Raw genomic sequence first — 57,671 nt, forward strand, 5'->3', positions numbered from 1 at the left:
TTCCAAATGGGAGTGGGACGCATGATTTACCAGTAGCCGCCTTCAATTTGGACGAAGTTTTGGCGCCCATTCGCCGTGGTTATGCGGCGAGAAGTCTCGGCACACTAGGCGGAGGAAATCATTTCATTGAAGTGAACAAAGGAAAAGATGGCATTTATCTCGTGATTCATAGTGGGAGTCGTGTTTTAGGAAAAGATATCGCGGAGTATCATCAGGAAGTCGCCTATGAGAGCTTGAGCCTTGTGCGCAAACAATTAAAGATTGCCGCAAAAAAACAGCCAGAGCTTATGGCTGAACGAGAAAAACTAAAATTACCGTACGAACTCTCTTTTTTAGAAAAAGAAAAATTAGCGACTTATTTGGCGGATATGCACATTGCACAACAATTTGCCGCACGCAACCGCTTTTTGATGGCCGAGGTGATCCTAAAAGCAATGAAGTGGAGCAAACATGTCGTCTCCCGCTTTGACTGCCCGCACAATTACATCGATTTAGAACAAAATATGTTGCGCAAAGGCGCAACTTCCGCACAGGCGGGTGAACAAATTATCGTTCCGCTCAACATGCGCGATGGGAGCATTCTTGCTGTCGGAAAAGGCAACCCCAATTGGAATTCATCAGCGCCCCACGGAGCAGGTCGCCTTTTAAGCCGAACGAAAGCAAAAGAAAGCATTACGCTGGAAAGCTACCAACGTGCAATGAAAGGCATCTTCACAACTTCCGTTTCTAAAAAAACATTAGATGAAGCCCCAAAAGCCTACAAATCTGCCAAACAACTCGAAAAAGACGTTGTGGACACGATGGATATTCAAGAAATCATTCGCCCGCTGTATAATTTCAAAGCATAAAAAAGCAAGGCTGTTTTCAGCCTTGCTTTTTTGCGTAACCTGAAAAATAAAAGTCATTTTCATAGGTTTTTTTTCTCACAGCGGAAATGGTTTTCGTTATCTTGAAAAAGTATTGTGAAATAAATGGTAAATTCATATACTTGAGGCAGGAATGGAAGGAGGAGTCGTAAATTGAATAAGAAAAAAACGACCTACAATCAACACCCTACTTTTAAGGTAAAAGGGGATTTCATAACTTGGACGGGATTTGTTGCCATTTTTAACGAGCTTTCGAGTGCTGTGAAGCAGTGTGCCAAACAGAAAACCGTACTCGTTATTGAAGCATATCCAGGTGTGCGCATTGAAAATTTGAAGCTAGCTTTAGAGCACCATTTTAAAGATGCGACCCTTTTCTTTGCGGATGAGTTTGCTCTAAGTGGTGCTGAAATTCGCGAAAAATTCGCGATGCTAATTACAGACGACCGCGTATTCGGCCGAATGTCCACGCTCAAATTGGACGACTACTTTAAACAAGAACGGCTGACAGAACTAAAGCATAAAGTTGCCGCATCAACCGGTTTAACCATTGTTTTTGGAACGGGCGCTAGTTTAGCCGCTCAAGCGGACATTACCGTTTATATGGACGTCGCCCGCTTTGAAATCCAGCAAAGAATGCGCGCAAATGAAATCGGCAATTGGAACGATACGCTTGTAGACGAAGACATTTTACGGAAGTATAAGCGAGGTTTTTTCTTAGACTGGCGTGCAGCAGACCGTCAAAAGGTAGCGCTATTTAATCGAATCGACTACTATTTAGACGATAATATTTTAGACCAACCGAAAATGTTGAAATGGTCTGATTACTGTCTTGGTCTTGAGCAGATGCTCCGTGGTCCTTTTCGTTTCGTCCCGTATTTCGACCCGGGCGTTTGGGGTGGTTACTGGATGAAAGATAAACTCGGCATTCAACATGAAAGCGAAAAACTGGCATGGGCGTTTGACGGCGTTGCGGAGGAGAACAGCTTGTATTTGCAATTTGGCGACATGCGCTTAGAAACGCCAGCGCTAAATGCGGTGCTGAAATACCCGCTACCGCTCCTTGGCGAGCTCGTTTTTAATCGTTTTGGTGCGGAACTGCCAATTCGCTTCGATTTTCTAGACACGATGGGCGGCGGGAACCTGAGCTTGCAAGTTCACCCAGATAAAGAGTATATAAAAAAACAATTTGGCATGGACTACACCCAAGAAGAAAGCTACTATTTGCTAGACGCAGAAGAAGATGCCGTTGTTTATTTAGGTTTAAAGGAAGGTGTGGAAAAAGACGAATTGCTAGCATCGCTCCGCAAAGCCCAAGACGGCGAAACCGAATTCGATGCCACGAAATACGTGAATACTTTCCCTGCTAAAAAGCATGACCATTTCCTAATCCCCTCCGGCACCATTCACTGTTCAGGAGCCGGCTCAATGGTCCTTGAGGTCAGTTTGTCCGCCTATATTTTCACGTTCAAACTTTGGGACTGGGGACGACTCGGCCTAGACGGCAAACCGCGCCCAGTGCACATTGAACACGGAGAAAAAGTAATAAATGAGGAACGTTCTGGAGAGTGGGTGAGCGACCATTTAGTGAACCACTTTGAGCTCATTCAAGAAAAATCTAAAAAAGAGCGGACTGGTTTATATAAAACGCAACAAATTGTGACAGAGCGAGATTGGTTTACGGATTTTGTTGACTACGACAACGCTGAAAAAACAGTAAACATGTTGAACTTAGTGGAAGGGGATAAAGTGGTGATTGAAAGCGTCGAACAAGCTTTTGAACCGTTTGAAGTCAATTATGTCGAAACCTTTGTTATTCCAGCGCAAGTTGAAAAATTTAGAATTAGAAATATTGGTGAGAGCGAAAAAGTCGCTATTTTGCGGGCGCGAATCCAGTAGTGATAAACCAGACTGATAGAGCTTGTATCGGTCTGGTATTTTTTTCTGGTATAGTCCGTTTTTTTCGTCAATCGAAAACCATTTTCGGAATTCCTGTAACCGCTTGCACGCTTATGTGCCTATACTTATAATGAAATAGTAAAATGTAAGGCGGTAAACAATTCGAAAAATTGCTTATCTAGTAAGAACGAAATCGGAAAACTAATAATATTTTCAATTTAACAAAAAGGAGGGTTTAGGATGAAAAAATTTATATCAATTAGTTGTATAGTTGCAGTCCTAATGCTTTTAGCAAGTTGTGGGGAAGGAAGTTCTGCTAGTTCAAAAGTTGAATTTTATACGGATAAAGGCGGCGAAAATGTTGGAATTCTAAATTCAATGTCAGATAAAATTGAGGATGATGGGGGCGTCGGCTATAAAACAGTCGGTTACACCGAAGTAACGGCTTATGAAACAGCCGTCCAACAATCGCTTGATAGCGATAAAGCTCCGGGTTTGTTCACTTGGTGGAGTGGAGATAAACTGAAAAAATTAGTGGATAACGATTTAGTTGTGGATTTATCGAAAGAATGGAAAGATTACTATGAAAAAGAAGGTGTCAATCCGGGCTTGGCGGATGCGTTCACAATCGATGGAAAAGTTTATGCGGCACCATTTAGTGTCTTGTATAACGGAATTTTGTATAACAAAGCGGTTTTTGATAAATATGATTTAAAAGAGCCAGAAACGTGGGAAGAATTTATCCAAGTTTGTGATACGTTAAAAGAGAACAATGTGGACCCAATCGGTTTGAAAAATGACCCGTGGGCAAGCTTCTTATGGTTCCAAACCTTAATTGCGAGCTATAACCCAGACTTATATGTCGGCTTAACAAACGGGGAAATCAAATATACAGACCCTGAAATGAAAAAAGTAATGAAAATCTGGCAAAGTATGATTAAAAAAGGGTATTTCGGTGAACCAGTTGATCCACCTTCACAAGCGAAAATGTTTTCGACTGGCGAGAGCGCAATGATGTACGAGCCAACCGTCACATCTACAACGCTTAAAAAAGAATACCAAATGGAACCAGGAAAAGACTTTGATGTGTTTGTTGCACCTTCCATGAAAGCTGATCAGAAAAAAGTAATATTCTTTGAAGCGTCCCCAATTGTCGTTTCAAAAAATAGTAAACAAAGTGCAGATGCTAAAAAAGTATTACAAAGTTTTTATAAGAAAGATGTTCAGCAAATTTTCGTTGACGAAGCAGGAATCATTAATACGAGCAATACAAAATCAGACGACCCAGTAAACGGCGATTTTGTTAAAGAAGCAGCGGATACGGAGAAATATTCTGTCATGGTACGTTACTATGAAGCGACCCCAATTGAAATCGTGAATGTAGCGACAGATGAATTATGGAAGTTCTTCTATAATCCGACTGATAAAATGATAGACGAGACGCTAAACACCATTCAACAAACAGCAGACAGCGTATTTAAATAAAAGAGTAGCGCAAAAGGTGAGCAGACTGATGACAAATCGTAAAGAAGTTCGTCATTTGTCATCAGTCTGATTGTGATGATGTATCGCTTTTTGCAAATGATTTTACTAGAAGGGTGTGGTTTCTTATGAGTCTAGAAGCAAGGCCAAAACGCCGAGAGCTGAAGACATATTTATACATTGCGCCGGCAGTCATTTTCGTATTTTGCTTTTGTATTTTATCAATTATTTTTACGTTGTTTATTAGTTTCACAAATTGGAGCGGCTTAGGCAGTTTCGAATTTGTAGGCTTTAGCAATTATATTGCCGTTTTTCAAGATAAAAATTTCCTATTATCTTGTATTAATACCTTAGTTTGGGTTGCTGCAGGGCTCATCATTCCTGTAGTATTACCACTTCTTTTTGCCATTGCAATCACGAAAAGTTCTTTTTCAACGATATTTAAAAACTTGTTTTATTTTCCGAATGCCGTTTCAGGCGTTATCGTTGGCCTCATCATGACGAGTTTATTGTCGATGTACGGCCTGCCGCAATTACTTGGGATGCTGGGATTCGAAAATTTGGATAAAAACTGGTTGAATATTCCTTATGTGAATACGGGCGTGATGATAGTAGCTGGAATTTGGCAAGGAATTGGTATGAACATGCTGCTTTTTATTATTGGCTTAGTTAACATGCCAACGGAACCAATTGAGGCGGCCAAAATCGAAGGCGCTTCGGGACTTGGCTTATACACGAAAATAATTTTGCCTTTATTAAAACCAACGATTGTGGTTGTTGTGTTGATGTCGCTTGTGAATAGTTTTAAAACGTTTGATAGTATTTGGATTATGACTGGCGGTGGGCCGTACCGGACTTCGGAAACGTTAGCGGTAACTATGTATAAAGAATCGTTCTCAAATAATCATTTGGGTATGGGTTCGGCTATCGCCATTATGTTATCAGTGATTATTCTAATCATTTCCATTTTCTACTTAAGAAAAACATTCACGAAAGAAGGAGGGAATTAAGAATGGTAAATGCAAAAGGTTCAGGAGTCGGGCGATGGGTCATTAATATCATTCTTATTTTACTGGCGATCATTTGGATTTTTCCATTTCTTTATGTGATTGTGAATGCGGTAAAAAGTTCGACTGAGTATAGTGTGGGGAATTTTTGGGACTTGCCGCAGTCATTTTCTGTGGCTGAAAACTGGGAATATTTAACGCAACAAATTCAGCTTGGATCTGGCTTTATCAATAGTATGATTTACGGTATGCTTGGTGGGGGACTTGGGATTTTGATGGCGGCTCTAGCTGCTTACGCGATTGAAACGCTGAAAATTAAGCACGGTTTGCTGTGGTTTTTTGTCATTTACAGCGGAACAATTTTTCCATTCCAAGTTTATTTAATTCCGATTTTTAAAGCCTATAATAAAGTAGGTTTATATGATACGCGGACGGGCATGATTTTAATTTATGCTGCGCTCATTATTCCGTTTAGCGTGTTTGTTTTGCGGAACTTCTTGATGGGCGTATCTAAAGAAATGCTTGAGAGCGCTCGAATTGACGGTGCATCTGATTTTTACATTTTTAGAAAAATTTATATGCCAATGGCTCGTGCACCGCTTGCGGCTGTATTTTTATTCCAATTCACATGGATTTGGAGCGACTTGCTGTTTGGGATGACCTTGACGAAATCAGAAACGGCGCGACCTGTTATGGCGGCAGTATCGCTGCTTGGCGGTTCGACCATACAAAAGGTGCCACCAATTTTACTCGCAGCCATTATCGTTTCGATTCCAACCATCATTTTATTTGTTTTATCACATCGAAATTTAGAAAAAGGTTTTATTGTGACTACAAAATAAGGAGTGTTAAGGAAAATGACGTTATCAAAAAAATGGAAGTTGTATTTGTTGCACCATTCGCACACGGATATTGGCTACACAGAGCGGCAGGAGAAGCTAAAACGATATCATGTTGATTTTATCCAACAAGCAATTGATATTTTAAAAGAGATTGAAGACGGCAAACGCCCCGAGTGGGAGGGATTCCGTTGGGTATGTGAAAACTACTGGCAAGTGGAAAATTTCCTAGCGAATAGCAGTCCGGAAAATATTGCGAGTTTCGAGCGTTACGTTCAAGCTGGGCTGATTGACATTTCGCTAAACTATTTAAACATGACAGAATTAGTAGATAATGATGTCTTAAATCATACGCTCGCAAAGGGACGAAGCTATGCAGATCGTTTAGCCGTACCGCTAGACTCTGCGATGACGGCCGACATTAATGGCTACGCATGGGGCTATGCGGACGCCTTAGCACATAACGGGATTGAAAATTTATTCGCCTGCATTCACACGCACCACGGCATGTTCCCGCTTGGCAGAAAGCATAACGGTTTTTGGTGGGAAGGCCCGAGCGGCGAACGGGTTCTCGCATGGGTATCCGACCATTACCATATGGGAAATGAACTTTGCCTCGTGCCGAATCACGGCATCACTTACTTACTAGAAGACCGCTTTAATGAAAAAGCAGCAGTAGCTGACTTCAAAATTGCCGAAAAACGCATTTTTAATTACATTGCGAACTTGGATAGCGATGCTGAATATGAATACGATTTCGTTCCTATTATGATTTCTGGTATGAGTACCGATAACGGAGCGCCAAACGGTCAGATTTTAGAGCGAGTAAAAGCTTGGAACGATTTGCACGGCGATGAAATTCAAATTGAAATGATTACGCTCAATCATTTTTTTGAAATTCTGCGTGAACAAATAAATGAACTGCCCGTTTACCGCGGTGACTGGAACGACTGGTGGGCGGACGGCATAGGTTCAACCCCTGCGGTTGTCAAACATTATAAAGATGCGCAGCGTAAATATCATATTGGGAAACAGTTATCGCCTGAATTGACAATCGAAAATAAAGCATACATGGACGAAGTCGAATATGAACTCGCTTTATACGCGGAACACACATGGGGGTATTCTTCTTCTGTGACCGAGCCGTGGGAAACATTAGTAAACGATTTAGATTTCAGAAAATCAGCTTATGCAATTCGCGCCAACCAATTAGCGTCGCTCAAATTAGATGAAATTTTAGCCGAAAAAGGAGAAGTGACAATTCGTCCAGACCGCGAGAAGCTATTTAAAGTCATTAATCCACTTGGTATCGCGCGGACAGATAGCGTATGTTTGTATATTGAGCACTGGGAAGATGTTGAAGGAGTCGGAGTCGACCTGTTACTCCAAAATATGGAAGTTGTCGATGAAAAAACGGGGCAAGTGTTACCTACGCAGATTCGAGAAATTGCGCGCGCAAAAGAAATAGAAGTAGTCCTTGCGTTAGAAGCCTTTGAAGAACGCATTTTACGCATTCGCCCTAAAAAAGAATTGCAAAAAGAAAATTATCGCTATTTAGCTGTCGATAAAATTAAAGATGTGGTCTATGATGGCTTTCAATCGGGCCTAAGAGTAAATGAGCATCAGCTTGAAACAAATTATTATGCCATGACTTTTGATGAAACAAAAGGAATTGTTTCGCTAGTAGACAAGCGCGACGGAAGTTCTTTACTCAGAGAGAATTTAGTTCATGCGCCGTTTGTTGGGATATACGAGCGTACAGAAACAAAACCAGATGCTTGGGAAGTTCGCCATACAATGGGACGGAACCGAAAAAAAGTGGGAACAAAGCGTTACGTGTCAGAGTTAAGCAACATTCAAATTATTGAAGCCGGCGATGTGAGTGCGACAGTCGTATTCACATACAATTTGGTCGGCACGCAAATGTATGAAATTCATCTAAAAGTGTACCGCGATTCACCAAAAATTGATGTTACGCTACGCTTGCACAAAGACAGTGTTTGGGACCCAGAAAACTTATACATCTCGTTCCCTTTTACAACAGGTGAGAGCGAAGAGCTTTATTTGGATAAAACGGGTTGCTTGATGCGGCCTGGTATTGATCAGCTACCGCAAACGAATCAAGAGTTTTATTTAGTGCAAGAAGGAGCGGCATACGTGGGGGAAAGTAAATCGCTTGTTTTGGCGGTCAAAGATACACCACTTCTTGTGCTCGGCAATCTGGAACATCACTTGATTGAATTGTCTGGCCAAAGTGAAACAACAAATAATGGTGAGCCACTTTACGTTTGGGCAATGAACAACTTTTGGGAAACCAATTTTAAAGTAGATTTAGCTGGCTTTTACGAATTCCGCTACACAATTGCTACGCTGGAAACGAATGAGGCAGCGCCTGCAATTGAAACGTGCAAAGCTTACAATCAAGGATTTTTATCGATGTACATTTAGAATAGGAGTGCGAGCGTAATGTATCGAATTGGTATCGACATTGGGGCGACAAATATGCGCGCGGGATTATTTGATGCTAACGTGCTAGTTGCGCGCTTGGAAATGAAAACAGAAGCGGAACTTGGTGCCAAGCAAGCGCTTATAAAATTAGTGGAGCTGGTTCGGCTTGTTGATCCGAAACAATTGGCTGTTGGGATTGGCATTGGTGCGCCGGGGCCGTTAGATGCGCAAGCGGGAATTATTCTTGATGCACCAAATTTACCGGGTTGGAACGGTTTCCATCTTAAAGATGAACTTTCGAACCATGTGGGAAAACCCGTTTTTCTCATGAATGATGCAAAAGTGGCAGCACTTGCGGAAGCGAAAGTGGGCGCAGGTCTTGGGTACGGGAGCGTGCAATTTATAACGGTGAGCACGGGTGTTGGCGGAGGCTTCGTTTATCAGGGCGAAGTCTTTGCTGGCGGGCACGAGCACGCATCGGAAGTTGGCAATATGATTGTGAATGTGAGTGATGAGAAAGCGACATTGGAGTCGATTTGTAGCGGCACGGCATTACTACGAGAAAGTAAACGGTTATTTGGGACTAGTAAAACGGCGGCAGATTTGTTGCACTTTTCCGAGAACAATAATCCAGAGGCGAATCAAGTGGTAGATAGGTGGGTGCATCATTTCGCGGCGGCGATTACATCGATTATTCAAGTGATTGATCCTGAAGTTTTTGTTCTTGGCGGGGCAGTTATTCTTCATAACCCGTGGCTAGTTGAACGAGTGACGGAGGCTGTTAGGGCGCAAGTTTACCAATCGATGCAAGACAAAATAAATATAAAGGTCGCTTCTTTGGGGGAAGATGCGGGACTTTACGGGGCGGCAATGCTTGTTACATGAAGGGAATGAGAAAATGAAAAATGAAGATGTGTTAAATGAAACGAGTCAAGATATTGAATTTATGGGCGATGAAACGTATTTTCGATTACGGAAAATTACAGATGATATTGTCAAACAAGCGGCTAGAGATAATTCGGAGCTCGCGAAAATTATTGATAACATGGTGACACAAGTTCTTGAAAACAATCCGTTATCCGAGAAGTTGCAGCGCATGTTCCGGAAGTGTATGTTAAATACGATTACAACGACGTTAGTGCAAAAACAAGATGACTCTGCGTTCTTGTTTACGGGCGACATTCCGGCGATGTGGTTGCGGGATTCGGGCGGCCAATTGCGTGTTTTCTTGAATTTAGATGACCCAAGTGGAAAATTGTATGACGTGATTGGAGCAGTTATTCGCCAGCAATTTCGTTATATCTTGATTGACCCATACACGAATGCTTTCAATTTTTCTGCGGACGGGAATTGTTGGAGTGCGATTGATAAAAGCGAAAGGAAAAATCCGTGGAGCTGGGAGCGAAAGTATGAATTAGATTCCCTTTGTTTCCCGGTTGAACTGGCGTACTTTTACTGGAAAAAGACGAAACGAAATGATATCTTTGATAATGATTTTTTACAGGCGGTTAAACAGTTAGTTCAAGTGTTTCGTAAAGAACAGCACCACGCGGAAAAATCGGAATACTTTTTTGTGCGTGATAACGGCATTGAACAAGATAGCTTGCCAAATGAAGGGCGCGGCAGGGAAACTTGCTATACAGGCATGATTTGGTCCGCTTTTCGTCCGAGTGATGATGCTTGTGAGTACGGCTATTTAATTCCAGCAAACATGTTTGCGGTCGTGATTCTTGGCTATTTACAGGAAATCTTGAGTGCTTTATACGCAAATGAGGAGGCGCTCCTTGCGGAAATTGCGGCGTTACGCGAGGAAGTTCAGGCGGGGATTTTGAAATACGGAATTGTGAATCATCCGAAGTACGGGGACATATATGCGTATGAGGTGGACGGATTAGGCAATTACAATTGTATGGACGATACGGGCGTGCCAAGTTTGCTATCGCTACCTTATATTAAATATTGCGGGACACATGATACGGTTTATCAAAATACACGTCGTTTTAGTTTATCGACGGATAATCGTTATTATTTTGAAGGAACTGCCGCAAAAGGCTTAGGAAGTCCGCATACGCCTGCTGGTTATGTTTGGCACATGGGTCTTGCGATTCAAGGCTTAACATCAACGGATAAAGAAGAATGTAAGGAACTACTTCGCTTATTTGAAACGACAGATGCGGGTACTGACTTAACGCATGAAGGCTTCCTCGCAAATAATCCAAACGTTTACACGCGAGAATGGTTTTCCTGGTCAAATTCCATTTTTTGTGAGTTTATTTTAAAAGAAAGTGGGAAGTTAAGTATATAGAGGTTTATATATCTCCGTGATTATTTTGAAATAGTCGCGGAGATATTGTTGTATAATGGAGTATATCGAGGAAAAGAGGTTTTTATTGTGAAATCAGGTATCGTACAATTACAAGCGTTAGCGAAGCAATCGATGAGTTCTTATCAAGACATTGCCAAATATATTGTGACAAATGCAGAAGCTGTTAAAACGATGCATATTACACAATTAGCGAATGAATGTTATACGAGTCCGGCTACAATTGTACGTATGTGTAAGAAACTGGGCTACAAAGGGTACACAGATTTCAAGCAGGATCTCGTTTTAAACTTACATAAATGGTTTTTTGAAAAGCAAGAAGTATACAACCGCGGTTATATTTATCCAAATAAAGCGGCGATTGAAATTGGGGAAGTTATTACAAACCTAACCATTAATGGGATGATTAAAAGTGTCCAATTTTTAGACTCGGAACTTGTGATGGACCTTTCGAAAATTTTATTTGAGGCCGAACGCATTGATTTTTATGGTTGTGGGGTTTCCAATTTAGTGGCGCAAGATTTCTCTTACCGATTTTTGCGTTCGGGAAAAAACACGAGTGCTTTTGCGGATTCACATTTGCAAATTTCGCAAGCTCAACAATCGGATATTGGATGTGTGGCGGTGGGCGTTTCTTATAGCGGCGAAACGAAAGAAGTTATCACAGCACTTGAAATTGCCAAGCAGCTTGGGGCACGGACGATTTCTTTTACAGCAGAAGGTGACAACCGTTTGACGCAAGTCGCGGATTGCAACATTTCCGTGGCGCAAATTGAACATCCAGAAGGTTACGTGGCAGCGGCTTCACGCATTGAAATGCTACACGTCATGGATATTATTTATTCGGTATACGCGAGTACCTATGATGAAACAATTGCGCCTAAAATATCGAAAACAAGACCCTATTTTAAAAAAAGAAATGGCAACCTATGATACAATAAAAAAGTAAAAAAATATGCGTTTTTAAGACGAGTGAAAGGTTGTGAAATTTTGGTAAAAGTTATTTTGGATGCTGACGATTTTGGCATGTCAGAAGCAATTAATCATGGCATTATTAAAAGTTTTACTGACGGAATTACGACGTCGACTTTGCTTATGCCAAACCTAGAAGCAGCTCCGCATGCAATTGCTTTAGCAAAAAAGCATCCCGATTTATTTGTTGGACAGCATACCAATTTTTTGCTTGGAAAGCCGTGTTCAAATCCTGAAAAAATCCCTTCGCTCGTGGACGGTAATGGGGAATTTCATCGTTCGGCGTATTACCGGGCAAAGGCGGACTTTTCGTTTTGCTATGATGATGTAAGAACGGAAACGCTTGCGCAAATGGAGCGTTTTAAAGAACTTACGGGCGACTATCCGAAACATATGGATTGCCACTCTATTGGCGATGAAGTGGTCGATCAAGTATTCTATGACTTAAGCTTAGAGTATGATGTGCACGTTACTTTGAAATATAGCGGGGACAAGAAGTGGCCAAAACATCCGCGCTATGCTGAAATTACGAAGCTTTTGGAATCAGGCGCTTTGTCATACATTCAAGAGGGCGTTTCGGTTGAAAATTTTTTAAACGATGATTTTAATTTGCTGGAGCTAGGTCAGGACGACATTGCTGAAATGCATTTTGATGTTGGGTATTTGGATCAATTTGTGATTGAGAATTCATCTTATACGCTACTTCGGTGTAAGGAGCTGGCCACAATTTGCGACCCGCGAGTTAAGGCATGGTTCACGGCTAACAAAATCGAGTTGATTTCCTTTTTAGACTTAAAAAATAGTTTTTAAAAAAGGATTTATGCACGCATAAAAAGGGCATAGAGTGTATACTAATAACATTAAGCTGAAAAAGGGGCAAACAGATGAAAAAAAGAGTTCAATTACTTATTCTTATTGCGTTAGTACTATTTGTTGGTATTGTTTTAAAACAATGGTCGGAAGTGATTTTATACACGGCAGGATTCATCGTTGAACTTGGTGGTGTGGTCATTGTTATTCGACTTTTGTTTTGGGATAAACGAAACACGACATCAAAAGTGGCTTGGATGGCGGCTGTTTTTGTCTTGCCAGTTTTTGGTGTATTCTTGTATTTATTTTTTGGAAGAAATCCGCAAAACCGCATTTTTCACCATAATCAAACGAATGAAATGCATAAAATTGCGGATACAATTCATCAGTTGCCGCCATATGAAGATGGGAAAAAACCACCGCGATTGTCTAAGCGAATTCAACATTTGACGGAAATTAATCCTGTGAATGGGAATAAATTGACACTTTTAACCAATGGTGAAGAAACGTTTCCGGCAATTATTCAGGCGCTTAAGCAAGCGGAAAATCATATTCATATTCAATATTATATTTACAAGTCGGACGAGATTGGCACGGAAATTCGTGACATTTTAATCGAACGAGCGAAAGCGGGCGTTGAAGTGCGCTTTATGTATGATGCTTGGGGGACTGCAAAACTAAGCGAGCAATTTTTAGAACCGATGCGGGAAGTCGGCATTCATATTCATGCCTTTGATCCGATTCGTTCGATTTGGATAGCGAGAACAGCCAATTTAAGAAATCACCGGAAAATCATTGTGATTGATGGTCAAATCGGCTTTACGGGAGGCTTGAATATCGGTGAAGAATATCGCAGCAATACGCCTGATTTTGCCGTTTGGCGCGACACACATATTCAAATTGAAGGCATGGCCGTTATTGAGCTTCAGGAGTCGTTTCTTGTGGACTGGGTATATATGGAAAATAAAGCGGGTTCGGCAGATTTATTTATTAGTGAAGCCGGAATCGACCAATATTTTTCACCCAAACCTGTTGGGAATGAGTGGGCGCAAGTCGTCTACGGAGGTCCGTATGATAAGGAGAAATACGTGCGTGATGCTATGCTTGACCTAATTGATTCCGCACAAGAATCAGTGTGGATTACTTCACCGTATTTTGTGCCAGATGAGGAGTCACTTGCTGTTATTCGCCGCGTCGCGCTTAGCGGAATTGATGTGCGCATCATTTTACCGGGGAAAGGCGACAGGGGGATTTCGTTCCACGGTAGTAACTCCAACATTGAAACGATGCTTGAGGCGGGTGCGAAAGTGTATGCGTACCGCGATGATTCTTTCGTACACGCGAAGCTACTTTTAATTGACGGTGAGCGTGCTGCTGTTGGTACGGCGAACTTTGATATTCGTAGTTTCCGTCTGAATCATGAATTGATGGTATTCCTCTATGAAAGAGACCAAGCAATTGTGAAAATGGAGCGCGATTTTGAAGCGGATTTTGAAGTGAGCAAGCTTTACACAATGGAAGATATTAGGAAGAAATCTTGGTATGTGAAAATGAAGGAAAACCTTTCTAGTCTACTTTCACCTATTTTATAAGCAGGAAACTCGGCGAAATTTAATTTTGCCGAGTTATTTTTATGGCGATTGCAACATAATTATGTTATTATTGACCTAACGGTAATTAGTTTCGGAGGTTATGATGTTTATGATACGCAATGCAAAACCGGGGGACGCTAAGAAGGTGGCGCCGCTTTTATTTACGATATGGCAAGACATGGAACTTCCCCTTTTACAAAAAGAAAAAGAGGCGAAAATCATCGAAACGCTGGAAGAAGCGATTTGTGTGCCTGACTACCGCTACGGTTTCAATCATCTGCACGTTTATGACGATAATGGCGTTATTGCAGGTGTTGTGGCAGGGTATCCGGGCGAAAAGGAGCCTTTTATTGATCATGTGTGGTCGAAACTTGCGAAGAAACACGGTTTAATGGATCAGTCGGCTGTTTTTAAGGAAAAGGAAACGTTTAGCGGGGAATGGTATTTAGACTCCATCGTTACTAGAGAAGACTACCGTGGTAAGGGGATTGGCACCGCGCTTTTAAATGAACTTCCTCATTTTGCTAAGGCGGACGGTGAGCGAAAAATCGGCTTAAACTGCGATAAAGCAAACCCTGCGGCGAAACGGCTTTATGAGCGGCTTGGCTTTCATACAACAGGTGAAATCATGTTGAGTGGGCATGAGTATGAGCATATGCAAAAAGAGCTTTGATTTGAAAGGTGGTCTATCCTAATATAGAATTTTGCGCAAGTATCTGGTGAACTTGTGGCAAAACAGAAAAGCTAATTTAAGCAAAAACGAATGAAAAATTTGTTTTTGCTTTTTTTCTATAATTTAGCGAGTGCATCACGATTTATAATTTTATAGCGGCGTCCTACTTTTTCTAAAATTCCTTTTTGAGTCAAATCGTGTAACACATAAAGTAAATGGCGATAGCTGACATGCAAATACTCGGCAACTTCTGTATGTTTTTCATAATATACGCCGTTTTCTTCGGTGAGTAAAATAAAACGTGCTAAACGTGTTGAAAATGGGAGATTTAAGCTTTCGGTCAATGTTTCTGTGCGATGCAAAGCTTTTTTGCCTAAAAAAATCGCCAAGTTTTTCATGAAGGTGGGATTTTCGAGTAGTGGCGCTTGATTTTCCTTCAGAGGAAGTGCGAGCAGGGCGCAATTTGTGTGGGCGATGACGTCTTTTGGAGTTTCTTCGACGCCTAAAAGCGTGAGTTCGCCAATATAGGACGGAGCGGAAATAAAATCAACAAGGGAGACTTTGCCGTTTTCTAGAGTCATTTTAATTTTTGCTTTGCCTGAAACAAGGAAAAAAAGTTTTTCTGGGGGATTCGATTGATTCACGATAAACTCGTTTTTTTTCACAGTGTAAAGTTCCAATTTGGCAAACATTTCGTCTGGGAAGCTGGCCTCTAGCTCGCTTTTTTTGATAGCTTCTGAAATTTGGTGGGGCTTTGTTATTTTTTTCATGGTCAATTCCTCGTTTTTAATGTGAGATTTCTCCTATTATTATACTGAAAACTATGATAAGATGCTAAAAAAAGAGATGGGGGAGTAAAATGCGTTATGATACGTTGCTTTTTGATGTAGATGATACATTATTAGATTTTAAAAAGGCGGAAGATGATGCGCTTGTGAAACTGTTTGAAAGTGAAGGCGTTTCAGACGCGAAGGAGCTAACTTTGGTCTACAAGGAAATAAACGAGGCGCTTTGGAAGGCTTTTGAACGCGGGGAGATTTCACGCGATGAGGTGATTCAGACGCGTTTTGCTAAACTTTTCGCGACACAAAATAAGTCGGTTGACGGGATTCTGCTTGAGGCAAAATATCGCGGTTTTTTAGAGGAAGGGCATGAACAAATTGCGGGCGCCGCTGAATTAATTGCCCAGTTAGCGCCCGATTACGCGCTTTATGTCGTGACAAACGGTGTATCGAAAACGCAGTACCGGAGGTTGCGCGATTCTGGCCTAGATATTTTCTTCCAAAAAATCTTTGTCTCCGAGGACACGGGCTATCAGAAGCCAATGCTTGAGTTTTTTGATTACTGTTTTGCGCGCATTCCTGCTTTTGATAAAAAGAAAACGCTCCTAATTGGCGATTCGCTAAGCTCTGATATTCGCGGTGCACGTGTTTCGGGCATTGATAGTTGTTGGTTTAACCCGCACCGCGCGGTGTTTGACACGGAAACTACGCCAACTTACGAAATTCATTCACTTCCTGAGTTGCTAAATGTTTTAAGTTAGCTGGAAACCGTGGTAAGCTAGAGGCGGAGGTTAGACATGTTACGATTGCTAATAATACTTATGAGCACGGCGCTCCTTCTTACGGGCTGTGCTGATGTTGTGAATACAGTGAAAGTGAATAAGGACGGAACGGCTGATTTGAATTTTGATGTAACGCTTGGTACAACAGCGGGGCTTCTTGCGGGGCCGGCAATTAAGGAGCTGACACCGAAGCTTGAAGATGCGGGATTTACCATTAAAAAGCCGTCGCAAAATCAGTTTTCTATCCATAAAAAAATTGAAAAATCGGCTAAAAAAGTGGATTTTAAAGCGGAAGCCAAAAAATACGGTGTGAAATTTCAGGAAACAGATGGCTTTTTCATGAAAAAAATTCGTTTAGATGCCACACTGGATATCCCTAAAATTTTGCAGGAGCAACAATTAGGTGAGAAGGTGCCGACAGCGCTTTTATCGCAAGTTGACTACACGCTTGTTTTGGATTTCCCAATTGATACGATTGGCGCAAACAATGCGGACGAGAAAGACGGCGGGAAGCTCACGTGGCACATTCCATTAGAACAAAAGAATCAGCTTTATTTTGAAATTGAGATTCCAAATGTAAAAAACATTGCGATTACGGCGGGAATTGTTTTTATCCTGCTAATTGTTGGGATTGTACTACTTATTAAAAGACGTAAAAAACGGAAAATCAACTGATTTTCCGTTTTTATTGTTGCATATCCTCATAGCACGCGAGTTTGGCTTCGATTTTTTGAAAGGCGAGATCGAGTTCTTGTTGTTTCTTTTCAAGTTCTTTGCGGTGTTCTTTTAAAACGTTGATGCGGTCTTGGACGGTGTAGTTGCCTTTTTTTGTGAGTTCTACGATTTCTTTTTGTTTAGCAAGCGGCATGCCAGTTCGGCGTAAGCAAACAAGCAGGTCTAGCCAGTGCAAGGCTTCCTCATCGAAGACGCGATTATTGTTTTCATCGCGAAGTAAAAACGGGATTAGCCCGACACTCTCGTAGTAGCGAATGGTATGAGCGGATAGTCCGACTTGCTCGGACGCTTCTTTTATGGAAAGGGACATGGGAGGACTCCTTTTTTTACTAAAAGAATAGCACGTGAAAAATTTTTTTGCTAAATATTTGCCTTAAAGTATACTCGAAGGTGTAAGATGAAGTTGAATTTGATTTTAGGAGGCTAAATTTATGAGTTTAAAAGATACTGTAAAACTAGCGAACGGTGTGGAAATGCCGCGTCTTGGCTTTGGCGTTTGGCAAGTGAAAGACGGGGCGGAAGCTGTGAATTCTGTGAAGTGGGCGATTGAAGCTGGCTACATGAGTATTGATACGGCAGCGGCATACCGAAATGAGGAAGGCGTTGGTCAAGCAATTCGTGAGTCTGGCGTGCGGCGTGAGGATTTATTTGTGACGACGAAACTTTGGAATGCGGATCAAGGTTACGAAACGACACTTGCTGCGTTTGAAACGAGCCTTCAAAAACTGGGTCTTGATTATGTGGATTTATATTTGATTCACTGGCCGGTAGAAGGTAAGTTTAATGACACTTGGCGTGCGTTTGAAAAGCTCTATAAAGACGGAAAAGTCCGCGCAATTGGGGTGTGCAATTTCCATGAACATCATTTAGAAACGCTTCTTGAAACGGCCGAAGTTGTGCCAATGGTTAACCAAATTGAACTCCACCCGCTTCTTTCTCAAAAACCACTTCGCGACTTCTGTGCCGAAAAGAATATCGTAGTAGAAGCTTGGTCCCCACTTGGCAGCGGAAAAATCTTAAGCAACCCAGAAATCAAAAAAATCGCTGAAAAATACGGCAAATCCGTGGCACAAGTCATCATTCGTTGGGATTTACAGCACGGCATCGTAACCATTCCAAAATCGGTGCACAAAGAACGTATTGTAGAAAACGCAGATGTGTTTGATTTCGAGTTGACAAAAGAAGACATGCAAGCAGTAGATGCGTTAAACCAAGATGAACGTACGGGTCCAGATCCAGATAATTTTAATTTTTAAATCGTTTTTTATGACACGCCACATTCGGCGTGTTTTTTTCTTGTCAATCCTCAAAATTGCTTTTGTAATTGGGAATGATTATCATAGAATAGAACCTTATTTCAAGTTTACAAGGAGGTAAAACCAATGGACTTCAAACTTTCTACTGAACTTACACAATTAAAAGAAGATGCGCGTCAATTTGCGGATACATATATACGACCGTTTGCTTCTGAATGGGACGAGGGAGCCTATTTCAGTCGCGAACTTTTTCAAAAAATGGGCGAGAAAGGCTATCTTGGCTTGCCATTTGCAAAAGAATACGGCGGGCGGGAGCTAGGGACGCTTGCTTATATGACGGTGGCAGAAGAGATTGCTAGAGCAAGCCTCGGGGTTGCGCTTAGTTATGTGGCGACGGTTTCAATTGGGACGGCGCCGATTGCGATGTACGGCACGGCCGAACAAAAAACAAAATTTTTGCGCCCACTTGCAGAAGGACGCGAGCTTGCGGCCTTCGGTTTAACCGAAAAAAATGCGGGATCTGATGCGGCAGGAGTGGAAACAACGGCGGAGCTCTCGGGCGACTATTTTGTCGTGAATGGCACGAAGCAGTGGATTACGAATGCGAGCTACGCGGCGGTTGTGACGATTGCGGCGATTACGGGGTATAAAGAAGATGGCGGGAAAATTATTTCTTCACTCATTGTACCGATGGATTTGCCGGGGATTACGGTGAGGCGGCCGTATGACAAGATGGGCGTGCGCGCTTCCGATACGGGCGAAATTCGCTTTGAAAACGTGAAAGTGCCTAAAGAAAACCTTTTGGGGGATAAAAACGCTGGAATGAAACAACTTTTAAACGTTTTAAATGGCGGGCGAATTTCAATTGCGGCGATTTCCGTTGGGCTGGCACAAGAAGCTTATGACAAAGCGATTCATCATGCGCAGGTGCGCGAACAATTTGGTGGACCGATTTCGCAGTTTGAGTCCGTCCAATTTAAACTTGCAGACATGGCGGTTGAGACAGAAGCGGCGCGGCTGCTCGTTCAAAAAGCGAGTTTCCTAAAAGATTCTGGTGCAGTTTTTATTAAAGAAGCGGCCTACGCGAAAGTATTTGCTTCGGAAACGGCGACAAGAAATGCAAACCGGGCGCTGCAAATTTTAGGCGGCACAGGTTATATGCGCGATGCTGGCGTTGAACGGCTGTTGCGTGATGCAAAAATTTTAGAAATTGGCGAGGGCACGTCTGAAATTCAGCGCCTCGTCATTGCACGACAACTTTTAAAAGAAGGAGCGAAATAAAATGGAAGAAATTAAAGCAACGATTACAGGCACACTTCATAGTTTTGAAAAACACGCGGGAGACGATGTGACAAAAGGCGAAACAATTGCTCAAATCGAGTCGATGAAAATGCTCATCCCTGTTGAAGCACCGAACACAGGAAAGCTGATTGAATGGTCTGTTACGGCGGGGGATTTTGTAAACGAAAACGACGATATCGGAATGCTTGATTAAGATGGCGCTCATTCAAATCGAACGCCCGTCAAAACATATTTTATTGTTTAAAATCAACCGGCCTGAAGCGGCGAACGCATTTTCAAACGAGCTACTCGAAACGTTTGAAGCGGCATTAAATGATTTAGGTGAGGCACGCGTGTTAATCATAACGGGTTCAGGTGCGAAGGCTTTTTCAGCGGGCGCCGATTTAAAAGAGCGAAAGAAGCTCACAGAAGACGAAGTGTGGCCGGCTGTTGCGCGTATCCGTTCCCTCGTCCAGCGTGTATCCGAACTTGAAATTCCCACAATTGCAGCGATTAACGGCGTGGCATTTGGCGGCGGACTCGAACTCGCACTTGCTTGTGATATTCGGGTGGCGCATGTTTCGGCCCAATTAGGCTTAACTGAAACGAGTTTAGGCGTCATTCCAGGCGCATTTGGCACCGTCCATTTAACGCGCATTGTTGGCGAAGCCGCTGCACTCGAAATGATTTTAAGTGCGAAGCGGATTACGGCAGAAGAAGCAAAACAAATTGGGCTTGTGACAGGCGTCTCGGATGATGCGCTGCGTGAGGCCACGCAAATTGCGGAAGCTATCTCAAACAATGCGCCACTTGCGGTCAAACGGGCTAAGGAAGTTGTGAATGCTGTGTCTGGGAACTTGACAGAGGCCTTTTTAGCAGAAGAAAAAGCGTACAAATCGCTCATTGCCACGGAGGACCGATTAGAGGGGCTTCGGGCGTTTAGTGAGAAGCGGGCGGCGCGATTTTTAGGGAGGTAGACAGGTGAATTTAGATGATAAAATCCGCTCTGGCGGTGCAGAAAAATACCATGCGGCGGCGAAAGCGAAAGGAAAATTGTTTGTCCGCGAACGCATTGCGCTTTTATTAGATGCGGATAGTGAATTTGTCGAGGACGCTTTATTTGCGAATTCCGAGGCGGACAATTTGCCAGCAGATGGTGTAGTCACAGGACTCGGTCAAGTTGATGGCAGGAAAGTAGCGATTATCGCGAATGATTCTACCGTGAAAGCTGGTTCTTGGGGGACAAAAACGGTTGAAAAAATAATTCGAATGCAAGAAACTGCCGAAAAACTTAGCATACCGCTATTTTACTTAATTGATTCAGCAGGCGCGCGAATTACTGACCAAGTCGAAATGTTCCCGGGAAGACGCGGAGCTGGGCGGATTTTTTATAACCAAGTGCAGTTGGCTGGAAAAATTCCGCAAATTTGTTTGCTGTTCGGACCTTCAGCAGCAGGCGGCGCCTATATTCCGGCGTTTTGCGATGTCGTCGTCATGGTCGAAGAAAACGCCTCAATGTACCTAGGCTCGCCGCGCATGGCCGAAAAAGTCATCGGCGAAAAAGTCACGCTCGAAGAAATGGGCGGCGCACGCATGCACTGCACCGTATCTGGTTGCGGGGACGTACTCGTTTCTTCTGAAAAAGAAGCGCTTTTCTTTGGACGCGACTACCTATCGTATTTAACATACGAAAAAGAAGGCCGCGAAAGCGCGAAAGACCTAACGGGCGTCATTCCCGAAAATGAAAACGCGCCGCTTAATATGTACCGAGTCATTGATGGTTTAATTGATGCGGAATCATTTTGTGAAATTAAAGCGCTGTTTGCCAAGGAAATCATTACGGGCTTCGCGCGCCTGGACGGGAAAACAATTGGGGTGGTGGCGAATCAGTCGCTCGTGAAAGGCGGCGTTTTGTTCCCAGATTCAGCCGACAAGGCGACCAAGTTCATTCAAATTTGTAACGCGTATCGCATTCCATTGCTCTTTTTAGCCGACGTACCCGGTTTTATGATTGGCTCACAAGTTGAAAAGGCAGGCATTATTCGAAACGGCGCCAAAATGATCGCCGCGGTAAGCGAAATCACCGTGCCGCTCATTTCAGTCATCGTCAGAAAAGCTTACGGGGCGGGACTTTACGCGATGGCAGGCCCTGGTTTTAACCCGGATGCGACATTGGCACTTCCGACAGCGCAAATTGCCGTGATGGGCCCAGATGCTGCCGTCAATGCGGTATACGCGGGCAAAATAGCGGAGCTTCCGGATGCTGAAAAGGCTCCTTTTATTCAGGAAAAAATAAAGGAATATGAGGCTGATGTTGATGTGTATAAGCTTTCGTCCGAGATGGTCGTGGACGATATTGTGACACCAGAAAGCTTGCGACAAGCGCTTATTTCAAGGTTTGCATTTTACGAATCGAAGCGCGAGACGAGCGCACATTTTAAAATTTATCCGATGTAGAGGTGGCGCAAAATGTTTGCAGGATACTATAAAAAAACGCGGGAGGAGCGGCTTGCCATTCTTCGCGAATACGCTAGTTTGACGGACGAAGAACTCGCCGCTTTACAGGCAGAAGGCGCGCTCCCGTTCGAAACGGCGAATCACATGATTGAAAATATGATTGGCACCTTTCAAGTTCCACTCGGTCTTGGTTTAAACATGGTGATGAACGGCAAAGAATACGCCGTTCCAATGGCAACCGAAGAACCTTCGGTCATCGCCGCCATGAGTTCCGCTTCCAAATTGATAGCCCGCTCCGGTGGCATGGTTGCCACAAGTTCTGGCCGTCTGATGACAGGACAAATTGCCGTGTACGGTGTGCCCAATTTTGAGCGCGCGAAAATGGCTATCGCAGAACAGCAGGCGACGCTAATTGATGCGGCGAATGCGGCGTATCCTTCGCTTATAAAACGCGGCGGTGGCGCACGGGAAATTGTTGTCCGCGAGATTGAAACGGCGCAGGAAAAACTGCTCGTCGTCCATCTATATGTGGAAACACGGGAAGCGATGGGGGCGAACATGATTAACACGATGGTCGAGGCGCTTGCACCAGAAATCGAACGCCTAACAAGCGGAACTGCCGAAATGAAAATATTATCGAACTTAACAGACATGGCGACGGCAACCGCCACTTGCACGATTCCCGCAAACCTCCTTTTAAGCAAAAATATGGGTGGTGAAGAGGTGCGTGACCGTATTGTGCGGGCTTTTGCGTTTAGTGATGCGGATATTTACAGGGCGGCGACCCACAACAAAGGCATTATGAACGGCGTAGACGCGATTTTGCTGGCGTTCGGCAATGACGTCCGCAGTATTTCCGCCGCCGCACACGCTTACGCTGCAAAAGACGGGCGCTACAGGCCGATGAGTAGCTGGGCTGTGAACGGAGCGGGCGACTTAGTCGGCGAACTGACACTCCCGATGCCGGTCGCAACGGTTGGCGGCTCCATCGCGATTTCGCCACTTGCTACTTTGGCACAAAAAATCGCCAAGGTGGAAAATGCCGAAGAGCTCGCGATGTTAGCCGTTTCTGTTGGGCTTGCTCAAAATTTAGCCGCCTTAAAAGCCTTAGTGACAGAAGGAATTCAGCGCGGCCACATGTCACTTCAAGCGAAATCAACGGCCATTTCTGCTGGCGCAACTGGCGCCGAAATTGACATGGTGGCTGAAAAAATGCTTGCGGCTGGGCAAATTAATTTGAGCTTTGCGAAAGAAATTATAAAACAAGCCCGCTAGAGATTCTAGCGGGCTTGTTAGCTAGGTATCATTCGATTTCCGCAACGACAGGGTAGTGGTCGGACGCAAAAAGCCCGTCAAATGTTTTCGTCACAACATAAAATTGCCTAATACGAAATTGCTTTGTGAAAATAAAATCGATTTCTTCGTGAACTTTTTCATCGGTAGAAAAGCCATTAAATGTGGCCTGCGTATTATTTTCACCAGCATTTTGGAAGGATGCATTCAAAATTTGAAAGGCTTCAGATTCGCGGGTGGAGTTAAAATCGCCAAGCAAAACAAGTTGGGCATCTTGCGGTAACCGCTCTTGAAGCAGTTTGGCGGAATATGTACGCGCTTCTGCGGATATGTGATCAAAATGTGTGTTAAAAACATAAAAGCTGTCGCCTGTTTGTGTATCTAGTAATTTCACCCAAATGCAAGTGCGTTTAAAAGCGGCATCTTTATAAGCGGACGGAATTTGTTCGGTTTCAGATAACCAAAAATGGCCCGTATCAAGCAAATCAAACCGCGCTTTCAAGTAGAAAATACTAATGGCCTCGCCCGTCTGCCCGCCGTCACGAAACAGGCTATAATGCGCATACGGAGACTCCACATTTAAATCCCGCAACTGATGCGGCACAAGTTCTTGCGCGCCAAAAACATCAAACGCTTCTTCGCGAATAATCTGCCGAATCAGTGGCAATCTAACGGACCAAGCAATATCCCCCGTTTTTTCAACATCACAACAAAGATTAAAACTGGCTACCTTCATACAACTCGCCTCCATAAATTGGTTTCGCTTTCATTGTATCGTTTTTTGAGAAAATAAAAAGCGTTTTGCTTCTTAAATCATTTAGAAGTTTTTTTAAACAGGAAACAAAGAGAGGCGAGGAATAGAAAAAGGATAAAGATTATTTAAATAATCTTTATCCTTCTTTTATACATGATGCGGCCGAGAGGACTTGAACCTCCACGAGCTAATGCCCACTAGGCCCTCAACCTAGCGCGTCTGCCGATTCCGCCACGACCGCGTAATTTGTACCAACAAAAAGTATTATAGTATTCTTTTAGCGGTTTTGTCAACGATTATAAGTGATTTTGTATAAATATTTTTCTTGCAAAAAAAACGTTAAAAGCATATAGTAAAAGAGGCGATGGAGTTCGCTATTATTGCGTTTTGCGCTGATGACTCCTGTTGAAAGAAACATAGTTGGCTATGTTTTTTTCAACAGGAGTTTTTGATTGGAGGAATGAATATGTATTTTTTATATGTTGGCATCTTTAGCGCGCTAGGCGGCATGACGCGTTATGGGATTAGTTTACTTATAGGTGGAAATGCGTTTCCCGCCGCGACACTCACGGTGAATTTGGTGGGGTGTTTTCTGCTTGCGGTTGTGACGCAGGCGGTTGCGACGAATCCGAAAGTGCGGCCGGAGCTAGTAGCGGGGCTCGGAACTGGGTTTATCGGGGCGTTCACCACATTTTCAAGCTTTAGCGTGGAAAATATCCAGCTACTCCAGTCAGAGCACATAAGTATCGCTGCTCTCTACATCGGAATCAGCTTGCTCGGTGGCCTTGCCTTCGCGAAACTCGGTTACTTCTTTTCTGCAAAGTGGGTGGGACGACATGCTTAACTTTTTGCTTGTGGGCATTGGCGCGGCTTTTGGCGGGATGACACGTTACGGGATCTCGGTTTGGATGAAAAATAAGTGGAAAACCGATTTTCCGTGGGCAACCTTCCTCATCAATCTTTCAGGTTCTTTTCTGCTAGGCCTACTCATCTCGAGCCAGCTTTCTGATATGTGGCAGCTCCTTATCGGAACTGGATTTATGGGTGGCTATACAACATTTTCGACTTTTAAAGTGGAATGCACGGAGCTTCGCTTGCAAAAAAGAACGGGAATTTTATCGGCCTATATGATTTTATCGTACGCGTTAGGAATTTCATGTGCTGGATTAGGCTTTTTTGTAGGCAGTCTATAAGAATTGTTTAAGAAATCCACTTGGACTTGTTAAAAAGGCTGTAGCCATGCTATGCTAAGGACAACAAGTAAGTGAAAGGATAGACAATGAAAAAATTTATTTCAATTTTGATGATGAGCCTTTTTCTTCTTACAGCATGTTCGAACAATGATGCTGTCAATTATTTAGTCCTAGATGGAAGTATAACAGATGCGAGTGAAATAACGAGTAGGAACCAAATTACGGCTTCGGGAATACTAACTTGGCAAGGTGCAGCGGAAAATGATTCGTCTAATGTTGTCTTTACTTTTAATAGTTCAACTTCTATTGTGAATGAGTCAGGCAAGACAATGGAATCTACTGACCTCCAAAAGGGCACTAAATTTCAAGCTGTCTTTCCAGAAGGCGTTAAGTTAGTTGCTCCGTCTCCGGGAACAATATCTGCTCCAGCAACAAAAATAATCGTAAAAGACTAAACGGATTACGCAAAATCTAGTTATTAACAAATGATGAAAATTTTATTTGTTATTGACTAGATTTTTTTGTATTCGATTGTGTTAGTTATAAAATTGTGGTAGATTAAAATAATACATAGTATACATACAGGAGGATTTTTTTTATGAAAAAAGGGTTAGTTTTATCAATTATGTTAGTTTTAATGTTAGTACTTACAGCTTGTGGGCAAACGCCGCAAGAGAAATTTGCTGACACGTATTCAAAAGCGCTTGACGTTCCAGATCAATATACTCAAAAAATGTCATTTAAAATTGATAATTTAGAGTCAGATGATATTTATGGTAGTGAAGCATCCACAATTGAAATGCTTAAGAAAATGCAGCTCGATGCAACAACATCTATCGATAAAAAAGCAGAAAAATCTTATGTGGCATTCAATCTTAGCTCAGATGGTGCGCTTAATTTTGACCTTGAAGTGGACGTTTTGATGAACGACAAAACAGGGGAAGCTTATATTCCATTAGATACAATCGTTAATCCAGACGATAATTTAAAGACGTTGCTTGACCAACAAACTGGCGGGGTTTTTTCTAAAATTAATCAAACTTATCCAGATTTGAAAAATAAATACATTAGTACATCTGAACTTTCTGAAACATTAGGGGAGACAGGTGACAAAACGACTAAATCGTCTGAATCAGTTACAAAAGCGATGGAAGATTTACAAAAGAAATTGAATAAAATTATCACAGACTACTTAAACGGTATGGACGAAAATCGTTTTACAGAAGATGATAATGGTAATATCACAACGACTTTAACTAAAAAAGATTTCGTTAACTTAATGAAGGACTTTGAAAAAGCACTTGGCGAAGATAGCGTGAAAAAAGATGTTAAAGCGATTGCTGAATCGCAAGGAAGTGTAACGGATTTTGACGAAGAATATGAAGATTTTCGTTTAGATTTAGCAGATACAATCAAAGATATGCAAAAAGAAAAAAATATTAAAGTTAGCCTGAAAATGTCGATGAAACCAGGTAAAGATGATAAATTTGAATCGATGACAATGAAAATTAATGCAGAAGATACAGAAAGCAACACGAAACTAGGCGGCACATTTAAAATCGAAAATGTTGCTTTCAAAAAGATTCCTGCATTCCCGAAAGATGATGAAATTGTAAGCACAGATGAGCTTCAAAAAATCATTCAAACCGTGATGATCCAAAGCATGTACGGCGACAAAGATTTATCAGATTCTAATTTTTAAAAGCGATAAAGAACAGCTGGGAAGCTGTTCTTTTTTGCGTTCTATGGTATGATAGGAACAGAAAACGATGGACAGGTGAAAAAAATGAAAGTCAAAAAGCACACGAAAAATGCCGAAGAGACAATCGCTCTGGCAAAAAAAATCGGTCAAAATGTAGATACTTCGTTCGTTATTTTGCTTGAAGGCGATTTAGGCGCTGGAAAGACTACCTTTACAAAAGGACTTGCTGAAGGACTAGGTATTACACAGCTCGTAAAAAGTCCAACCTTTACTATAATTCGTGAATATACGAGCGGGCGCTTGCCGCTTTATCATATGGATGTTTACCGTTTAGAAGAAGCATCGCCTGATGAACTTGGTTTTGACGAATATTTTTTAGGCGATGGTCTAAGCGTCGTTGAATGGGCGCACTATATCGCAGAAACCTTACCTAGCGAGTATTTGAAAATTACGATTTCACGGGTTTCAGATGATGAGCGAAACTTGGAATTTGAGGCAGTTGGTACGCGTTACAAGACTTTCTTGACGGAGGTTTTAGAATGATATTAGGGATTGATACAGCGACAGATACGATGAGTATTGCACTTTTAGCAGAAGGGCAAATCATTGGGGAAATGACGACAAATTTGAAAAAGAATCATAGCGTAAGACTTCTTCCGGCCATTCAGGAGCTAATGCAAGAATGTGGCGTGGCGGTAAGCGATGTAACAAAAATTGCTGTTTCTAAAGGCCCGGGGTCTTATACAGGGCTTCGAATTGGGGTCACGGTAGCCAAGACGCTGGCATGGGATTTGAATATTCCTATCGTAGGCATTTCGTCTCTTCAAATTTTAGCCAAAAGTGGGATGTACTTCCCGGGGAAAATTGTGGCGCTGATGGATGCGCGGCGCGAGAACGTTTATGCGGGTGTCTACCGTCAAGGTGATGCGCTCGAAAATTTGCTCCCCGACCAGCATATTGCGCTAACCGAATTGCTCGCAAACTTTAGCGGGACGACTGAAAAAATTCTATTTATCGGTGCAATCCCGCCGAATTTGCAAGACCGAATTGCGGGCGAACTCGGGCAACATGCAGTGTTTGCTAGCGCCGACACAAATTTTGCGCGGGCAGCTAGTCTTGTCGCGCTCGCTCAACACGAAAGCGGCACGGAGGCAACGAATTTCACGCCTGACTATTTGAAACTTGCCGAAGCCGAAAGCAAGTGGCTCGAAGCGAGGAAGAAAGCATGATTTCTTTTGAAAAAGCAACGCAAGAAGATATCGAAGCGCTGCTCCAAATTGAGCATGCTGTATTCAGTTCCCCGTGGTCGCGTGAAGCCTTTTTAAATGAATTCACAATCAACCAATTTGCCCATTATTTACTAGCCGTTTTAGACGGGCGAATCATTGGCTACGGTGGCGTTTGGCTCGTACTTGACGAGGGGCATATTACGAATGTCGCTATTCATCCCGACTTCCAAGGGCAAAAATACGGCGAGGCGCTACTAAAAGCGCTGTTAGATTTAGCAAAGCAGAACGGTGTCATAAACATGACGCTTGAAGTGCGCGTATCCAATACGCGGGCACAAAATTTATATCGGAAATTTAATTTTCAAAACGGCGCAATTCGCAAACGTTACTATCCAGATAACGACGAAGATGCGCTTGTAATGTGGGTGAATTTATCATGACGAAAAATGAAACGATTATTTTAGGCATTGAATCAAGCTGCGATGAAACAGCTGCTGCCATCGTAAAAGGCGGCACGGAAATTTTATCGAACGTCGTTGCCTCCCAAATTGAGAGCCATAAACGCTTTGGCGGCGTCGTACCTGAAATTGCCTCGAGGCACCACGTCGAACAAATTACCATTGTAATCGAAGAGGCGTTAAATCAGGCGAATGTCACGTTAGATGACGTAGACGGGATTGCCGTAACAGAAGGACCTGGTCTTGTGGGAGCGCTACTCATTGGGGTGAACGCCGCTAAAACGCTAGCTTTTTCGCACCAAAAACCGCTCATTCCCGTGCATCACATCGCCGGCCATATTTACGCGAACCGCTTTGAAACCGAGATGCAGTTTCCGCTGCTTGCGCTTGTCGTAAGCGGAGGACACACAGAGCTTGTTTTGATGAAAGAACATAATGATTTTGAGATTATCGGAGAAACGCGCGATGACGCAGCTGGTGAGGCATACGATAAAGTGGCGAGAACGCTTGGTTTGCCTTATCCTGGCGGAGTCCAGATCGACCATCTAGCGAGAGAAGGGGAAGACACATTCCACTTTCCACGTGCGATGATGGACGATGGCAGCTACGATTTTAGTTTCAGTGGCTTAAAATCTGCGTTTATTAATTTGCTCCATAATATGCGCCAAAAAAACTTAGAACCAAGTCCTGCTGATCTAGCAGCTAGCTTCCAGGCGAGCGTTGTCGACGTCTTAGTCACCAAAACAATTGCTGCCGCAAAAGAATACGGCGTTAAACAATTGCTTCTTGCAGGCGGTGTTGCGGCAAACCAAGGCTTACGCGAACGAATGATTCAAGAAGCAGAACTTGAAATTCCAGCCGTCCAATTGGTCATCCCGCCGCTTTCACTTTGCGGAGACAATGCCGCCATGATTGCAGCAGCAGGAACGGTAGCCTACGAAGAAGGCAAATTCGGCAACTTAGCCTTAAATGCCAAACCCGGTTTGTTATTTGAAGAAGTTTAAAAAAGCTAGGACGAATTTTCGTCCTAGCTTTTTTCTATGCATTCAATTCTTCAATTTCCTCACTCACGATTTCCCAGTCGGCCATTAAGGCTTCGGCAACTTGTTTAATGGCATCCAATTCTTCGGTAATCGCGTAACTTTTTTCGTGGTCGTTAAAAACCGTTGGAAGTGTCAACTCATGTTCGAGTGAAGCGATTTTCGCATCGCATTCTTCCATTTTTCCCTCAATTTCAGCAAGCTTTCGTGTTTTTTGCCGTAATAATTTTTGCGCTTCCTTGCTTTGCTGGTACGCCGCCTTGTTAGAAGGATTTTCCGCTTGTGCTGGCATTTCGCCTTTCCGAAGTTTCTCTTCCATTTCAAGACGCGCAATTTCTCTGTTTTCCGCAATTTTCTCCTGATAGTAGTCATAGTCGCCTAAATAGCGCGTCGCCCCAGTCGGACTAAGCTCAATAATATCTTGTGCGATGCGGTTAATGAAGTAGCGGTCATGCGAAACGAACAAAATCGTGCCTTCAAAATCAATGAGTGCCGCCTCCAAAACTTCCTTACTTTCAATATCCAAATGGTTGGTCGGCTCATCGAGAATAAGCACATTTGCCCCGAGTAGCGTCAGCTTTGAAAGCGCCAAGCGGGCCTTTTCGCCGCCACTAAGCGTATCCACAATTTTTAAAACATCATCTTCTGAAAAAAGGAAATTTCCAAGTGTGGTGCGGACCGCTTTCTCGTCTAGTTCAGGATATTCATCCCAAAGTTCTTGTAAAATCGTCTTTTTGGAAGAAAGCTTAGCTTGTTCTTGGTCGTAATACCCGATTTTAACGCCAGCGCCAAAACGAAAATCGCCCTTTAAAACAGGGATTTCACGAATGAGTGACTTTAAAAGGGTAGACTTGCCAATTCCGTTTGGCCCAACAAGTGCAATACTATCACCGCGCTTCATTTCAAACCGAACATTTTGCGCCACCAATTTGTCTTTCGAATAGCCAATTGCAACATCTTCGACAAATAAAATGTCATTTCCGGGCGTGCGGTCAAATTGAAAACCAAAATGGGCCGCTTTTTCATTTCCCGCCGGCCGATCTAATCGGTCCATTTTTTCCAGTTTCTTCCGCCGGCTTTGCGCCCGTTTCGTTGTCGATGCACGAACAATATTCCGAGCAACAAAGTCTTCCAATTTGGCAATTTCCGTCTGTTGTTTCTCGAATTCCTTCCAGTCTTTTTCAAGCTGCTCCTGTTTTAAAACAAGAAAACGACTGTAATTTCCAACATAGTGAGTGATTTTTGTCCGGGAAATCTCATAAACTTGGTTCACCACGCGGTCCAAAAAATAGCGGTCGTGCGAAACGATGAGCAGCGCGCCCGCATAATTTTGCAAATACCCCTCAAGCCACGAAAGCGTCGCAATATCCAAATGGTTGGTCGGCTCATCTAAAATCAAAAGATCTTGTTTGGATAAAAGTAGTTTCGCAAGTGCAAGCCTAGTTTTCTGCCCACCACTTAAAGCCGCGACTAATTTTTCATAATCCTCTTCAAAAAAATGGAGACCATGTAGCACCGAACGAATTTCCGCTTCATACGTATAGCCGCCGCGTTCCTTGAAAAGGTGTTGCAGTTCATCGTAACTATCCAAAGCCTGCCTTGCCGTCTCAGCATCCGCGTATATACCGCTGTCCGCCATTTTAAGCTCCATCTCGCGCAGCTCGCGTTCCATGTTACGCAAGTCTTCAAAAACAGTCAGCATTTCATTCCAAATCGTCTTGCTCGACTCAAGCCCCGTATTTTGCGCCAAGTAGCCAATCCGCACATTTTTCGGCTTTGAAATTTGCCCCGCATCATATGAAGTCTGCCCCGCAATGATTTTCAGAAGCGTTGATTTTCCCGCCCCGTTTCTGCCAACTAGCGCAATCCGGTCATTTGTTTTAATTTCTAATTTTATATTTTCTAAAATCGTTTCCGCACCAAAGTACTTCGCAATTTGTTGTACTTGCAAAAGAATCATATTTTTCTCCCCTATCTCTTTCTAGTTTAGCGTAAAGGTGAGCCCGTTGCAATCACACATTTGATTTTGTGAAATCATTAGCATTAATTGTGATTTTACGATACAATGAGAGCAGGTAAACAAAATAAATACTGATAAAATAAAGGTTTTCTAAATGTGTGAGCAAAAAGTTTGTGCATTTTATGTGAAATGTTTATAGTATATAAGCAAGCATGTGAAGGAAAGAGCAGTCATTTTGCTTGAAAACGAACCATATTTTATCAGGAAGAAGGGACTAATTGGCATGATGGATGAAACGACAAAAATTCCACAGGCGACAGCAAAACGCTTACCGTTATATCATCGCTATTTGAAATATCTACATGAATCAGGAAAAGAACGTGTATCTTCGGCAGAGTTAAGTGAAGCTGTAAAAGTGGATTCCGCAACAATTCGCCGCGATTTCTCATATTTCGGCGCACTCGGCAAGAAAGGATATGGTTATAATGTTTCTTATATTCTTGACTTTTTTGGAAAAACGCTCAGCCAAGATAAAGAAACGAACGTTGCCATTATCGGTGTAGGGAATCTTGGAACCGCACTACTTCATTATAACTTCATGAAAAACAATAATATTCGCGTTTGTGCTGCATTTGATGTAGCTCCTGCAAAAGTAGGTACCGTCCAACAAGATATTCCAATTTATCATTTAAATGATATGGAAGAAATTTTAAAAGAAAATAATGTTGAAGTGGTCATTTTAACTGTACCATCTGATGAAGCTCAAACAACGGTGGATAAATTGATCGAAGCAGACGTGAAGGGGATTCTAAACTTTACGCCAGCACGTATTAGCGTGCCAAAACAAGTACGCGTCCATCATATTGATTTGACAACTGAATTACAAACATTAATTTACTTCCTAGAAAACTATCCATCTAAAAATTAAAACGCAGCTTAAGAAGCTCAAAAATAAAAGAACTTTGATGTAACTATCTGAACCAGCGCTTAAGAGTGCTGGTTTCTTATAAGAGGTGAAATGAATGAAACGACTGAAAAAATTAAATTGGACGCAGTGGGTTGCCCTTTTTATTTTTGTATCCATGGGGATTTCGATGATTGTGACCATCTTTGAAATTTTTACTGCCCCCGCGTCACAACCAGCAACAGGACCAAAAGTAACGCTCCGAAGTGATTATATTTTCTTACTGGTAGAAATCATTTTAGGGATTATTATTTTAGCTTTACCGTCCATTGTTTCTAGACGATTTAAATTTGAAATTCCGGGGCTTGTGTACCTCATGTTTATCGTTTTTCTATACGCCTCAATTTATCTTGGAACCATTCAACAATTTTATGCGAATGTACCTCACTGGGATAAAATATTGCATACGTTTAGTGGTGCGATGCTAGGCGCAATAGGCTTTTCTTTTGTGAGTTTACTCAATGCTAACGATAAAGTCGTCATGAACATGAAGCCCGGCTTTGTTGCGATATTTTCTTTCTGTTTCGCGGTAACGCTCGGCGCTTTCTGGGAAGTGTATGAGTATACATTCGATGCTCTTTTAGGTTTAAATATGCAGCGCTTCGAACTCTCTAACGGAACGCCACTCGTTGGGCGGGCTGCTCTCACGGATACCATGACAGACGTTATTGTCGACATCATTGGCGCATTAGTTATGGCCATTATCGGATACTGGGCGCTAAAAAAAGGTCGCCCGTGGATGAAACAATTTGAATTTAAACGGACAAATAAAAAAGATGAGCTCGGAAGATAATCCGAGCTCATCTTTTTTTATAGAAACTATTTTTCAACATCTTTTTGTTTCGGCAAATTGTCTACATAACTATCAGAATACTGGAGTAGTTTTCGACTTGCTTCAAAACGTTTTTTGATATCAGCAGAGAGTTCTTTATTTCCGCCGTTATAATAAGTGGCTTTGCCCGTTTCAAAACTTTCGTCTGGTTCATACATATAATCATTTGCCATGTAGCTACCTTCTGGCATTGTGTAGCGTTCTGGCACAAAATTCGTTTGCGTATTTAAGATGTCCTCCCCAAACATAATCTGGTCAGTTGCTTTAATCCCAAGAAGATTGAGAACGGTTGGCATTACGTCAATTTCGCCGCCGATATTATCAATCTTGCCTGTCTTTTCAACGCCCGGAATGTGGAGGTAGAACGGAATCCGGTAGTCATCAGCAGGCTGCGCTTTTAGCTCACTAGAACGATTGACGTAGCTTTTTTGGTCATCTGTAAGCTTTGCCGTATCAATGATATGGTGGTCACCGTACATCACAACGACAGAATCATCCCAAATACCATTTTTCTTCAATTTATTAATAAATGCACCAAGCTGTTTGTCCGCATAGTGCACTGCTTGGAAATAGTTCCCAAGCTCTGTGCCTTCCAAGTTTTTCGGAAGGTTAAGCGATTGCTTGCTCTCTGGAATATTAAATGGCATATGACTGCTAACCGAAATAAGTTGCGCATAGAAGTTTTCATCGTTTTGATAATGTTCTTCTAAAATTGGCATCGCCTTATTGTATAAAACCTCATCGCTCGGCGAAAAGCCAATAACATCATCATCGCCAAAGAACGAGCGATCATAAAACTTATCAAACCCTACTGCTGGATAAAAATTGTCCCGATTATAGAAACTCGCGTCGTTCGTGTGGAAGGTTGCCGTCTGATAACCTTTCTTAGAAAGCGTCCGCGGTAATGATGGAATAACGCGGTCACCGTAAGTTTGCGTATTCGTATAGTAGCCGCTAGGGAAGGTGGAGGTATACACAGACCATTCCGCATCAGCCGTATTAGATTTTGAAACCGTTTGGAAAAACGAATCCGAGTAGAGCGTTTCGCCTTCCAATTTGTCGAGTGTTGGCGTGACGGATTGCCCGTTTAGTTTTACACCCGTCAAGTTGCGCTGGAAGGATTCTAACTGGATAATAATTAAGTTTTTCCCTTTTGCAATGCCGTAGTAGTCCGGATTCTTTTTAACTTCAACGCCTTTTATCGTACGGATATTATCTGCTGTAATATCAGCCGCCCGAACATCGGTCGTTCCAGTAAAAGCCGTAGCTACATTAAAGGTAAACACACCCATCTTTTCAGCGCGTTTCGTATCACTAATAATATTTTTATTCATCATATCATAAGTGAAAAATCCAATTAGAAGCAGAAGAACAGCAAGCGAGATGCCAAAAGTTCGTCTTTTTATTTGGAAAGTTTTAAAACGCACACCTTTTTTTAAGTCCAAATAAAGAACAACTGGTAACAAGAGAAGATTCGCAAAAAATAGCCAATCGTACCATTTCAATAAGCTAGTTGCGCTATCTTTGACAACGCCGACTTCACCAATTAAAGAAAGGCTGTGATAAGTTGGAATTTCATTGTAAAACCGTCCATAAAGAACGAAAACAAGCATCAATATTCCAAGAAAACATGTTAGACCCGCATAAACATAAACTTGCGCACGAGGACGTACAAAAGCATGTATGAGAAGCAGTAAAATAAGGACAAACGATAAATCGGCCATAAAGCTAAGCCAATTTGGATCTTGAAAAACTTGGAAATAGGCTAAGGCAAATTGACCAACAATTAAAATCAAATAAATAATTAACAAGATAAAAGCCTCTTTCTTTTAAAAAATAGGTTAAGTTTCCCCAATTATATCTATTTTAACGCACCCGATTTTGAAGTGCAAATATTGCGGAGAATTTTACAAGTTGGCACTTTAACACTGTTGACCTTTAAAGTGCGAAAGGGTATGATGAGAAAAAATAATTTTTTACATTAAGGGGATTTCAGATGTCTATTTTTAGAAAAAAATCAATTGAGGAATTATTACCAAATAAAGGAGGACATATTCGACTAAAACAAACGCTTGGCGCATTTGATTTAATGCTCCTTGGTGTCGGTGCCATCGTCGGGACGGGGATATTCATTTTACCAGGTACTGTTGCTGCAATGCATTCAGGACCTGCCATTGTCTTTTCATTGGTGATTGCCGCCGTTGTTTGCGCACTTGCTGCGCTTTGTTATTCAGAATTCGCATCCTCTGTGCCAGTTGCAGGCAGTGCCTACACATATGGCTACGTGATTTTCGGTGAATTTATCGCATGGGTACTCGGTTGGGCGCTCCTTCTTGAATATGGCCTAGCCGTCGCGTCTGTCGCAAGCGGTTGGTCCTCTTACTTAAATGCCTTTTTGAAAGGCTTTCATCTCGAAATTCCAACCGCCATTTCGGGACCATTTAATCCGGCCGAAGGGACATATGTCAACATTCCTGCAATTCTAATCATCTTCATCGTTGCTTTTCTGCTCACTAAAGGTATTCGCGAATCTACTCGTGTGAATACCGTCATGGTTATTTTAAAAGTGAGCGTCATTCTGCTTTTCATTATCGTCGGGGCATTTTATGTGAAACCAGCCAATTGGCAACCGTTCATGCCATTCGGTTTCAGTGGCGTCCTAAACGGAGCCGCGCTTGTTTTCTTTGCATATTTAGGATTTGACGCGGTTTCAAGTGCCGCAGAAGAAGTGAAAAATCCAAAACGCAATATGCCAATTGGAATTATCGGTTCACTTTTAATTTGTACAATTCTTTATATGCTTGTATCTGTTGTTTTAACGGGTATTGTACCTTATACAGAATTAAATGTAACAGACCCTGTTGCTTTTGCACTGCAAGTCATCAATCAAGACTGGATAGCAGGAATTATTTCTTTAGGGGCAGTTGTTGGAATGCTTACGGTCATTCTTGTTATGACATACGGCGGCACGCGTTTAGTCTATGCGCTAGGTCGAGATGGCCTACTGCCGAAGATGCTAGCTGAAATTGATCCAAAACATAGCACACCTGTTAAAAATACATGGATTTATGCATCAGTTGTCGCTATTTTGGCCGGACTTGTTCCACTTGGGAAATTAGCAGAGCTTGTGAATATGGGGACTTTAATTGCGTTTATGATGGTTTCTCTCGGCATTTTATTTTTACGAAAAAATAAAGAAATTGCGCCTGGAAGCTTTAAAACGCCGTTCTATCCCGTGTTACCAATTGTGTCCTTCTTACTTTGTGGTTTCCTTATTACACGCCTAGCGACGCTTACTTGGATTGTATGTGGCATTTGGTTTGTTATTGGGGTTATTATTTATTTTGGATATGGGAAGAAACACAGCACACTAGAAAAACAAGAGACTTACAAAAAGTAAGTTGAATCATTCGCATTTTTTCCTCCCATATGATGTAATAGAAGGAACCAATATTAAAGGAGAAATGTAGAATGAGCGACGAGTTTAAGTTAGGGGCAGTGGTTTTAAAGGTGGCAGATTTAGCCAAAATGGCGGCTTTTTATGCAGAGGTTATCGGTCTTGTTAAACAAGCGGAGTCAGAGGAAAAGGTGCTGTTTGGCGCGAAAAACGATGGCGACACACTTCTTGTTCTAGAAAAACTAACAAATGGAGTGCGCCCCAACATGCCGCGAACAGGTTTATTTCATACGGCTTTTTTAGTGCCCAATCGTGCGGCGCTTGGCGATATGCTGATTCATTTGATCAAATCGAAGTATCCGCTTAGTGGAGCGGGCGACCATGCATACAGTGAGGCCATTTATTTAGCTGATCCAGAAGGGAATGGCATCGAGATTTACCGCGATCGCCCCTTTGCCAAATGGCGCATTAACGAAGACGGCACGTATCCCGCAGTAACTGAAGAAGTCGATGCGGACGCAATTATTGATGCAGCTACGCGAGAAGAGTTCCACCAGATTCACCCAGAAACGAAAATCGGACACGTTCATTTGCAAGTGAGCGATATCGAAGCAACAGAAGAATTTTACGGAAATATTCTCGGTTTAAACATTCAAACCAAAATCCCGTCTGCCCGCTTTTTTGCAGAAGGTCGTTATCATCACCATATTGGCAGTAATATTTGGGCAGGAACAAACTTGCTGCCGCGCGCGGAAAATGAAACGGGCTTGGCCTATTTTACAATTGTAACGTCTAAATTCAAAGAATGGGAAACGCGTCTTGCGAAAGCCGGATTTAAAATGGAAAAACGCCATTTTGGTGTGCAAGTAAGCGATCCAAACGGAATTTTAATTATGTTGCAAGAACCCCAAATTTAGGAAAAGACAAATTGTCAAAAAGTTGATAGAATAAAGTTATCTTTTTGGATAAACGGGGGAAGCCAAATGATAGAATTCTATACAGCACACGGCAAGCAAGAAATGAAAAAATTGGAAGCCGCTAAAAAGGGAAGTTGGATTAAAGTCGTTTCACCGTCCGCATCTGAGATTGAAGAACTGAGCGCTATGTATCACATACCTAAACATTATTTTCATGATGCGCTTGATGAGGAGGAACGGTCACGAATTGAATTGAAGCGTACGGAGGAAGAAAAACGCCATTCGCTTGTCATTGTTGACTGTCCTTACGCGACAAAAGATGAAATGGGCTACACCACATACGAAACGATGCCAATCGGAATTGTTTTAGCAGATGATATTTTTATGACGATTTCGATACGCGAAGTTCCTGTTTTAACATCGATTATTGAAACGCCAATCGATTATTATGATACGGCTAATCATACGCGGTTTTTACTACAAATTCTTTATGCGGTTTCTTATTTTTATTTAAAATATTTAGATAAACTGATTCATTTAATGAATGAACTTGAAGGGAAAATTAAGCAATCTATGAAAAATGAACAGCTGTACGCGTTTATGGCAGTTCAAAAGAGTCTGGTGTTTTTTGCTACAGCATTACAATCGAATAAAGCGATTTTAGATAAGATGCAAGATGTGGAGCATTTTATGCAAAATCAAGGCAACCATGATTTACTTCGCGATGTTGTGATTGAAAATAAACAAGCAATTGCGATGACGGATACATACACACAAATTATAAGCGGCATGTCAGATATTTTTTCATCCGTTATTTCAAATAATTTAAACATGGTGATGAAGTTTTTAACGTCTTTTACGATTATTTTATCTCTCCCAACGATTGTCGGAAGCATTTACGGGATGAATGTGAAGCTACCTTTCGCTCATGAGGCAAATGCTTTCTCAGGTATTATGCTATTTACAATTATTCTGACACTACTTGTAACAGTTATTTTTTGGCGAAAAAAATATTTCTAGTTTGACATAGGAGGAAACATAATGGAAAAACAAACATACGAAAAACTAGCTTATTACACGATAAAAGAGAAAATTTTGAGCGGAAATTTGCGAGTAGGAGACCGAGTTACCGAAACGGTTATTGCAGACGAACTGAAAATTAGCCGTACGCCCGTCCGAAAGGCCTTAGCAAGCTTGGAGAAGGAAGGATTAATCGAAGTTCGTACAAATCGCGGAGCTATTGTCATAGAAAGCAGCATGTCCGTTAATCGTTTTGTCGAGTTGTTAGAGATAACTGAAATCATGATAAATCAAACGTTGACTAAAGTAGAAAACAAACGAATTCAAATCGACATGGGATACTTCCAGAAAAAAGTTGAGCAATTGAAGATGCTTCATCAAAAAGGCGAGGAAGATCAGTTTATTGCGGAACTCTTCAATTGCTTTTTTGCATTCATTCGCTTGATGCAAAACACGTATGCGAATCGTTTCGTACAAATGATTGAAAGCGACTTTGACTCAAAAGCACAAAAAGAGATTAAAATTATTCCTTTTATTTTAGCCGAAAAAACGATTCGCTGTTTAGAGGTGACAATTCAAAATGTACAGGACAACGATTTTGTTGCTGCACGAAAAGAAGTACAAACTATTATGAATCAATATATTGTGCAAACATTCCGTTAGTATTTAGTGAGGAGCATCTTGTGCGCCTCACTTTTTTTGTGCAAAAGGAGATAACTGGTTGAAATGCATAATTTTATTTTCATGTATAAATAGCAAGGAAAAGTAAAATAATCCGATATAGTTAAAAAGACCCATTTTTTAGTACACAAAAACACGTTTTAGCGAGAACAAAATTATTTACTGAAAAATCTTATATTGAAAAATTTAAAGAAATGGCTTTATATAGCAGTTTCACAAAGTGATTTCATAAAATAATCCACATTTCGAGTTTTTTTGTTTACTATTTATTTAGACAGATTCAAATAGGGAAGATGATGCATTCAAAAAAACTAGCTTTGTTTCGTGAGAGGCATATGATATAATATGAGAAAGTTCATCGGTTGAAGGAGCGTTAGAATTTTGAAAAGTAAACGAGAATACAAAACCCTTGATAAGGTTGTTTATTACAGTGTCATTGAAAAGATTAAAAATGGTGAATTGAAGCCTGACGAGCATCTTACAGAAGAACGATTATCAAAAGAATTAGGCGTCAGCCGGTCACCAATTCGTAAAGCGATTACTGCTTTAGTAGCAGAAGGTGTTTTAGATTACCGGACTTACAGTGGTGTTGTAGTCAAAGATTCAATTGTTGATTCCACACGTTATGTGCAACTTCTTGAAGTTATTGAATTGTTTGTGAAAGCAACATTCGATAGAATTGAACAATCAGAGGAAGAAATGGATATCGAAGAGCTAGAAAAGTGTGTACAATCAATGGACAGAGCATCATATTTGCGCGATTTAGATGAATACATTTTTAATGAACATCAATTTTTCTTACGATTAATCAATTATTCCGGAAACCCTTACTTTAAAGACATGGCTAAGAAAGTATTTTTCAATATCAAATACTTTTCTGCAGATGCAATTACGAATCACAACGAAGAAATGCGTGAACGCAACATCAAACAATTTGGTGTGATTATTTCATTTTTGAATAAGAAAGATTATGAAAATGCCTTTTTAGAAATTAAAAAATTATTTTTAAACTACGGCACATATGCGTTTCGTTAATACTAAAACTAAAAAAGTGTAACCCAGTTAACTGGGTTGCACTTTTTTTTGATACAAACTATAACCATCTTTACTATTTAAAAACGTAAATGTTTCGGCGTACAATTGGTTGAGAGCATTATTTGAGGCGAGGGTGTCTAGACGAATGAAAGGGATACGTGCTGATGCAGCTAGTTCTTCGGCGAATTGCAGCATTCGGGCTGAAAGTTGCAGACCTTTGTAAGGGCGAGCAATCATCAGGCGGTGGATGTAAAATGCTGGTTCTGTTGCCTGTTCTTCCCATAAATTTTCGTCCCAAGCACTCGGCGTTTTTCGCACAATCATTGTTCCAGCCGTTTGCTCTTTTTGGGTTAAAAGGAAAACTTCATTTTGATGGATGCGCTCACGGATTTGATGGACGTCTGTCCCATCTAAAATGTCATTCCACTGCGTAGAACCTGATTTTTTTAACCAAGTAGCGGTGTCGATCATTAATTTTTCAACTGCTTGGTAATCTTTTGAAGTAGCTTGGCGGATTTCAAAGTTCACGCCGTTTACTGCGAATTTACTTTGGTTCATCAGGTTTGTTTTCCTCCGTCTGTTCAAAGCTTGATTCGTTTTCTTTAGAAGAGAACGTTTCATTGAAGTATGGCGTTTCTTCTTCGAGTGGTGGTGCGATTGTGCCGAATAATTCATCGTGGAAAACAGCGAAAGTGGTCGTCATGTAAGGGAACAAATAGATGGAAATGGCTACGACTACGAGATACCCGAGCAGGAATAGGAAAATCGCGCCTATTGAAATACCAAAGCCCATGGCGTCAATGACTGAGCCGTCACCGTTCATATCGTTATAATTGCCAGTGGCAGCACCAATGCCAAAGATAATCGCGGATGTAATAAAGATGGCGACAGGAATTAAATACCAAAGTAAGAAAGTTAGTGAAAGGCCAAATAATTTTCCTTTGTAGCCGTTCATCATATGACGACTTTGAGTAATCGCATCAAGTGCTGAAATTTGTGGGTTATCTCTTAAAATAAAGAAAGTTTGTGAGTAAGAATAGCCTTTAATAATGCCTGGAATAATAAATAAGAGCGACCATAAAAATGTGAAAATAGAAACAAGTAGAAAAGCTAAGAAAGTTCGACCAAAATCTTTAAAAGCGCTAAACATATAGGCTACATCGGGCTCATCTTGTCGGCTAATCGCTAAGAAGAACCAAGTTACACCTATCGTAATTGGTCCGGTAATAAGCATGCCAGCTACCCAACCAATAACTGGAATCCAGCCTATCGCGGCTGATACTGCTGCAGTAATAATCATGCTAAGCAAATAAACACCAATTGATATTCCCCAATGTCCCTGTAATGCACTTTTTGCAGCACGCCGCATTTCTGCATTTGTTAACATAAAAAATCTCTCCTTTTTCTATTATTTATGTATTAAAAATAGCATATTCTACTAAGGAGTTACAGCAAAAGGCTAGCAAATTGAAATTTCTTCTAAATTATCGGAAAAATAGGATTGTTTTTCTTTTTTTAGGGAAAAGGAGAGTTAGTCTTTGATTTTTTGATGGAGGTGTCGTTTGTGAAAGAAGATGAACGTAAAGAATTAGAGGACCGCTTAATAGACCTTAAACATGAATATCAGAATCTAGTTGCAGATTCGCGTGATTTTGAAGATCCGCAGTTGCAAAACGGTCCAATGAATGCTGCAGAAGTAAGGCTTAGCAGCATCAGGCATGAAATTAAAAAAATTGAAAAACACTTAAAAAAAGATCCGATTGAATAAATAGGCAAAAAACGTCCTTTTTCTTTCTAATCGGACGTTTTTGTTTGAAACAGAGGTGAACATGAATGAAACCGATTTTTGTAGTTGGCGATGTGCATGGTGAAATAGGCATGCTTGAGAAAATCCTTGAAAACTGGAATCGTAAAGAGGAACGCCTTTTATTTGTAGGGGATTTAATCGATCGCGGTGAAAACCCAGGTGCAGTCCTTAGGCTCGTTAAGCAATTATCAGAAGAACATGATGTTATCGTTTTAACTGGCAATCATGAAAAAATGCTACTTGATTGGTTGAAAGAACCAGCTGAAAAAATGGCGTATTACATTAGCCAAGGTGGTATGGAGACGATTCAATCACTGCTACGGGAAAATATCGAGGAAAAAATCACACCTGATGAGCTTAGCAAACGCGTCATGGAGGAGTCAGGCGAGCTAATCGCGTTTATTCAAGATCTCCCTTTATACCATGAGGAAAAGCAGTACGTTTTTGTTCATGCGGGGGTAGATTTAACGATTCCCGACTGGCATAAGACGGCAGAAAAACAGTTCTACTGGATTCGTGAACCGTTTTTATTTGGCGAGAACCGAACAGGAAAAGTATTTATTTTCGGACATACACCCGTTCAAAATTTACATAGTGATGGCTCGAGTAATATTTGGATTTCAAAAGATCAAACGCGCTTAGGAATTGATGGCGGAGCTGTGTTTGGCGGCAGTTTGAATGCTATCGTCGTGGAAGAACATGCCGTAACGAAATTATATCGAGTTGGAAAAAATGAGCCTTTTGAAACAAAATAAAGTGAATCGTTTGATGGATAGCGGTTTTCTATATATTTTGCTACAATAGGCTCATTCTAGTTAAAAGGAAGTGTCTTTATGCGGAAAGCAACCGTGATAAGTTTGCTGGCCGTGTTTTTTGTTTCTATAGTCGCCATTTTCGGCGTTATATATATAAAAACACAACAAGAAGAAGCAAAAGTGAAGGAAACGATTATTCCAACAGTTTTTGTGCATGGCTATAAAGGAACGGCGAACTCATTTGGTCATTTATTAAATCGAATAGGAAGCGACTCTCGGACTAAACAAATCGCCATGCAAATCATGATTAAGCCAAACGGTCAATTAAAGGTAAGAGGTCATCTGGATAGCCAATATAAAAACGGCGATTCAGCGGTACAAATTTTATTTGAAGATAACCGGGCGAGCCTTTCCAAGCAAACGTTATGGCTCCAAAATGCGATGAAATACATTCGGGAAAAAGAGCATATTAAAACAGTCAATTTAGTCGGCCATTCCATGGGAGGGCTTGCCATTTTAAGCTATCTTGAAAATACGCCAGTAGATGCCGCGTACCCCGTGCCACAAAAGTTTATTGCGATTGCGACGCCTTTTAATGGCATAGATAGGGCGGACTACTTTAAGTTGCAAAAAGACCCAGCCGCCCATGATTTGAAAGCTGGATCAGATGCACTTAAAAACCTCGCAAAAAATAAAACGAGGATTCCTAAAACTATTCAAATGCTCGCCATTGCTGGAGATCAAAATCATACAGGAACAGACGGACTTGTACAAGTGGATAGTGTGTTTTATGCAAGAAACTTTTTTCCAAAAGCGAATTATCAAGAACGCCTAATTTCTGGAACAAATGTGACGCATAGCGGCTTACATGAAAGCTTTGAAGTAGACGCGTTGCTAAGTCAATTTTTATGGGATTTACCAGACGGAATGGAAAAAGATAACGGTTCAAACTTAGATACCGTTCCAAATGTTGAAAAATAAAAGGACGTAGCCAAGTGGCTACGTCCTTTATTTTAATAATAAGGCGCCATAAATAAGTACACTAAAACACCAGTTAAACTAACATACAACCAAATTGGCATCGTCCAACGAACAATTTTCTTATGCTTGTCAACTTGCATCGTCCAGCCCCAGACAAGCGCGAACAGCGCAAGTGGCACAACAACCGCAGCAAGAAAACTATGCGTAATAAGAATGAAGAAATAAATCGGGCGAACAAAGCCAGTCCCACCAAATGTACTCGTTTCAGCCGAAAGAAAATGGAATGTTAAATAGGAAACGAGGAAAAATAGCGTTGAAGTAAAAGCAGCTAAAATGAAGCCACGATGCAATTTAATATTTTTCTTCACAATGATTGCCCAAAGTGCAATAACTAAGAAGACAAAAGTGAAGCTATTAAAAATCGCATTCATTCTTGGGAAAATTGTTAAGTCAAAATGAACGGCACCTTGATAACCAATTGGTGAAAAGAAAAGTAATAAAATAATAATGACAGCCACAGCAGAAAAAATCATAATTGGCCAAAAATAATTTTTATCCGTTGCAGCAGGCGTTAATTTCTCTTTATTTTGCTCCATGTAAAATAAATCCCCCTTAAAATAAGTTCAAATTCATTATACATGATTACGTCAAATAAAAAAACAATAGACTGTTGATAAACGGCAATCTTCACCATTTGTCATCAGTCTATTTTGCTTGTTACGTTTCGTTTAGCTATAGAAATTAAGCCTTACAATTTAACGATTTTCCGCTTTATTATAAGCCCCGTGCCAAACCGGGCCAATAAATTGGTTCAAAGCAAATCCGCCTTGAATAGCAGCAGTAACAAAATCTTTTGCCTTAGCAACCGCATCAGGAACAGACAAACCTTTCGCAAGACCAGCAGTAATCGCCGCCGCAAACGTACAACCAGCACCGTGGTTATAGTTTGTGTTAACTTTTTCCACTTCATAAATCGTAAAATCATTGCCGTCGTACATTAAATCAATCGCTTTATCGCTCTCAAGCGCTTTGCCACCTTTAATGACCACATATTTTACACCAAGTTCATGAATTTTTTTAGCCGCCGCCTTCATATCCTCAACCGTTTTCAGTTTTCCAAGACCAGAAAGCTGCCCCGCTTCAAATAAGTTTGGCGTTGTCACTGTCGCAACCGGCAGCAATAAATCACGAATCGCCGCCGCATTTTCCGGCTGAATAAGCTCGTCCTCGCCCTTACAAACCATCACCGGATCAATGACAATATTGGTTAAATCGTGTGCAAGAATGGCTTCGCGAGTCGCTTTAATAATGTCCACCGAGCCTAGCATCCCCGTTTTCATTGCATCAACAGGACCACCCGATAAAATCGTTTTGAGCTGCTCCCGCACAAGCTTAGCATCAATAGGTGTCACACCGTGCGACCAGTTGTTATCTGGATCCATCGTCACAATCGTTGTGAGTGCAGAAAATCCAAAAGTTCCATATTCTTCAAATGTCTTTAAATCAGCTTGGATACCAGCGCCGCCGCTAGAATCAGAACCAGCAACAGTTAAAGTTTTTTTAATCGTCATTTTAAATTCCTCCAAAATTAATCATTAATTAATCATTTGCTTCGAGCATTTTATAAATGGCTTCCGCAACCCCGTGCTCATCATTGGTGGTGGTTTCATATTTGGCGCGTTTCTTGACTTCCGGCTCTGCGTTGCCCATCGCCACACTGTAACCTGCCATTTTAATCATCGAAAGGTCGTTCATATTGTCGCCAATCGCAAATGTTTCTTCAAGCGAAACGCCGAGGCGCTCCACATAATATTGTAACGAAATGCCTTTTTGGGCCGCGCGATTCGTGATTTCAATGTTGTCAGAAAAAGAAGAAGTAATCGCAAGTTCATTCGACACACTTAGTTCTTTTTTTGCTCGAGTTAAAATATCAGGGTTTGGCGAGAACGAAATGAATTTCAAGATGTTCATCTCCTCGTTTTCAAAAACCCGATTGACATCCGTAATTTCATGAACGTCTTTCGCTTGAAAGCGCTCCTCAATTTGCTCGCTAATCGATTGAACGGGCTTGTCAGGATGCATTTTGCGATACATTTCAATCAAAAATTCTTTACCTTGCTCTTTGTTTGTCGAAATCGGCCCGATATCAGTAAACAATTCCGTGTACATTCCTAAATCAGAAAGAATTTGAAATGTTTTTCTCGAAATATCTTTGTCGAGCGTATGTTGCAACAAAATTTTACCGTGTTCATCGCGCACTTCTGCGCCGTTCATACAAATGGCCGGCGCGTACAAATTCGCTTTGTGAATAAGCGACATCGCATCATCGTACATCCGCCCCGTACATAAAACAAAGTGGACGCCTTTAGATCTTGCAAATTCAATCGCTTTTACGTTTTCCTCAGTAACACGTATGTCGGAATTTAGTAGCGTACCGTCCATATCAGAAGCAATAACTTTAATCATAAATAAGAATCCTCCTAGTGTTTTCACTTCCTCTAGCATAGCACTTTTTAAAGAAAAATGCAGTTGTCTTGTTTAAAAAGCGCCACATTTTGCGTCCCCCGTGAAAGTTAGCTATAATAAAGCGTGAAGTATAGTGGAAAGAGGTGCTAGAATTTGAAAAAAGAAGTTGAAAAAATGCTTGCGGGCGAATTGTATGATCCGTCCAACTATGAACTCGCGCATGGCCGCGCACGCGCACGCAAACTCATTCGCGAAATCAATGATACAATAGACGCAGCAGCGCGAACTGAACTTTTAAAACGCCTATTCGGCGGAACGGGTGAAAAAGTATTTTTAGAACCGACACTCCGCGTTGATTACGGCTCAAATATTTATCTTGGCGAAAATTTCTTCGCGAATTTTGATTGCGTCATGCTTGATGTGTGCGAAATACATATTGGTGATAATTGCATGCTCGCGCCTGGCGTGCACATTTATACCGCGACGCATCCTCTTGAACCGACCGAACGAAATAGTGGGCTCGAACTAGGTAAGCCCGTTAAAATCGGCAATAACGCCTGGATTGGCGGACGCGCGGTTATTAATCCCGGCGTGACACTTGGCAATAACGTCGTTGTCGCATCAGGCACCGTTGTCACAAAAAGTTTCGGCGACAATGTTGTCATCGGCGGCAACCCAGCGCGCATTATTAAAGAAGTCAAAGGAGTTTAAATGGTGAACGTTTCAGATCAGGCGTTATTTCAAAAAATGGAGGAAGAGCTACGTCAGGCGAAGGAGCTAAGCGGCGCTGAACAAAACGCGCATCTGCACACATTGAAAATTCTCACAGAACTGGCTCTTTCTGAAACTAAAACGGATGTCGCGCCCCAAAATGATGCGGCGCACATTCCGCACGAGAGTACACCAGCTGTCCCTCCGGCTTTAAACCAAGGAAAAAAACTCGATATGTCAGACGGTGCGAATGGTGATTCGCTGTTTGATTTTTAAAGGGGGAGAACGATGAAAAATGGTCTTATAACGGGCGGCATTTTTGCGATGCTTGCCGTCATGATTGGCGCTTTCGGTGCGCACGCGCTAAAGGATATTTTAGGCAGCCACGTGGCCACGTATGAAACGGGCGTTCAATATCAAATGTTTCACGCTGTAGCGATTTTAATTTGCGGCGTCGTCCAAGAAAAACTAAACAGCCGTCTTATTAGCGCCGCGATAATACTATTTTCTGCAGGCATCATTTTATTTTCAGGCAGCCTTTACGTTTTGAGCATCACTAAAATCACGTTTTTAGGAGCCATCACACCAATTGGCGGCGTTTGTTTTATTTCCGGCTGGCTTTGTTTTATCATCGCAGCTGCAAAATCGCGTCCCGGTTACCATTCATTTTAAAAAGGAAACCAACATTTTATTTCAAAAAAAAGTCTTTCGTCATAAAATTTTAATATAAACATTTAAAAAAAGAGGATTATTTCTATTTTTGCGGGGTATTTAATTAGCATAAGCAACGATAACTTATTTACTTTTTCTCCCTTTTTAGTGATAAGTTATCCTTTCTTACCTTAAACTCCCTTTTTGTGGCGCTATGCGGCTTGTCTAAGCCTATGGCGTCTTTTTTTGCTGATTTTTTGAGGATGGAGTGGTTGTCCTAGAGTTGGTAGAAAAATAAGTGAGTACAATGAGCTATCAATAGCTTCTAAAAATAGTGTATGGTATATTGAAATAGTAAGAAAAATACATAATGTTGGAGAGGGTTTTATTTTAGAAAAATCAGGCTGACTCTTCGTAGAGCCCGAGATTCCGTGAAAACTTATGATACAAGTATGCATAACATTAACCAACAGAACTTTGGTTTTCAACTTTTATGCTGATTGTTTGAATTCGAAAAACGTCTCTTGTGGCTTAACAAGAGACGTTTTTATGAATGGAATCTAACTAAAGCGCTGTAGTTTCATTAAAATCATGTTCAATGCAAGTATTTATAATCGTTCACATGGTAGAATGAATAGGCTGTGGATTGTCCTTAGAGACTTTCTAGTCGAGTAAAAGGAGGGGTAGAATGAAAAAAACGTCAATAATTATTATAAGTATAGTACTATTAATCGCTATCGTAATCGGTATAAAAATGGGAGTTGATAAACATATGAATAACAACGAAGAAGCGGAAATGATGGAAATTGTACATAGTAAAGAAGCGGAAAAAGTTTATAAAAAAACAATAATGTATAATGATCCTAAAGCTTTTACAAGTGAAGGAGTTATATACATATACAAAATTGATGATAGTAGTATAGAAGAAAATCCTATGGGGGGGATAATGGTTAACTTAATCATTAACAACGACAGCGACTTAGTAATCGATATTATATTAAGCAAAGATAGTGATAGAGGTGAATTAAGCGATGATGCGGGTGGAACCTCTGAAAAACTAGAAAGGCTTTTAGAGAAAGAAGGGAATTGAAATGGCAACTATGCTCACAGAAAAGAACCGAGTTCAGATTGCAAAACAGCAGTATAATAAAAATATGGACGTTGGAAAGCCTATAAAAATCGACGGGGGAAGAAAAATAGGTACACTTTCAGAAAAAGTGAACAACAAAGCAACAGGCGAACAAACATACATAGTTACTAATGGGAAAAATAAAGTAACAGCCAATTCCTCGCTCTCAGAACGTGAGAAAGTTAAAGAAGTAACTGTTTTATACCGCGGCTCCACTGCCCCTAATGAACTATCGTGGGGCGCACCTGAAGTGAATAACGACTTTGCAGCGGATTGGTTGCAGAATGATGTTCCTGCAGCAGCAATGGTTTTAGTGGGAAAAGGGGAGGTACCCCACAGTTAAAAAGTTCAGCGAATACTTTGAAAAAAACGCTTGAAACTTATCCGAATGCAAAAATTAATATATATGGACATTCACTTGGTGGAATGAACGGACAATACGCAGTCGCAAACCTAAGCAAGAAGCAACTTAAAAGAATAACAGGTGCATATCTTTATCAATGTCCTAATGTTTATAATCTTCTAAATGCCGACCAAAAGAAAATAGCAGACGCTTTCACAGCTTCTAACAAAGGATTCATCTATACCGATCAACTTGACTTGATTGCGCTAGGTTACGGGGAGAATAAACCTACAATAGGAAATGTGTTATTTGTAGATGGAAAAGATGTAGGGGATATGGGCAAGCAACATATGTGGGGCGGTTATCAATTTGACAAAAATGGAAATTTAAAACTAACCAAAGCAGGGAACAGAAAAAAAGCCGCAATACTTCAAGCGGAAGGTCTGAAAAATCTTGCAAAACTAAAGAAAAAATTAGGAGCTGGTGGCGACTTGTCATCATCAGAAGAAAAGTACCTTGAAGCATCAGAAGCGTTTATCCGTGTTGGAACAATGCAAATGGAAGCAAAGCAAATGTGTGAGGAACTGGAAAAACTATACAAAAAAGATATGGAAAACGCAAGTGAACTTTGGCAGAAAACGCACTCGGATGCTAGAAGCTTAGGGGACTCACTATCAGAAACTGAAATTATCGGCGCGCTTTCGGACGGTGGGGCAACAGAGGCAAAAATAAAGCTTAAGCCAATCGCAAAACGTACTAAAAAGCTAGGGAAACTCAAAGAAATCGAACAGGATTATAATGATATAATTAATCAAATTCAACAGGCAATTAATGAAGTGCTAGAAAAAGATCGAGAATTAGCGCGGAAAATCGCGGAGGGATGAGACTTTGGAATTATCAAAAAGGACAATCATGCAACGTATAGACGATATAGAAGACGATTACAAGCGACAAATGAGGCGATTAGAAGCAGTAGAAGAAGACATGCGACATGCTGGCAATCAATTTTTAAAAACGCTAGATGTAAAAGCCGAACGTTTACGTTTTATGATTTCAAACTATGCCCCCGAAACGATTCCCCCGCTTTCACACGGATACAATATGATAACTCGTACACATGACGAAGCTACTCATATGATGCGTGAGGAATTAGAGAAGATTGAGGCACAACGGGAAGATATAGAAGCACAGTATAGAAAAGATATAGGATGCTTTAAAGATAATTTAATGAAGATAGACAGAGAAAGCGAGGAATGACAACATGAGCAACTCAATCGGGGACATGTTAGGCGATGCGAGAAAGAAACTAGATAAATCACTTATTACTACCTTTACAGCAAGTCACGCAGTTGCATCGGCTGAAAATCGGGAACAGTTGACGAAAGAAGCGGAAAAAGAAAAGACGGAAACCTTTAAAAATAATGACAAGAAACATATAGAGAAACTTAAAAGTGCTATTAAAGGTAATTGGTTCAAAGCAGCACAAAAAGCACTAGAAAACACTAGAAATAAATGTAACGATATTTGAAGCGTTGGCGGGGAGCGACCGCTTTTTTTATGTTAAAAATAACTTTTATAGGTATAGTTGCTATCAGTTGACGAAACTGGTAGCAAATGCGATAAACTAAATGGGAGAAGGAGATGAGCCGATGAATATTAAGAAAGTAAGTGAAGTGACAGGTGTTTCAGCGGACACAATTCGGTACTACGAAAAAATTGGTTTGATTGCGCCGGTGAAGCGGAATGGGAATGGAATACGAGAATTTGACGAGGACGACATTCGTTGGATTGTCTTTAGTCGGCAGATGCGGAGAGCTGGTTTGTCGATTGAGTCATTGGTAGAGTATTTATTGTTATTCCGGCAAGGTGATTCGACGGTTGACGCGAGAATAGCTTTAATCCAAGAGCAAAAAGAAAAACTAGAAGCGAAAGCCGCGGAGCTTCAAGAGGCGATAAGCCGTTTGCAGTTTAAATTAGAAAATTATGGACATGTGCGAGCTGCGGAAAACAAATTGCGGAGCTTTGAAGTAAATAGGGTTTGAAATTTTGTTTATTTTTTTTACAAAAACGCTTGACTTAGAGTTCACTTCAAGCTTTATGATAGGGGAGTAAAGGAGGAGTCGAAATGGAGTATGTGAAATTTGGTAATACTGGTATGGACGTATCAAAAATTTGTCTAGGTACAATGGGCTTTGGTGATGCAGAGAAGTGGATTCACAAATGGGTGCTTGGTGAGACGGATAGCCGCCAAATCATCAAAAAAGCGCTCGACCTCGGCATCAACTTTTTTGATACGGCAAACATTTACTCTTTTGGGGAAAGCGAAAAAATTGTTGGGCGTGCACTGAAAGATTTTGCAAATCGCGACGATGTTGTTCTCGCGACAAAAGTGCATCAAACCATGCGCCCGGGGCAACCAAATAGTGGTGGACTTTCTCGCAAAGAAATCCTAACTGAAATCGACCATAGCCTAAAACGGCTAGAAACCGATTATGTTGATCTTTATATTATTCATCGTTTCGACCAATTTACGCCTGTCGAAGAAACGATGGAAGCTTTGCATGATGTCGTGAAGGCTGGAAAGGCCCGCTATATTGGCGCCAGTGCCATGTACGCATGGCAATTCCAAAAAGCACAACGCATCGCAGAAAGAAACGGCTGGACTAAATTTGTATCCATGCAAAATCATTACAATTTAATTTATCGTGAGGAAGAGCGGGAAATGATTCCATTTTGTGAAGATGAAAACATAGCGCTAACGCCGTATAGCCCGCTAGCATCTGGTCGCCTTACGCGTGATGTTTCCGAAAAAACGGAGCGTTCAGCGACTGATACGATTCAAAGTTCTAAATATGATGGCATGATGGAAGCGGACATCGGAATTATTGAGCGCGTCGCCGAACTGGCGAATAAATACGCGGTTTCGCGCGACCAAATTGCGTTAGCATGGTTGCTGAATAAACCAGAAATCACCGCACCAATTGTGGGCGCACAAAAAGAACGGCATTTAGAAAGTGCTGTTTTGGCGCTAGATTTAAAACTAACATCAGAAGATATGGCATTTTTAGAGGAACATTATATACCTCATCCAGTTGTTGGGGCGCTTCCAAATCAAAAATAGACAAATAATTTTATAAATAGTAATGATGCGAGGTTCAGTGTTTAGAATCTCGCATTTTTGCATAAAAATCAGACTTGTTTATAAAATAACTTTCAGAATTTTATTTTTTATATTATAATGTAAATTGACTGCTTGAAGTATTCTTTTGGCAGAATAATATGGAAAGGGAGAAAAAGAGACAGAAACAACATGGAAAATACAATTAAGGAGGAGACTATGAAAAAGTTTTTACGTTTGTTAGCGGGAATTAGTTTTATTTTTGCAAGTTTATTTTTGTTATTGCCAGGAAACCAAGTTGATGCGAGGGAATATCCAACAGGATCATTAAAAGATCCAATAGGGGTTTATGAGCAACCTAAACCAAAACAACTACTTAGGTCAACGCCTTTACCGACTAAGTATGATCCTCGTTTAACTGGAGGAGACACATCAGTTAAAGATCAGCAAACAAGAAACATTTGTTGGTCGTTCTCTTCAAATGCTTCTATTGAAACGGCTGCTTTAAAACAGTTTGGCGTACCCTATGACCTTTCTGAACTTTATACGGACTACTATTCGGCAAAAGATGCAGACGGAATAATTGGAAATAACCCAAAAGCATATAATCGTACTTTAGGCGGTGGAGGACTTGAGACTATGGCTCTCTACGAAGCGATGAATTGGGAGCTACCAGTTTCTGAAAATAAAATGCCATATAATACGAATGCATCGTATTTACCTTCTTTAAATGTTTTATCTGAAAAGCCACTTATTCATCAACAAGGAATAAATCTGATTGGAGGACTTTATGTAACAGCAAGTGTTGAAGAGCAAAATCAAAAGGTGAAAAGAATTAAAGAACATCTTGTGAAAAATGGTGGACTCACATACCAGTGGAAGGCGGATGGACAATATCTTCAAGAGTATATAAATAGTACAACAAGCGCAGTATATGTACCTAAAAGTGACTATACTACCATTGATCATTCTACTTTAATTGTTGGATATGATGATAATTATAGTAAAGAAAATTTCAAGTCAAATGTTAGACCTCAAAATAATGGGGCCTTTATTGTTAGAAATAGCTGGGGAACCAATTGGGGGGATAAAGGTTACTACTATGTGTCTTATGAAGATGCTTATATCTTAACTTCTGTTATGTACGGTGCAAAACAAATGGAAACGAGCCAGAACTACGATAATATGGTTGCTATGGCAGAATTTGCACTGACCGGTTGGTATACTTCAACAACGGATACGTACATTGCCAATGTTTTTGATGCACCTAATGATTCAAAAGAATCCATTGAAGCGATTGCGATTAATACACTTCAATATGATACACCGTACGAAATTTATATTAATCCAAACAGTTCGGATAAATCATTCACTAACTTAAAGCTTGTTGCAAGAGGAGTAAAGGCAGACGCTGGTTTTGAAACAATTAAATTAAGTGAACCTGTACCAATCACAAGTAATGATAAGTATGCGGTTGTGATTAAGTTTTCGCTACCAAGTGGAGTTTCAACATTGCCAATCCCGATGTCCAATCACGAAGAAGTAAGTTATCCGCGTAATTCTGTGAAATCTGGAACAAGTTTCTTCTCAATCTCCACTAATCAAGCGAGTATGCGCTGGTATGAAGCTTCTTCACCGATTATTTGGGATGACAAAATAGCTCGTAATTTTTACACAAACGTCTACACAACTACAAACAATACCCAAGAAAAAATTAAAGATGTCTTTTTAGATGCGGATTTAGCAAATGAAATTGCTCGGCAGTTGAATAAATCTGTAGAAGATAATTTTACTACGGAGGATGCTGGTAAAATTACGCAACTACGTGTAGATGGTAAAGTTTCCAATGCGACAGGGATTGAAAGATTAAATAATCTAACTCACTTAATCTTTTATGGGGGAACTGAAAAACTTGAAAAAATAGATCTCAGTAAGAATCTAAATTTAATCTATTTAGATTTGGGAAATAATAATTTTTCTACACTTGATTTAAGGCAGAATAAAAAATTAGTTCGAATTAATTTGTATAAGAATCAATTGACAAATCTTGATTTAAGCCAGAACACAGCGCTTGATTATCTTTCCTTAAGTTATAATAAGCTCCAACAGTTGGATGTTAGTAAGAATACGAACTTAACATATATTGTTGCTGGCGGAAATCAGTTAAGCAATCTAGACGTTAGTAAAAATACTAAATTGAGTAATCTTTGGATTCATAATAACAAGTTGACGACTATTAATGTGAGCAATAATACCGAATTAAGGGGGATTAGTATGGGAGCGAACCCAGTTTATTCACTGACGTTACCATACCTGCCTAAACTGGACTTCTTAGATGTGCAACATACCCCTTCACTAAGCTCACTTGATTTATCAAGATTGCCTAATCTTAGGACGCTACATTTAAACAATGCCAATCTTTCTTCGATAAATCTTAGTCAAAATCTTAAATTGAAATTCCTATATCTAGAGTACAATAAGCTAACTAAAATTGATTTGCGGAATAATGTTGAACTCTATGAACTTTATTTGCATCGGAATCTTTTAACGGAACTGGATTTAAGTAAAAATGTAAAATTAAATCGTTATTTTTATGATTCTGATACAGTCACAAATTTTATCGCACCACAAAAATAAATAAATTATAATGAACAAAAAAAGAAGCAAAATCAGGTGATAACCATGGAAAATGGCTTGTTCACCTGATTTTTGCTTCTTTTATTAAATCATAAAAAATCTTTCAATCTCTTCATGCGGCAATAAATTCCCAATGAAGAATGCGCCAAACTCGCCGTAACGTGCACTTGTTTCGTCAAAACGCATTTCCGTGACAATTCGCTTAAAGTCAAGTGCATCGTCCGCAAACAAAGTGACGCTCCATTCGTAATCGTCAAGGCCGATGGATCCGCCAATAATTTGGCTCACTTTTCCAGCGTAACTGCGGCCAATCTGACCGTGATCGCGAATAAGTTGTTGGCGCTCGCTCATCGGGAGCATGTACCAATTATCCGCACCATCGCGTTTTTTATTCATCGGATAAAAGCAAATATGTTTTTTGTTCGGTAATTTTGGATAAAGCCGGGCGCGGACATGTTTGTTTTGATACGGATCCTCGTCACCCGCCATATGTGAGGCTAAATAATTGCTTAACTCCACAACTGAAATATAGGAATATGTAGGGACTAAATAATCCGCAATCGCGAGCTTATTGAATTCGTTTTCCACCGCATTTAATTCTTCTAAAGTTTCCCGAAGAACAAAAAATACAAAATCAGCTTTTTGCCCTAAAATCGTATACAGCGTTTGTTCGCCAGATCCAATGTTTTTTGTCACTTCTAAATTCGCTAAAAATGTGCTAAATTCCGTTAAAATCCGTTCGCGGTCAGCCGTAGAAGTTTCTCGCCAAGACGTCCAATCTACCGCCCTGAAATCATGTAAAGAGTACCAACCATCTAATGTTTTTACTGCTTCATTCATTAGGTTTCACACCTTTCTTATGTCACTAAAATAAGTGTATCATAGCCAAATTCGAAAGTCTTTTTTTCTGTTTTAGAAAAAAGCGGCTGGAATAAATTCCAGCCGCTTGAAGTGTTAAGGTGTCGATACAATTGCTGTGGCTGACCCAGTTAGCGCCCACGAATTGATTGCATTTGGCAAAATAAAGTGGTCGCCTTTTTTAACAGGCGTTTCAGCCCCGTCAATGGTAAGCGCAGCAGCGCCGTCTAAAATGCTTACAAGCGTATATGGCGCCGTCGCATCAAATCTCGCAGTGCCGTCAATTTCCCATTTGTAAACGCTGAAAAAGTCGTTTGACACAAAAGTCGTAACGGTTACTCCGTCTCGTTTTTCAACCTGAATATCAAGTAATGCATCGTGATGCGGAATTTTTGTGACGTCGATGGCTTTTTCTAGATGAAGCTCGCGCGTGTTGCCGTCCGCATCTTTACGATCATAATCGTACACACGGTAAGTTGTATCCGAACTTTGTTGCGTTTCAAGAACTAGCGTGCCAGTGCCAAGCGCGTGAATCGTCCCACTTGGAACATAGTAAAACTCGCCCGGCGCGATTTTCACCTTGCGTAGCAACTTGTCCCACTCGCCGTCCGCAACCATTTTCACAAATTCATCTTTAGACTTCGCATGGTGCCCGTAAATCAGCTCCGCGCCTTCCGCGCAATCAATAATATACCAACATTCCGTCTTTCCAAGCTCGCCGTTTTCATGCACTTTCGCATACGCGTCGTCCGGGTGAACTTGCACGGATAAATCCGAATTTGCATCCAAAATCTTTGTTAGTAGGGGGAAAACTGGGTCTTTCGGATTTCCAAAAAGTTCCGGATGTTCTGTCCATAGTTGGATGAGTGTTTTCCCAGCAAACTCGCCATTTTTGACAGTGGATGGACCATTCGGGTGCGCAGAAATAGCCCAGTCCTCGCCAGTCTTGTCAGACGGAATATCATATCCGAAGTAATCGTGCAGTTTTGTGCCGCCCCAAATGCGGTCTTGAAAAACAGGGTTTAAAAATAAAGCCTCTTTCATCGTGAACCTCCTCGGTTAAATATGTAATCTCTACAAAAGTATATACCAATTAAAAGTTAAATGCTACTTATTTCCGCCTAAAAATCCTTGTTTTTTCAACCCTTCTGGAATGCCGGTAAAATAAGGTTGCGCATAAAATTTAGCAATGCGTTCCGTATAGCCAATAGAACCTTCACGTTCGGAATAAGGAATAATCGTTACATCATATTTTTCAAGCAGCGGTAAAGTGTCTGTTTGGTAGGTTTCTTCAAAATAAACAGCTTCTTTAGGTAAACGAGGTCGGATTACGGATTCGGTATCCGGATAGCCCACACAAAGCCCGACAATTGGAATCACCATTTCAGGTAGCCCAAGAAATTCGGAGACCTCCGTAAACTCACGTCTAATTCCACCAATACAAACCGTCCCGTAGCCAAGACTTTCAGCCGCCGTTAGCGCGTTTTGACAAGCTAAACCAACGTCAGTTGCGGCAACAAGCAGTAAGTCTTCGTCGCT

Annotated in this window: 62 protein-coding genes, 1 tRNA gene and 1 riboswitch (2 of these 64 cut by a window edge); of the genes, 49 read left to right on the forward strand and 14 right to left on the reverse strand. The window is 41.2% G+C overall.

Translation table 11 applies throughout. From position 1 onward, the window contains the following. The 12 genes from CFS60_RS09585 to CFS60_RS09640 form a co-directional block, all read left to right on the forward strand. Positions 1-848: the 3' portion of an RtcB family protein gene (locus CFS60_RS09585; RefSeq protein WP_088839149.1), read on the forward strand. The gene continues 301 nt to the left of window position 1, outside the view; the window shows 848 of its 1,149 coding nt (coding positions 302-1,149); the start codon falls outside the window, past its left edge; it ends in the stop codon at positions 846-848. Positions 849-1,019: 171 nt separating this feature from the next. Next, positions 1,020-2,762, forward strand: a complete 1,743-nt coding sequence (locus CFS60_RS09590; protein ID WP_088839151.1) for a class I mannose-6-phosphate isomerase — start codon at positions 1,020-1,022, stop codon at positions 2,760-2,762. Positions 2,763-3,002: 240 nt separating this feature from the next. Further along, positions 3,003-4,247, forward strand: a complete 1,245-nt coding sequence (locus tag CFS60_RS09595; RefSeq protein ID WP_088810558.1) for an ABC transporter substrate-binding protein — start codon at positions 3,003-3,005, stop codon at positions 4,245-4,247. A 125-nt stretch (positions 4,248-4,372) separates the two neighbouring features. Further along, positions 4,373-5,254, forward strand: coding sequence for a carbohydrate ABC transporter permease (locus tag CFS60_RS09600; RefSeq protein ID WP_088810557.1), 882 nt, complete (start codon positions 4,373-4,375; stop codon positions 5,252-5,254). A 2-nt stretch (positions 5,255-5,256) separates the two neighbouring features. Next, on the forward strand, positions 5,257-6,093 hold the full coding sequence (locus tag CFS60_RS09605) for a carbohydrate ABC transporter permease (protein WP_088810556.1): 837 nt from the start codon (positions 5,257-5,259) through the stop codon (positions 6,091-6,093). Between the two features lie 15 nt (positions 6,094-6,108). Beyond that, positions 6,109-8,538 (forward strand): glycoside hydrolase family 38 C-terminal domain-containing protein, encoded by a 2,430-nt coding sequence (locus CFS60_RS09610; protein ID WP_088839152.1) that lies wholly within the window; start codon positions 6,109-6,111, stop codon positions 8,536-8,538. A gap of 18 nt (positions 8,539-8,556) precedes the next feature. After that, entirely contained in the window at positions 8,557-9,423 is an 867-nt protein-coding gene (locus tag CFS60_RS09615) for an ROK family protein (RefSeq protein ID WP_088839153.1), read from the forward strand. Between the two features lie 13 nt (positions 9,424-9,436). Next, positions 9,437-10,843: a glycoside hydrolase family 125 protein gene (locus CFS60_RS09620; RefSeq protein ID WP_369823192.1), complete on the forward strand. Its 1,407-nt coding sequence runs from the start codon at positions 9,437-9,439 to the stop codon at positions 10,841-10,843. 87 nt (positions 10,844-10,930) lie between these two features. Further along, complete coding sequence (locus tag CFS60_RS09625; protein WP_088810552.1) at positions 10,931-11,794, forward strand: MurR/RpiR family transcriptional regulator; 864 nt, start codon at positions 10,931-10,933, stop codon at positions 11,792-11,794. A 57-nt stretch (positions 11,795-11,851) separates the two neighbouring features. After that, positions 11,852-12,643, forward strand: coding sequence for a ChbG/HpnK family deacetylase (locus CFS60_RS09630; protein ID WP_088810551.1), 792 nt, complete (start codon positions 11,852-11,854; stop codon positions 12,641-12,643). Between the two features lie 74 nt (positions 12,644-12,717). After that, complete coding sequence (gene cls / locus CFS60_RS09635) at positions 12,718-14,235, forward strand: cardiolipin synthase (protein ID WP_088839156.1); 1,518 nt, start codon at positions 12,718-12,720, stop codon at positions 14,233-14,235. Positions 14,236-14,344: 109 nt separating this feature from the next. Beyond that, a complete protein-coding gene (locus CFS60_RS09640; protein WP_088839192.1) occupies positions 14,345-14,908 on the forward strand; it encodes a GNAT family N-acetyltransferase in 564 nt (187 codons plus the stop codon). Positions 14,909-15,024: 116 nt separating this feature from the next. Here CFS60_RS09640 and yeiL read toward each other — a convergent pair whose 3' ends face one another. Beyond that, positions 15,025-15,678 carry a transcriptional regulator YeiL gene (yeiL, locus tag CFS60_RS09645; RefSeq protein WP_088839158.1) on the reverse strand — a complete coding sequence of 218 codons (654 nt, stop codon included), beginning with the start codon at positions 15,676-15,678 and terminating at the stop codon, positions 15,025-15,027. Positions 15,679-15,767: 89 nt separating this feature from the next. Here yeiL and CFS60_RS09650 point away from each other — a divergent pair, with 89 nt between their 5' ends. Together CFS60_RS09650 and CFS60_RS09655 are read left to right on the forward strand one after the other, a co-directional pair. Beyond that, positions 15,768-16,451, forward strand: a complete 684-nt coding sequence (locus CFS60_RS09650; protein WP_088815551.1) for a YjjG family noncanonical pyrimidine nucleotidase — start codon at positions 15,768-15,770, stop codon at positions 16,449-16,451. 36 nt (positions 16,452-16,487) lie between these two features. Then, the gene (locus tag CFS60_RS09655) at positions 16,488-17,147 is read left to right on the forward strand and encodes a DUF3153 domain-containing protein (protein ID WP_088815550.1); all 660 of its coding nucleotides are present in this window, start codon (positions 16,488-16,490) and stop codon (positions 17,145-17,147) included. A gap of 10 nt (positions 17,148-17,157) precedes the next feature. On the opposite strand, the gene CFS60_RS09660 is transcribed toward CFS60_RS09655, so the two are convergent. After that, positions 17,158-17,517 (reverse strand): MerR family transcriptional regulator, encoded by a 360-nt coding sequence (locus tag CFS60_RS09660; RefSeq protein ID WP_088810545.1) that lies wholly within the window; start codon positions 17,515-17,517, stop codon positions 17,158-17,160. 121 nt (positions 17,518-17,638) lie between these two features. On the opposite strand from CFS60_RS09660, the gene CFS60_RS09665 reads away from it, so the two are divergent. From CFS60_RS09665 to CFS60_RS09690, 6 genes are all read left to right on the forward strand, one after another. Further along, positions 17,639-18,463, forward strand: a complete 825-nt coding sequence (locus CFS60_RS09665) for an aldo/keto reductase (RefSeq protein WP_088839160.1) — start codon at positions 17,639-17,641, stop codon at positions 18,461-18,463. A gap of 126 nt (positions 18,464-18,589) precedes the next feature. Next, complete coding sequence (locus CFS60_RS09670) at positions 18,590-19,744, forward strand: acyl-CoA dehydrogenase family protein (RefSeq protein WP_088810543.1); 1,155 nt, start codon at positions 18,590-18,592, stop codon at positions 19,742-19,744. A 1-nt stretch (position 19,745) separates the two neighbouring features. After that, the gene (locus CFS60_RS09675) at positions 19,746-19,958 is read left to right on the forward strand and encodes an acetyl-CoA carboxylase biotin carboxyl carrier protein subunit (protein ID WP_088815548.1); all 213 of its coding nucleotides are present in this window, start codon (positions 19,746-19,748) and stop codon (positions 19,956-19,958) included. 1 nt (position 19,959) lies between these two features. After that, positions 19,960-20,721: an enoyl-CoA hydratase-related protein gene (locus tag CFS60_RS09680; RefSeq protein ID WP_088839194.1), complete on the forward strand. Its 762-nt coding sequence runs from the start codon at positions 19,960-19,962 to the stop codon at positions 20,719-20,721. Positions 20,722-20,725: 4 nt separating this feature from the next. Continuing rightward, positions 20,726-22,201, forward strand: a complete 1,476-nt coding sequence (locus CFS60_RS09685) for an acyl-CoA carboxylase subunit beta (RefSeq protein ID WP_088815547.1) — start codon at positions 20,726-20,728, stop codon at positions 22,199-22,201. Between the two features lie 12 nt (positions 22,202-22,213). Beyond that, a complete protein-coding gene (locus CFS60_RS09690) occupies positions 22,214-23,476 on the forward strand; it encodes a hydroxymethylglutaryl-CoA reductase, degradative (RefSeq protein ID WP_088839161.1) in 1,263 nt (420 codons plus the stop codon). Positions 23,477-23,504: 28 nt separating this feature from the next. On the opposite strand, the gene CFS60_RS09695 is transcribed toward CFS60_RS09690, so the two are convergent. Further along, a complete protein-coding gene (locus CFS60_RS09695) occupies positions 23,505-24,230 on the reverse strand; it encodes an endonuclease/exonuclease/phosphatase family protein (RefSeq protein ID WP_088839162.1) in 726 nt (241 codons plus the stop codon). Between the two features lie 175 nt (positions 24,231-24,405). Continuing rightward, positions 24,406-24,489: transfer RNA gene (locus tag CFS60_RS09700), tRNA-Leu, on the reverse strand. A 110-nt stretch (positions 24,490-24,599) separates the two neighbouring features. Then, a riboswitch (Fluoride riboswitch) is annotated at positions 24,600-24,660 on the forward strand. A gap of 54 nt (positions 24,661-24,714) precedes the next feature. Between CFS60_RS09700 and CFS60_RS09705 the strand changes: the two genes are divergently transcribed. The 8 genes from CFS60_RS09705 (at position 24,715) to tsaD (ending at position 29,834) form a co-directional block, all read left to right on the forward strand. Further along, the gene (locus CFS60_RS09705) at positions 24,715-25,092 is read left to right on the forward strand and encodes a CrcB family protein (RefSeq protein ID WP_088839164.1); all 378 of its coding nucleotides are present in this window, start codon (positions 24,715-24,717) and stop codon (positions 25,090-25,092) included. Next, positions 25,085-25,441 (forward strand): fluoride efflux transporter CrcB, encoded by a 357-nt coding sequence (gene crcB, locus CFS60_RS09710; protein WP_088810536.1) that lies wholly within the window; start codon positions 25,085-25,087, stop codon positions 25,439-25,441. Before CFS60_RS09705 ends, crcB begins: the two co-directional genes overlap by 8 nt. 86 nt (positions 25,442-25,527) lie before the next feature. Next, positions 25,528-25,896: a hypothetical protein gene (locus CFS60_RS09715; RefSeq protein ID WP_088839166.1), complete on the forward strand. Its 369-nt coding sequence runs from the start codon at positions 25,528-25,530 to the stop codon at positions 25,894-25,896. A gap of 143 nt (positions 25,897-26,039) precedes the next feature. Beyond that, positions 26,040-27,143, forward strand: coding sequence for a hypothetical protein (locus CFS60_RS09720; RefSeq protein ID WP_088810534.1), 1,104 nt, complete (start codon positions 26,040-26,042; stop codon positions 27,141-27,143). An 84-nt stretch (positions 27,144-27,227) separates the two neighbouring features. Beyond that, the gene (gene tsaE / locus CFS60_RS09725; protein WP_088839196.1) at positions 27,228-27,686 is read left to right on the forward strand and encodes a tRNA (adenosine(37)-N6)-threonylcarbamoyltransferase complex ATPase subunit type 1 TsaE; all 459 of its coding nucleotides are present in this window, start codon (positions 27,228-27,230) and stop codon (positions 27,684-27,686) included. Then, positions 27,683-28,372, forward strand: a complete 690-nt coding sequence (tsaB, locus tag CFS60_RS09730) for a tRNA (adenosine(37)-N6)-threonylcarbamoyltransferase complex dimerization subunit type 1 TsaB (protein ID WP_088839168.1) — start codon at positions 27,683-27,685, stop codon at positions 28,370-28,372. Before tsaE ends, tsaB begins: the two co-directional genes overlap by 4 nt. Beyond that, complete coding sequence (gene rimI, locus CFS60_RS09735; protein ID WP_088810532.1) at positions 28,369-28,812, forward strand: ribosomal protein S18-alanine N-acetyltransferase; 444 nt, start codon at positions 28,369-28,371, stop codon at positions 28,810-28,812. The genes tsaB and rimI overlap by 4 nt, the downstream gene beginning before the upstream one ends. Next, positions 28,809-29,834, forward strand: coding sequence for a tRNA (adenosine(37)-N6)-threonylcarbamoyltransferase complex transferase subunit TsaD (gene tsaD, locus CFS60_RS09740; protein WP_088810531.1), 1,026 nt, complete (start codon positions 28,809-28,811; stop codon positions 29,832-29,834). Before rimI ends, tsaD begins: the two co-directional genes overlap by 4 nt. A gap of 34 nt (positions 29,835-29,868) precedes the next feature. Here the strand turns inward: tsaD and CFS60_RS09745 are convergent, their stop codons facing one another. Further along, positions 29,869-31,830, reverse strand: a complete 1,962-nt coding sequence (locus tag CFS60_RS09745) for an ABC-F family ATP-binding cassette domain-containing protein (RefSeq protein ID WP_088839169.1) — start codon at positions 31,828-31,830, stop codon at positions 29,869-29,871. A gap of 283 nt (positions 31,831-32,113) precedes the next feature. Here CFS60_RS09745 and CFS60_RS09750 point away from each other — a divergent pair, with 283 nt between their 5' ends. Together CFS60_RS09750 and CFS60_RS09755 are read left to right on the forward strand one after the other, a co-directional pair. Then, complete coding sequence (locus tag CFS60_RS09750) at positions 32,114-32,758, forward strand: redox-sensing transcriptional repressor Rex (RefSeq protein ID WP_088810529.1); 645 nt, start codon at positions 32,114-32,116, stop codon at positions 32,756-32,758. A 103-nt stretch (positions 32,759-32,861) separates the two neighbouring features. Next, positions 32,862-33,587, forward strand: a complete 726-nt coding sequence (locus CFS60_RS09755; protein ID WP_088810618.1) for a hypothetical protein — start codon at positions 32,862-32,864, stop codon at positions 33,585-33,587. Positions 33,588-33,613: 26 nt separating this feature from the next. Here CFS60_RS09755 and CFS60_RS09760 read toward each other — a convergent pair whose 3' ends face one another. Further along, positions 33,614-35,437: an LTA synthase family protein gene (locus CFS60_RS09760; RefSeq protein ID WP_088810528.1), complete on the reverse strand. Its 1,824-nt coding sequence runs from the start codon at positions 35,435-35,437 to the stop codon at positions 33,614-33,616. 185 nt (positions 35,438-35,622) lie between these two features. On the opposite strand from CFS60_RS09760, the gene CFS60_RS09765 reads away from it, so the two are divergent. From CFS60_RS09765 to CFS60_RS09785, 5 genes are all read left to right on the forward strand, one after another. Continuing rightward, the gene (locus tag CFS60_RS09765) at positions 35,623-37,026 is read left to right on the forward strand and encodes an amino acid permease (protein WP_088839170.1); all 1,404 of its coding nucleotides are present in this window, start codon (positions 35,623-35,625) and stop codon (positions 37,024-37,026) included. A 71-nt stretch (positions 37,027-37,097) separates the two neighbouring features. Further along, a complete protein-coding gene (locus CFS60_RS09770) occupies positions 37,098-37,940 on the forward strand; it encodes a VOC family protein (protein WP_088810526.1) in 843 nt (280 codons plus the stop codon). A gap of 66 nt (positions 37,941-38,006) precedes the next feature. Beyond that, positions 38,007-38,960 carry a magnesium transporter CorA family protein gene (locus tag CFS60_RS09775; RefSeq protein WP_088810525.1) on the forward strand — a complete coding sequence of 318 codons (954 nt, stop codon included), beginning with the start codon at positions 38,007-38,009 and terminating at the stop codon, positions 38,958-38,960. Between the two features lie 21 nt (positions 38,961-38,981). Then, complete coding sequence (locus CFS60_RS09780) at positions 38,982-39,623, forward strand: GntR family transcriptional regulator (RefSeq protein WP_088815527.1); 642 nt, start codon at positions 38,982-38,984, stop codon at positions 39,621-39,623. A gap of 399 nt (positions 39,624-40,022) precedes the next feature. Then, on the forward strand, positions 40,023-40,676 hold the full coding sequence (locus tag CFS60_RS09785) for a GntR family transcriptional regulator (protein WP_088810523.1): 654 nt from the start codon (positions 40,023-40,025) through the stop codon (positions 40,674-40,676). Positions 40,677-40,703: 27 nt separating this feature from the next. Here CFS60_RS09785 and CFS60_RS09790 read toward each other — a convergent pair whose 3' ends face one another. Together CFS60_RS09790 and CFS60_RS09795 are read right to left on the reverse strand one after the other, a co-directional pair. Next, positions 40,704-41,234 (reverse strand): N-acetyltransferase, encoded by a 531-nt coding sequence (locus tag CFS60_RS09790; RefSeq protein ID WP_088815526.1) that lies wholly within the window; start codon positions 41,232-41,234, stop codon positions 40,704-40,706. Further along, positions 41,221-42,063 carry a DUF975 family protein gene (locus tag CFS60_RS09795; protein WP_088810521.1) on the reverse strand — a complete coding sequence of 281 codons (843 nt, stop codon included), beginning with the start codon at positions 42,061-42,063 and terminating at the stop codon, positions 41,221-41,223. Before CFS60_RS09795 ends, CFS60_RS09790 begins: the two co-directional genes overlap by 14 nt. Before the next feature lie 177 nt (positions 42,064-42,240). On the opposite strand from CFS60_RS09795, the gene CFS60_RS09800 reads away from it, so the two are divergent. The 3 genes from CFS60_RS09800 to CFS60_RS09810 all read left to right on the forward strand — a co-directional run bounded on the left by CFS60_RS09800 (position 42,241) and on the right by CFS60_RS09810 (position 44,219). Further along, positions 42,241-42,444: an Lmo0654 family protein gene (locus CFS60_RS09800; RefSeq protein WP_088839172.1), complete on the forward strand. Its 204-nt coding sequence runs from the start codon at positions 42,241-42,243 to the stop codon at positions 42,442-42,444. 65 nt (positions 42,445-42,509) lie between these two features. Further along, positions 42,510-43,238 carry a metallophosphoesterase gene (locus tag CFS60_RS09805; protein ID WP_088839174.1) on the forward strand — a complete coding sequence of 243 codons (729 nt, stop codon included), beginning with the start codon at positions 42,510-42,512 and terminating at the stop codon, positions 43,236-43,238. A 78-nt stretch (positions 43,239-43,316) separates the two neighbouring features. Then, positions 43,317-44,219: an alpha/beta hydrolase gene (locus tag CFS60_RS09810; RefSeq protein WP_088839176.1), complete on the forward strand. Its 903-nt coding sequence runs from the start codon at positions 43,317-43,319 to the stop codon at positions 44,217-44,219. A gap of 32 nt (positions 44,220-44,251) precedes the next feature. On the opposite strand, the gene CFS60_RS09815 is transcribed toward CFS60_RS09810, so the two are convergent. The 3 genes from CFS60_RS09815 to CFS60_RS09825 form a co-directional block, all read right to left on the reverse strand. Continuing rightward, positions 44,252-44,815, reverse strand: coding sequence for a DUF420 domain-containing protein (locus CFS60_RS09815; protein WP_088810517.1), 564 nt, complete (start codon positions 44,813-44,815; stop codon positions 44,252-44,254). A 159-nt stretch (positions 44,816-44,974) separates the two neighbouring features. Continuing rightward, the gene (gene pdxK, locus CFS60_RS09820) at positions 44,975-45,790 is read right to left on the reverse strand and encodes a pyridoxine/pyridoxal/pyridoxamine kinase (RefSeq protein WP_088839178.1); all 816 of its coding nucleotides are present in this window, start codon (positions 45,788-45,790) and stop codon (positions 44,975-44,977) included. A 28-nt stretch (positions 45,791-45,818) separates the two neighbouring features. Further along, positions 45,819-46,685 (reverse strand): Cof-type HAD-IIB family hydrolase, encoded by an 867-nt coding sequence (locus CFS60_RS09825; protein WP_088810515.1) that lies wholly within the window; start codon positions 46,683-46,685, stop codon positions 45,819-45,821. A gap of 153 nt (positions 46,686-46,838) precedes the next feature. On the opposite strand from CFS60_RS09825, the gene CFS60_RS09830 reads away from it, so the two are divergent. From CFS60_RS09830 to CFS60_RS09880, 11 genes are all read left to right on the forward strand, one after another. Beyond that, positions 46,839-47,396: a maltose acetyltransferase domain-containing protein gene (locus CFS60_RS09830; RefSeq protein ID WP_088815524.1), complete on the forward strand. Its 558-nt coding sequence runs from the start codon at positions 46,839-46,841 to the stop codon at positions 47,394-47,396. Continuing rightward, entirely contained in the window at positions 47,397-47,672 is a 276-nt protein-coding gene (locus CFS60_RS09835; RefSeq protein WP_240310301.1) for a YwdI family protein, read from the forward strand. 12 nt (positions 47,673-47,684) lie between these two features. Next, positions 47,685-48,068, forward strand: coding sequence for a DUF423 domain-containing protein (locus tag CFS60_RS09840; protein ID WP_088810513.1), 384 nt, complete (start codon positions 47,685-47,687; stop codon positions 48,066-48,068). Between the two features lie 667 nt (positions 48,069-48,735). After that, a complete protein-coding gene (locus CFS60_RS09845) occupies positions 48,736-49,137 on the forward strand; it encodes a DUF1310 family protein (protein ID WP_088839179.1) in 402 nt (133 codons plus the stop codon). A gap of 1 nt (position 49,138) precedes the next feature. Beyond that, entirely contained in the window at positions 49,139-49,519 is a 381-nt protein-coding gene (locus CFS60_RS09850) for a hypothetical protein (RefSeq protein WP_088839180.1), read from the forward strand. 83 nt (positions 49,520-49,602) lie between these two features. After that, entirely contained in the window at positions 49,603-50,403 is an 801-nt protein-coding gene (locus tag CFS60_RS09855) for a hypothetical protein (protein ID WP_369823193.1), read from the forward strand. 4 nt (positions 50,404-50,407) lie between these two features. After that, the gene (locus tag CFS60_RS09860; RefSeq protein ID WP_088825413.1) at positions 50,408-50,776 is read left to right on the forward strand and encodes a hypothetical protein; all 369 of its coding nucleotides are present in this window, start codon (positions 50,408-50,410) and stop codon (positions 50,774-50,776) included. Between the two features lie 4 nt (positions 50,777-50,780). Then, entirely contained in the window at positions 50,781-51,047 is a 267-nt protein-coding gene (locus CFS60_RS09865) for a hypothetical protein (protein WP_088839183.1), read from the forward strand. Positions 51,048-51,168: 121 nt separating this feature from the next. Then, positions 51,169-51,561, forward strand: coding sequence for a MerR family transcriptional regulator (locus CFS60_RS09870; RefSeq protein WP_088815520.1), 393 nt, complete (start codon positions 51,169-51,171; stop codon positions 51,559-51,561). 83 nt (positions 51,562-51,644) lie between these two features. Next, positions 51,645-52,640: an aldo/keto reductase gene (locus tag CFS60_RS09875; protein WP_088810507.1), complete on the forward strand. Its 996-nt coding sequence runs from the start codon at positions 51,645-51,647 to the stop codon at positions 52,638-52,640. A 216-nt stretch (positions 52,641-52,856) separates the two neighbouring features. Continuing rightward, the gene (locus CFS60_RS09880; RefSeq protein ID WP_159458304.1) at positions 52,857-55,274 is read left to right on the forward strand and encodes a lectin like domain-containing protein; all 2,418 of its coding nucleotides are present in this window, start codon (positions 52,857-52,859) and stop codon (positions 55,272-55,274) included. 84 nt (positions 55,275-55,358) lie between these two features. Here CFS60_RS09880 and hemQ read toward each other — a convergent pair whose 3' ends face one another. The 3 genes from hemQ to CFS60_RS09895 all read right to left on the reverse strand — a co-directional run. Continuing rightward, on the reverse strand, positions 55,359-56,114 hold the full coding sequence (hemQ, locus tag CFS60_RS09885) for a hydrogen peroxide-dependent heme synthase (RefSeq protein ID WP_088839187.1): 756 nt from the start codon (positions 56,112-56,114) through the stop codon (positions 55,359-55,361). A 114-nt stretch (positions 56,115-56,228) separates the two neighbouring features. Next, the gene (manA, locus tag CFS60_RS09890; RefSeq protein ID WP_088825416.1) at positions 56,229-57,176 is read right to left on the reverse strand and encodes a mannose-6-phosphate isomerase, class I; all 948 of its coding nucleotides are present in this window, start codon (positions 57,174-57,176) and stop codon (positions 56,229-56,231) included. Positions 57,177-57,239: 63 nt separating this feature from the next. After that, on the reverse strand, positions 57,240-57,671 hold the 3' portion of the coding sequence (locus tag CFS60_RS09895; protein ID WP_088810503.1) for an NADPH-dependent oxidoreductase. Its footprint extends 300 nt past the window's final position; 432 of the gene's 732 nt are visible here — the last part of the coding sequence; its start codon lies off the right edge, out of view; it ends in the stop codon at positions 57,240-57,242.

It is taken from the genome of Listeria sp. ILCC792 (assembly GCF_900186135.1).
Classification (GTDB): domain Bacteria; phylum Bacillota; class Bacilli; order Lactobacillales; family Listeriaceae; genus Listeria; species Listeria goaensis.

Coding starts and splice junctions, on each gene's coding strand:
- CFS60_RS09595 (WP_088810558.1), top strand. CDS start 3,003: ATGAAAAAATTTATATCAATTAGTTGTATAGTTGCAGTCCTAATGCTT.
- CFS60_RS09600 (WP_088810557.1), top strand. CDS start 4,373: ATGAGTCTAGAAGCAAGGCCAAAACGCCGAGAGCTGAAGACATATTTA.
- CFS60_RS09605 (WP_088810556.1), top strand. CDS start 5,257: ATGGTAAATGCAAAAGGTTCAGGAGTCGGGCGATGGGTCATTAATATC.
- CFS60_RS09610 (WP_088839152.1), top strand. CDS start 6,109: ATGACGTTATCAAAAAAATGGAAGTTGTATTTGTTGCACCATTCGCAC.
- CFS60_RS09615 (WP_088839153.1), top strand. CDS start 8,557: ATGTATCGAATTGGTATCGACATTGGGGCGACAAATATGCGCGCGGGA.
- CFS60_RS09620 (WP_369823192.1), top strand. CDS start 9,437: ATGAAAAATGAAGATGTGTTAAATGAAACGAGTCAAGATATTGAATTT.
- cls (WP_088839156.1), top strand. CDS start 12,718: ATGAAAAAAAGAGTTCAATTACTTATTCTTATTGCGTTAGTACTATTT.
- CFS60_RS09640 (WP_088839192.1), top strand. CDS start 14,345: ATGATACGCAATGCAAAACCGGGGGACGCTAAGAAGGTGGCGCCGCTT.
- yeiL (WP_088839158.1), bottom strand. CDS start 15,678: ATGAAAAAAATAACAAAGCCCCACCAAATTTCAGAAGCTATCAAAAAA.
- CFS60_RS09650 (WP_088815551.1), top strand. CDS start 15,768: ATGCGTTATGATACGTTGCTTTTTGATGTAGATGATACATTATTAGAT.
- CFS60_RS09655 (WP_088815550.1), top strand. CDS start 16,488: ATGTTACGATTGCTAATAATACTTATGAGCACGGCGCTCCTTCTTACG.
- CFS60_RS09660 (WP_088810545.1), bottom strand. CDS start 17,517: ATGTCCCTTTCCATAAAAGAAGCGTCCGAGCAAGTCGGACTATCCGCT.
- CFS60_RS09665 (WP_088839160.1), top strand. CDS start 17,639: ATGAGTTTAAAAGATACTGTAAAACTAGCGAACGGTGTGGAAATGCCG.
- CFS60_RS09670 (WP_088810543.1), top strand. CDS start 18,590: ATGGACTTCAAACTTTCTACTGAACTTACACAATTAAAAGAAGATGCG.
- CFS60_RS09675 (WP_088815548.1), top strand. CDS start 19,746: ATGGAAGAAATTAAAGCAACGATTACAGGCACACTTCATAGTTTTGAA.
- CFS60_RS09680 (WP_088839194.1), top strand. CDS start 19,960: ATGGCGCTCATTCAAATCGAACGCCCGTCAAAACATATTTTATTGTTT.
- CFS60_RS09690 (WP_088839161.1), top strand. CDS start 22,214: ATGTTTGCAGGATACTATAAAAAAACGCGGGAGGAGCGGCTTGCCATT.
- CFS60_RS09695 (WP_088839162.1), bottom strand. CDS start 24,230: ATGAAGGTAGCCAGTTTTAATCTTTGTTGTGATGTTGAAAAAACGGGG.
- CFS60_RS09705 (WP_088839164.1), top strand. CDS start 24,715: ATGTATTTTTTATATGTTGGCATCTTTAGCGCGCTAGGCGGCATGACG.
- crcB (WP_088810536.1), top strand. CDS start 25,085: ATGCTTAACTTTTTGCTTGTGGGCATTGGCGCGGCTTTTGGCGGGATG.
- CFS60_RS09715 (WP_088839166.1), top strand. CDS start 25,528: ATGAAAAAATTTATTTCAATTTTGATGATGAGCCTTTTTCTTCTTACA.
- CFS60_RS09720 (WP_088810534.1), top strand. CDS start 26,040: ATGAAAAAAGGGTTAGTTTTATCAATTATGTTAGTTTTAATGTTAGTA.
- tsaE (WP_088839196.1), top strand. CDS start 27,228: ATGAAAGTCAAAAAGCACACGAAAAATGCCGAAGAGACAATCGCTCTG.
- tsaB (WP_088839168.1), top strand. CDS start 27,683: ATGATATTAGGGATTGATACAGCGACAGATACGATGAGTATTGCACTT.
- rimI (WP_088810532.1), top strand. CDS start 28,369: ATGATTTCTTTTGAAAAAGCAACGCAAGAAGATATCGAAGCGCTGCTC.
- tsaD (WP_088810531.1), top strand. CDS start 28,809: ATGACGAAAAATGAAACGATTATTTTAGGCATTGAATCAAGCTGCGAT.
- CFS60_RS09745 (WP_088839169.1), bottom strand. CDS start 31,830: ATGATTCTTTTGCAAGTACAACAAATTGCGAAGTACTTTGGTGCGGAA.
- CFS60_RS09750 (WP_088810529.1), top strand. CDS start 32,114: ATGATGGATGAAACGACAAAAATTCCACAGGCGACAGCAAAACGCTTA.
- CFS60_RS09765 (WP_088839170.1), top strand. CDS start 35,623: ATGTCTATTTTTAGAAAAAAATCAATTGAGGAATTATTACCAAATAAA.
- CFS60_RS09770 (WP_088810526.1), top strand. CDS start 37,098: ATGAGCGACGAGTTTAAGTTAGGGGCAGTGGTTTTAAAGGTGGCAGAT.
- CFS60_RS09775 (WP_088810525.1), top strand. CDS start 38,007: ATGATAGAATTCTATACAGCACACGGCAAGCAAGAAATGAAAAAATTG.
- CFS60_RS09780 (WP_088815527.1), top strand. CDS start 38,982: ATGGAAAAACAAACATACGAAAAACTAGCTTATTACACGATAAAAGAG.
- CFS60_RS09790 (WP_088815526.1), bottom strand. CDS start 41,234: ATGAACCAAAGTAAATTCGCAGTAAACGGCGTGAACTTTGAAATCCGC.
- CFS60_RS09795 (WP_088810521.1), bottom strand. CDS start 42,063: ATGTTAACAAATGCAGAAATGCGGCGTGCTGCAAAAAGTGCATTACAG.
- CFS60_RS09805 (WP_088839174.1), top strand. CDS start 42,510: ATGAAACCGATTTTTGTAGTTGGCGATGTGCATGGTGAAATAGGCATG.
- CFS60_RS09810 (WP_088839176.1), top strand. CDS start 43,317: ATGCGGAAAGCAACCGTGATAAGTTTGCTGGCCGTGTTTTTTGTTTCT.
- CFS60_RS09815 (WP_088810517.1), bottom strand. CDS start 44,815: ATGGAGCAAAATAAAGAGAAATTAACGCCTGCTGCAACGGATAAAAAT.
- pdxK (WP_088839178.1), bottom strand. CDS start 45,790: ATGACGATTAAAAAAACTTTAACTGTTGCTGGTTCTGATTCTAGCGGC.
- CFS60_RS09825 (WP_088810515.1), bottom strand. CDS start 46,685: ATGATTAAAGTTATTGCTTCTGATATGGACGGTACGCTACTAAATTCC.
- CFS60_RS09835 (WP_240310301.1), top strand. CDS start 47,397: ATGGTGAACGTTTCAGATCAGGCGTTATTTCAAAAAATGGAGGAAGAG.
- CFS60_RS09840 (WP_088810513.1), top strand. CDS start 47,685: ATGAAAAATGGTCTTATAACGGGCGGCATTTTTGCGATGCTTGCCGTC.
- CFS60_RS09845 (WP_088839179.1), top strand. CDS start 48,736: ATGAAAAAAACGTCAATAATTATTATAAGTATAGTACTATTAATCGCT.
- CFS60_RS09850 (WP_088839180.1), top strand. CDS start 49,139: ATGGCAACTATGCTCACAGAAAAGAACCGAGTTCAGATTGCAAAACAG.
- CFS60_RS09855 (WP_369823193.1), top strand. CDS start 49,603: ATGAACGGACAATACGCAGTCGCAAACCTAAGCAAGAAGCAACTTAAA.
- CFS60_RS09865 (WP_088839183.1), top strand. CDS start 50,781: ATGAGCAACTCAATCGGGGACATGTTAGGCGATGCGAGAAAGAAACTA.
- CFS60_RS09870 (WP_088815520.1), top strand. CDS start 51,169: ATGAATATTAAGAAAGTAAGTGAAGTGACAGGTGTTTCAGCGGACACA.
- CFS60_RS09875 (WP_088810507.1), top strand. CDS start 51,645: ATGGAGTATGTGAAATTTGGTAATACTGGTATGGACGTATCAAAAATT.
- CFS60_RS09880 (WP_159458304.1), top strand. CDS start 52,857: ATGAAAAAGTTTTTACGTTTGTTAGCGGGAATTAGTTTTATTTTTGCA.
- hemQ (WP_088839187.1), bottom strand. CDS start 56,114: ATGAATGAAGCAGTAAAAACATTAGATGGTTGGTACTCTTTACATGAT.
- manA (WP_088825416.1), bottom strand. CDS start 57,176: ATGAAAGAGGCTTTATTTTTAAACCCTGTTTTTCAAGACCGCATTTGG.